Annotated in this window: 48 protein-coding genes and 3 tRNA genes (2 of these 51 only partly in view); 20 read left to right on the top strand and 31 right to left on the bottom strand. The window is 70.4% G+C overall.

The features are described from left to right. A protein-coding gene (locus tag ACX80U_RS12595) for a bifunctional proline dehydrogenase/L-glutamate gamma-semialdehyde dehydrogenase (RefSeq protein WP_459268692.1) crosses the window boundary here: on the top strand, window positions 1-3,374 show its 3' portion. Its footprint begins 163 nt before the window's first position; the window shows 3,374 of its 3,537 coding nt (coding positions 164-3,537); its start codon lies off the left edge, out of view; the stop codon is at window positions 3,372-3,374. Between the two features lie 110 nt (window positions 3,375-3,484). After that, window positions 3,485-4,540 carry a YeiH family protein gene (locus ACX80U_RS12590; protein WP_459268691.1) on the top strand — a complete coding sequence of 352 codons (1,056 nt, stop codon included), beginning with the start codon at window positions 3,485-3,487 and terminating at the stop codon, window positions 4,538-4,540. 55 nt (window positions 4,541-4,595) lie between these two features. Here ACX80U_RS12590 and ACX80U_RS12585 read toward each other — a convergent pair whose 3' ends face one another. From ACX80U_RS12585 to leuC, 6 genes are all read right to left on the bottom strand, one after another. Continuing rightward, window positions 4,596-5,747 carry a D-alanine--D-alanine ligase family protein gene (locus tag ACX80U_RS12585; protein ID WP_459268690.1) on the bottom strand — a complete coding sequence of 384 codons (1,152 nt, stop codon included), beginning with the start codon at window positions 5,745-5,747 and terminating at the stop codon, window positions 4,596-4,598. Further along, window positions 5,744-6,787 carry an NAD(P)H-dependent glycerol-3-phosphate dehydrogenase gene (locus ACX80U_RS12580; protein ID WP_459268715.1) on the bottom strand — a complete coding sequence of 348 codons (1,044 nt, stop codon included), beginning with the start codon at window positions 6,785-6,787 and terminating at the stop codon, window positions 5,744-5,746. The genes ACX80U_RS12585 and ACX80U_RS12580 overlap by 4 nt, the downstream gene beginning before the upstream one ends. Window positions 6,788-6,789: 2 nt before the next feature. Next, a complete protein-coding gene (locus ACX80U_RS12575) occupies window positions 6,790-7,578 on the bottom strand; it encodes a lysophospholipid acyltransferase family protein (protein ID WP_459268689.1) in 789 nt (262 codons plus the stop codon). Between the two features lie 12 nt (window positions 7,579-7,590). Next, the gene (gene murA, locus ACX80U_RS12570) at window positions 7,591-8,940 is read right to left on the bottom strand and encodes a UDP-N-acetylglucosamine 1-carboxyvinyltransferase (RefSeq protein ID WP_133080749.1); all 1,350 of its coding nucleotides are present in this window, start codon (window positions 8,938-8,940) and stop codon (window positions 7,591-7,593) included. Between the two features lie 226 nt (window positions 8,941-9,166). Further along, complete coding sequence (gene leuD / locus ACX80U_RS12565) at window positions 9,167-9,766, bottom strand: 3-isopropylmalate dehydratase small subunit (protein WP_133080750.1); 600 nt, start codon at window positions 9,764-9,766, stop codon at window positions 9,167-9,169. A 9-nt stretch (window positions 9,767-9,775) separates the two neighbouring features. After that, window positions 9,776-11,242 carry a 3-isopropylmalate dehydratase large subunit gene (leuC, locus tag ACX80U_RS12560; protein ID WP_459268688.1) on the bottom strand — a complete coding sequence of 489 codons (1,467 nt, stop codon included), beginning with the start codon at window positions 11,240-11,242 and terminating at the stop codon, window positions 9,776-9,778. A 145-nt stretch (window positions 11,243-11,387) separates the two neighbouring features. Here leuC and ACX80U_RS12555 point away from each other — a divergent pair, with 145 nt between their 5' ends. The 3 genes from ACX80U_RS12555 to ACX80U_RS12545 all read left to right on the top strand — a co-directional run bounded on the left by ACX80U_RS12555 (window position 11,388) and on the right by ACX80U_RS12545 (window position 13,388). After that, window positions 11,388-12,107 (top strand): IclR family transcriptional regulator, encoded by a 720-nt coding sequence (locus ACX80U_RS12555; RefSeq protein ID WP_133080752.1) that lies wholly within the window; start codon window positions 11,388-11,390, stop codon window positions 12,105-12,107. A gap of 1 nt (window position 12,108) precedes the next feature. After that, window positions 12,109-12,669 carry a DUF1697 domain-containing protein gene (locus ACX80U_RS12550; RefSeq protein ID WP_459268687.1) on the top strand — a complete coding sequence of 187 codons (561 nt, stop codon included), beginning with the start codon at window positions 12,109-12,111 and terminating at the stop codon, window positions 12,667-12,669. 71 nt (window positions 12,670-12,740) lie between these two features. Further along, the gene (locus ACX80U_RS12545) at window positions 12,741-13,388 is read left to right on the top strand and encodes an MBL fold metallo-hydrolase (protein WP_459268686.1); all 648 of its coding nucleotides are present in this window, start codon (window positions 12,741-12,743) and stop codon (window positions 13,386-13,388) included. Between the two features lie 106 nt (window positions 13,389-13,494). On the opposite strand, the gene ACX80U_RS12540 is transcribed toward ACX80U_RS12545, so the two are convergent. From ACX80U_RS12540 to ACX80U_RS12505, 8 genes are all read right to left on the bottom strand, one after another. Then, a complete protein-coding gene (locus ACX80U_RS12540) occupies window positions 13,495-15,357 on the bottom strand; it encodes a GTPase (protein ID WP_459268685.1) in 1,863 nt (620 codons plus the stop codon). Further along, window positions 15,354-17,156, bottom strand: a complete 1,803-nt coding sequence (locus tag ACX80U_RS12535; RefSeq protein ID WP_459268684.1) for a dynamin family protein — start codon at window positions 17,154-17,156, stop codon at window positions 15,354-15,356. The genes ACX80U_RS12540 and ACX80U_RS12535 overlap by 4 nt, the downstream gene beginning before the upstream one ends. Before the next feature lie 103 nt (window positions 17,157-17,259). Beyond that, window positions 17,260-17,332: transfer RNA gene (locus ACX80U_RS12530), tRNA-Glu, on the bottom strand. A gap of 67 nt (window positions 17,333-17,399) precedes the next feature. Next, window positions 17,400-17,471 (bottom strand) — tRNA-Gln (locus ACX80U_RS12525). 69 nt (window positions 17,472-17,540) lie between these two features. Further along, entirely contained in the window at window positions 17,541-18,371 is an 831-nt protein-coding gene (locus ACX80U_RS12520) for an HAD family hydrolase (RefSeq protein WP_459268683.1), read from the bottom strand. 3 nt (window positions 18,372-18,374) lie between these two features. Then, entirely contained in the window at window positions 18,375-19,883 is a 1,509-nt protein-coding gene (gene gltX, locus ACX80U_RS12515) for a glutamate--tRNA ligase (protein WP_459268682.1), read from the bottom strand. A gap of 119 nt (window positions 19,884-20,002) precedes the next feature. Beyond that, the gene (locus ACX80U_RS12510) at window positions 20,003-20,776 is read right to left on the bottom strand and encodes a fumarylacetoacetate hydrolase family protein (RefSeq protein WP_133080757.1); all 774 of its coding nucleotides are present in this window, start codon (window positions 20,774-20,776) and stop codon (window positions 20,003-20,005) included. 219 nt (window positions 20,777-20,995) lie between these two features. Continuing rightward, a complete protein-coding gene (locus ACX80U_RS12505) occupies window positions 20,996-21,136 on the bottom strand; it encodes a hypothetical protein (RefSeq protein ID WP_459268681.1) in 141 nt (46 codons plus the stop codon). Between the two features lie 209 nt (window positions 21,137-21,345). On the opposite strand from ACX80U_RS12505, the gene ACX80U_RS12500 reads away from it, so the two are divergent. Both ACX80U_RS12500 and ACX80U_RS12495 read left to right on the top strand, forming a co-directional pair. After that, window positions 21,346-22,386 (top strand): hypothetical protein, encoded by a 1,041-nt coding sequence (locus tag ACX80U_RS12500; protein WP_459268680.1) that lies wholly within the window; start codon window positions 21,346-21,348, stop codon window positions 22,384-22,386. Window positions 22,387-22,821: 435 nt separating this feature from the next. Beyond that, complete coding sequence (locus ACX80U_RS12495; protein WP_133080759.1) at window positions 22,822-24,396, top strand: EAL domain-containing protein; 1,575 nt, start codon at window positions 22,822-22,824, stop codon at window positions 24,394-24,396. A gap of 121 nt (window positions 24,397-24,517) precedes the next feature. On the opposite strand, the gene ACX80U_RS12490 is transcribed toward ACX80U_RS12495, so the two are convergent. Then, on the bottom strand, window positions 24,518-25,624 hold the full coding sequence (locus tag ACX80U_RS12490) for a branched-chain amino acid aminotransferase (RefSeq protein ID WP_459268679.1): 1,107 nt from the start codon (window positions 25,622-25,624) through the stop codon (window positions 24,518-24,520). A 97-nt stretch (window positions 25,625-25,721) separates the two neighbouring features. Then, entirely contained in the window at window positions 25,722-26,774 is a 1,053-nt protein-coding gene (locus ACX80U_RS12485; protein WP_133080761.1) for a 3-isopropylmalate dehydrogenase, read from the bottom strand. Between the two features lie 110 nt (window positions 26,775-26,884). Between ACX80U_RS12485 and ACX80U_RS12480 the strand changes: the two genes are divergently transcribed. The 6 genes from ACX80U_RS12480 (at window position 26,885) to ACX80U_RS12455 (ending at window position 34,789) form a co-directional block, all read left to right on the top strand. Further along, window positions 26,885-28,090 carry a sensor histidine kinase gene (locus ACX80U_RS12480; RefSeq protein ID WP_459268678.1) on the top strand — a complete coding sequence of 402 codons (1,206 nt, stop codon included), beginning with the start codon at window positions 26,885-26,887 and terminating at the stop codon, window positions 28,088-28,090. 172 nt (window positions 28,091-28,262) lie between these two features. Continuing rightward, entirely contained in the window at window positions 28,263-28,916 is a 654-nt protein-coding gene (locus ACX80U_RS12475) for a LuxR C-terminal-related transcriptional regulator (protein WP_459268714.1), read from the top strand. Between the two features lie 173 nt (window positions 28,917-29,089). After that, entirely contained in the window at window positions 29,090-29,875 is a 786-nt protein-coding gene (locus ACX80U_RS12470; RefSeq protein WP_133080763.1) for an ATP-binding cassette domain-containing protein, read from the top strand. A 1-nt stretch (window position 29,876) separates the two neighbouring features. Continuing rightward, entirely contained in the window at window positions 29,877-32,435 is a 2,559-nt protein-coding gene (locus ACX80U_RS12465; RefSeq protein WP_459268677.1) for an ABC transporter permease, read from the top strand. Between the two features lie 58 nt (window positions 32,436-32,493). Continuing rightward, window positions 32,494-34,218, top strand: a complete 1,725-nt coding sequence (locus ACX80U_RS12460; protein WP_459268676.1) for an ATP-binding protein — start codon at window positions 32,494-32,496, stop codon at window positions 34,216-34,218. A gap of 31 nt (window positions 34,219-34,249) precedes the next feature. Next, entirely contained in the window at window positions 34,250-34,789 is a 540-nt protein-coding gene (locus ACX80U_RS12455) for a hypothetical protein (protein WP_133080766.1), read from the top strand. 60 nt (window positions 34,790-34,849) lie between these two features. On the opposite strand, the gene metG is transcribed toward ACX80U_RS12455, so the two are convergent. The 7 genes from metG to ilvD all read right to left on the bottom strand — a co-directional run bounded on the left by metG (window position 34,850) and on the right by ilvD (window position 44,675). Further along, on the bottom strand, window positions 34,850-36,424 hold the full coding sequence (gene metG / locus ACX80U_RS12450) for a methionine--tRNA ligase (RefSeq protein ID WP_459268675.1): 1,575 nt from the start codon (window positions 36,422-36,424) through the stop codon (window positions 34,850-34,852). Window positions 36,425-36,469: 45 nt separating this feature from the next. Further along, window positions 36,470-37,399, bottom strand: a complete 930-nt coding sequence (locus ACX80U_RS12445; protein WP_459268674.1) for an acetamidase/formamidase family protein — start codon at window positions 37,397-37,399, stop codon at window positions 36,470-36,472. 11 nt (window positions 37,400-37,410) lie between these two features. Further along, entirely contained in the window at window positions 37,411-39,003 is a 1,593-nt protein-coding gene (gene serA, locus ACX80U_RS12440; RefSeq protein ID WP_459268673.1) for a phosphoglycerate dehydrogenase, read from the bottom strand. A gap of 136 nt (window positions 39,004-39,139) precedes the next feature. Next, window positions 39,140-40,165 carry a ketol-acid reductoisomerase gene (gene ilvC, locus ACX80U_RS12435; protein WP_208741431.1) on the bottom strand — a complete coding sequence of 342 codons (1,026 nt, stop codon included), beginning with the start codon at window positions 40,163-40,165 and terminating at the stop codon, window positions 39,140-39,142. Window positions 40,166-40,215: 50 nt separating this feature from the next. Further along, the gene (gene ilvN, locus ACX80U_RS12430) at window positions 40,216-40,728 is read right to left on the bottom strand and encodes an acetolactate synthase small subunit (protein WP_133080771.1); all 513 of its coding nucleotides are present in this window, start codon (window positions 40,726-40,728) and stop codon (window positions 40,216-40,218) included. 1 nt (window position 40,729) lies between these two features. After that, entirely contained in the window at window positions 40,730-42,610 is a 1,881-nt protein-coding gene (locus tag ACX80U_RS12425; protein ID WP_459268672.1) for an acetolactate synthase large subunit, read from the bottom strand. A gap of 361 nt (window positions 42,611-42,971) precedes the next feature. Continuing rightward, the gene (gene ilvD / locus ACX80U_RS12420; RefSeq protein ID WP_133080773.1) at window positions 42,972-44,675 is read right to left on the bottom strand and encodes a dihydroxy-acid dehydratase; all 1,704 of its coding nucleotides are present in this window, start codon (window positions 44,673-44,675) and stop codon (window positions 42,972-42,974) included. 222 nt (window positions 44,676-44,897) lie between these two features. Here ilvD and ACX80U_RS12415 point away from each other — a divergent pair, with 222 nt between their 5' ends. Beyond that, complete coding sequence (locus tag ACX80U_RS12415; protein WP_459268671.1) at window positions 44,898-45,365, top strand: hypothetical protein; 468 nt, start codon at window positions 44,898-44,900, stop codon at window positions 45,363-45,365. A 5-nt stretch (window positions 45,366-45,370) separates the two neighbouring features. Here ACX80U_RS12415 and ACX80U_RS12410 read toward each other — a convergent pair whose 3' ends face one another. Next, window positions 45,371-46,345 (bottom strand): 2-hydroxyacid dehydrogenase, encoded by a 975-nt coding sequence (locus tag ACX80U_RS12410; RefSeq protein ID WP_459268670.1) that lies wholly within the window; start codon window positions 46,343-46,345, stop codon window positions 45,371-45,373. A gap of 85 nt (window positions 46,346-46,430) precedes the next feature. Here ACX80U_RS12410 and ACX80U_RS12405 point away from each other — a divergent pair, with 85 nt between their 5' ends. Both ACX80U_RS12405 and ACX80U_RS12400 read left to right on the top strand, forming a co-directional pair. Then, window positions 46,431-47,558: a PQQ-dependent sugar dehydrogenase gene (locus ACX80U_RS12405; protein ID WP_459268669.1), complete on the top strand. Its 1,128-nt coding sequence runs from the start codon at window positions 46,431-46,433 to the stop codon at window positions 47,556-47,558. A 105-nt stretch (window positions 47,559-47,663) separates the two neighbouring features. Then, window positions 47,664-47,736, top strand: a tRNA-Lys gene (locus ACX80U_RS12400). Window positions 47,737-48,100: 364 nt separating this feature from the next. Here the strand turns inward: ACX80U_RS12400 and ACX80U_RS12395 are convergent. Next, complete coding sequence (locus ACX80U_RS12395; protein WP_208741437.1) at window positions 48,101-48,238, bottom strand: hypothetical protein; 138 nt, start codon at window positions 48,236-48,238, stop codon at window positions 48,101-48,103. Between the two features lie 295 nt (window positions 48,239-48,533). Between ACX80U_RS12395 and ACX80U_RS12390 the strand changes: the two genes are divergently transcribed. From ACX80U_RS12390 to ACX80U_RS12380, 3 genes are all read left to right on the top strand, one after another. Next, window positions 48,534-48,776: a hypothetical protein gene (locus ACX80U_RS12390; RefSeq protein WP_133080777.1), complete on the top strand. Its 243-nt coding sequence runs from the start codon at window positions 48,534-48,536 to the stop codon at window positions 48,774-48,776. 39 nt (window positions 48,777-48,815) lie between these two features. Beyond that, window positions 48,816-49,523: a hypothetical protein gene (locus ACX80U_RS12385; RefSeq protein WP_208741439.1), complete on the top strand. Its 708-nt coding sequence runs from the start codon at window positions 48,816-48,818 to the stop codon at window positions 49,521-49,523. A 96-nt stretch (window positions 49,524-49,619) separates the two neighbouring features. Next, window positions 49,620-50,105 carry a VOC family protein gene (locus tag ACX80U_RS12380; protein ID WP_459268713.1) on the top strand — a complete coding sequence of 162 codons (486 nt, stop codon included), beginning with the start codon at window positions 49,620-49,622 and terminating at the stop codon, window positions 50,103-50,105. A 2-nt stretch (window positions 50,106-50,107) separates the two neighbouring features. Here the strand turns inward: ACX80U_RS12380 and ACX80U_RS12375 are convergent, their stop codons facing one another. The 5 genes from ACX80U_RS12375 to ACX80U_RS12355 all read right to left on the bottom strand — a co-directional run bounded on the left by ACX80U_RS12375 (window position 50,108) and on the right by ACX80U_RS12355 (window position 55,250). Then, complete coding sequence (locus ACX80U_RS12375; RefSeq protein WP_459268668.1) at window positions 50,108-51,121, bottom strand: cation diffusion facilitator family transporter; 1,014 nt, start codon at window positions 51,119-51,121, stop codon at window positions 50,108-50,110. Window positions 51,122-51,185: 64 nt separating this feature from the next. Continuing rightward, a complete protein-coding gene (locus ACX80U_RS12370) occupies window positions 51,186-51,374 on the bottom strand; it encodes a DUF2795 domain-containing protein (RefSeq protein WP_133080780.1) in 189 nt (62 codons plus the stop codon). Window positions 51,375-51,433: 59 nt separating this feature from the next. Next, window positions 51,434-52,297, bottom strand: coding sequence for a glycosyltransferase family 2 protein (locus ACX80U_RS12365; protein WP_459268667.1), 864 nt, complete (start codon window positions 52,295-52,297; stop codon window positions 51,434-51,436). Next, the gene (locus tag ACX80U_RS12360; protein WP_459268666.1) at window positions 52,294-53,838 is read right to left on the bottom strand and encodes a PfkB family carbohydrate kinase; all 1,545 of its coding nucleotides are present in this window, start codon (window positions 53,836-53,838) and stop codon (window positions 52,294-52,296) included. The genes ACX80U_RS12365 and ACX80U_RS12360 overlap by 4 nt, the downstream gene beginning before the upstream one ends. Next, window positions 53,838-55,250 (bottom strand): aldehyde dehydrogenase family protein, encoded by a 1,413-nt coding sequence (locus ACX80U_RS12355; protein WP_459268665.1) that lies wholly within the window; start codon window positions 55,248-55,250, stop codon window positions 53,838-53,840. Before ACX80U_RS12355 ends, ACX80U_RS12360 begins: the two co-directional genes overlap by 1 nt. A gap of 294 nt (window positions 55,251-55,544) precedes the next feature. Between ACX80U_RS12355 and ACX80U_RS12350 the strand changes: the two genes are divergently transcribed. Next, entirely contained in the window at window positions 55,545-56,696 is a 1,152-nt protein-coding gene (locus ACX80U_RS12350; protein WP_459268664.1) for a glycosyltransferase family 9 protein, read from the top strand. Here the strand turns inward: ACX80U_RS12350 and ACX80U_RS12345 are convergent. After that, window positions 56,662-57,173, bottom strand: partial view of an SDR family oxidoreductase gene (locus tag ACX80U_RS12345; protein ID WP_459268663.1) — the 3' portion only. It continues 214 nt past the right edge of the window; the window shows 512 of its 726 coding nt (coding positions 215-726); its start codon lies off the right edge, out of view; the stop codon is at window positions 56,662-56,664. The two genes, ACX80U_RS12350 and ACX80U_RS12345, sit on opposite strands and share 35 nt — an antisense overlap.

Below are 57,173 nucleotides of genomic sequence, written 5' to 3'. Positions count from 1 at the left end.
CCCTCGTCCGGCACTGGCTGACCGAGGCGTCGAAGGTGCCCGTCGACTCCTCCGCCAAGCAGCTCGCCGGCGTCCTCAAGGACCCCGACGGGCTCGCCTTCACCGTCGGCTTCGTCGACGGCGTCATCCGACCCGAGGACCTCTCCGTCGCGGCCCGCAACCTCGGCGCCATCGCCCCGAAGGTGCCCGGCTTCCTCCCCTGGTACATGCGCTCGGCCGTGAAGGTCGGCGCCGCCGTCGCCCCGGTGTTGCCGCAGGTGGTCATTCCCATCGCCCGCCGCGTGCTGCGCGAGATGGTGGGACACCTCATCATCGATGCCTCCGACGCGAAGCTCGGCAGGTCGATCGGCAGGATCAAGCGCGAGGGCATCCGCCTGAACGTCAACCTGCTCGGCGAAGCGGTGCTCGGCGACCACGAGGCCGAGCGCCGCCTCGAGGGCACCGTCCGGCTCCTCGAACGGCCGGACGTCGACTACGTCTCCATCAAGGTGTCCTCCACGGTCGCGCCGCACCCGGCGTGGGCCTTCGAGGAAGCCGTGCAGCACGTCGCCGAGAAGCTCGCTCCCCTCTACGCCCTCGCCGCCCGGTCCGAGAAGCCGAAGTTCATCAACCTCGACATGGAGGAGTACAAGGACCTCGACCTCACGATCGCGGTGTTCATGGAGATCCTGGGACGCCCCGAGTTCACGGACCTCGAAGCCGGGATCGTGCTGCAGGCCTACCTCCCCGATTCCCTCGCCGCGATGATCCGCCTCCAGGAGTGGGCCGCCGCCCGGCGGGCCCGGGGCGGCGCCGGCATCAAGGTCCGCGTGGTCAAGGGCGCCAACCTCCCGATGGAACAGGTCGAGGCATCCCTCCACGACTGGCCGCTCGCCACGTGGGGCTCGAAGCAGGACTCGGACACCCACTACAAGCGCGTCCTCAACTACGCGCTGCTACCCGGCCGCATCGACAACGTCCGCATCGGCGTCGCCGGCCACAACCTCTTCGACCTCGCCTTCGCCTGGCTGCTCGCCGGCGAACGCGGCGTCCGCTCCGGCATCGAGTTCGAGATGCTCCTCGGCATGGCGCAGGGACAGGCGGAGGCCGTCAAGCGCGACGTCGGCTCGCTGCTCCTCTACACGCCCGTGGTGCACCCGAGCGAGTTCGACGTCGCGATCGCGTACCTCATCCGCCGCCTCGAGGAGGGAGCGAGCCAGGACAACTTCATGTCCGCCGTCTTCGAACTCTCCGACAACGAGGCCCTCTTCGAGCGCGAGAAGAACCGCTTCCTCGCATCACTCGGACAGCTCGACGATTCCGTCCCCGCTCCGAACCGCCGCCAGGACCGCACCGTCCCGGCAGCGCCCCATCCGGGCACCGGCTTCGAGAACACACCCGACACGGATCCCTCCCTCCCGACCAACCGGAACTGGGGACGGGCGATCCTCGAGCGCGTCGCCGGCTCCGACCTCGGCAAGGACACCGTCGCCGCCACCACGCTCACACAGGTCGCCGACCTCGAGGACACCGTCGCCGGTGCCGTGGAGGCGGCCGGGTCCTGGGGTTCCCTGACGGGGGCGGAGCGCGCGGAGATCCTGCACCGCGCCGGTGACGCCCTCGAGGCCCGCCGGGCGGACCTCATGGAGGTGATGGCCGCAGAGACCGGCAAGACCCTCGACCAGTCCGACCCCGAGATCTCCGAGGCCGTGGACTTCGCGCACTACTACGCCGAGCGCGCACGGGACCTCGACGACGTCGACGGCGCCTCGTTCTCGCCGGTCCGGCTCACGGTCGTGACACCGCCGTGGAACTTCCCGGTCGCCATCCCCGCCGGCTCCACCCTCGCCGCACTCGCCGCCGGGTCCTCCGTGATCATCAAGCCCGCATCGCAGGCGCGCCGCTCCGGCTCCGTCATGGTGGAGGCGCTCTGGGCCGCGGGCGTGCCGCGCGAGGTCCTGCGCCTGGTCCAGGTCGACGAGCGCGACCTCGGACGCCGGCTCATCTCCGACCCGCGGGTGGACCGCGTCATCCTGACCGGTGGCTACGAGACGGCGGAGCTGTTCCGCTCCTTCAGGACGGACCTCCCGCTGCTCGCCGAGACGTCGGGCAAGAACGCGATCATCGTCACGCCCAGTGCCGACCTAGACCTCGCCGCGAAGGACGTGGCACAGTCCGCGTTCGGTCACGCCGGCCAGAAGTGCTCCGCCGCGTCCCTCGTGATCCTCGTGGGCAGCGTCAGCACGTCGCAACGCTTCCGCAACCAGCTCCTCGACGCCGTCACGTCGCTGACCGTCGGCTACCCGTCGGATCCCGCCACGCAGATGGGTCCGGTCATCGAACCGGCCGCCGGAAAGCTCCTCGACGGCCTGACGACGCTCGGTGAGGGCGAGTCCTGGCTGGTGCAGCCGCAGCAGCTCGACGAGTCCGGCCGCCTCTGGAGCCCCGGCGTGCGGGACGGCGTGAAGCGCGGATCGACGTACCACCTGACGGAGTACTTCGGCCCGATCCTCGGCATCATGACCGCCGCGACGCTCGAGGAGGCCATCACCCTGCAGAACGACATCGACTACGGGCTGACGTCAGGCATCCACTCGCTCGACAGCCGGGAGATCGACACCTGGATCGAGGGCGTCCAGGCGGGCAACCTCTACATCAACCGGGGCATCACCGGCGCGATCGTCCAGCGCCAGCCCTTCGGCGGCTGGAAGAAGTCGGCGGTGGGAGCGGGCACGAAGGCGGGCGGCCCGAACTACCTCGTGGGCCTCGGTTCCTGGTCCCCGCGGCAGTCGACCGCCACTGACGCTCCCCTCCCCGGAGCCGCTCCCCTGCTCACCGCGGCCCGCGCCGCCGGCCTGAGCGGGACGGACCTCGCCCGCCTCGAACGCTCCGCGGCGTCGGATGCCGCGAGCTGGAACAGCGAGTTCGGGCAGGTGAAGGACATCTCGGCGCTGGCGGCGGAACGGAACCTCTTCCGCTACCTCGCCCACCCCGTGACCATCCGCCTGGCCGAGGGTGCACCCATCGCCGACCTCGTGCGGGTCCTCCTCGCCGCCCGCGCCGCCGATGCACCGATCGCGGTATCGAGCGCCGCCGAGCTTCCCGACGCGCTCCGCACCGTGGTCGAGGCCCAGGCCGAGAGCGTCACGACCGAGGACGACGGCGCCTGGCTGGCCCGGGCGGCCTCGCTCCCCGTACGGCGCGTCCGGCTGATCGGCCAGGACCCGGCACCGCTGGCCGCCGCGACCGGTGGCCGACCCGATCTGGCGATCTATGCGCAGCCCGTCACCGAGTCGGGCCGCGTGGAGCTGCTGCCGTTCGTGCAGGAACAGGCGATCAGCATCACGGCCCACCGGTTCGGCACACCCAATGCGCTGACGGACACCATCATCTGACGGCCCTCGCAAGAGGCCGCCGCCGGCCGGGGGGGGGAGTCCTTCCTCTGGCACAATCGATCCGGACAGCACCACGCCGCCTCCGGGCGGCCGGCAGGATCGACCCCCGGATGAGCAGCCGCAGCACCACCCCGGAGACCCGGGACCCACAGCTTCGGGCGTGGGTCCCGGGTCTTCTCGTCATGGCCGCCGGTGTGGCCGCGTCCCTGGTGCTGGCGAGCGTCCAGACCGTGCTCGGTGCCCTGGTCATCGCCCTGGTACTCGGGATCCTGCTGGGCAACTCGGGGTTCTACGGGGCGACGCTCCGCACGGGCATCGGCGGGGGGACCAAGCGCCTGCTCCGCGCCGGCGTCGTGCTGCTGGGGCTCCAGCTGGCCCTTCCGGACATCCTGGCCCTAGGCCCCCAGGTCATCCTGCTGATCGTCGCGTGCGTCGCCGGCAGCTTCTACACCACCCAGTGGGTGGGCCGACGGCTCGGCCTCAGCCGCGCGGGCGCGCTGCTCATGGCAGCAGGCTTCTCGATCTGCGGCGCGTCCGCCGTCGCGGGCATGCAGGGCATCGTGGACGCCGACGACGACGAGGTGGCCTCCGCCGTCGCGATGGTCACGCTCTACGGGTCCCTCATGATCCTCGTCCTGCCGCTGCTCAACGCGGTCCTCGGCCTCGATGCGACGGAGTTCGGGATCTGGTCGGGGCTCGCCGTCCACGAGGTGGCGCAGGTGGTGGCCGTGGCCAGCACCGCCGGGGCCACCGCGCTCGCAGCGGCGACGGTGGTCAAGCTCGGCCGGGTCCTGATGCTGGCACCGGTCGCGGCGGTGGCGAGCATCGGCGAACGACGGCGGGCGACCGCAGCCGCGGCGGCCGGGACCGAGGGGACCGACGACGGGCGGCTCTCCCTGCGTCCGGGCACACCCCTCGTGCCACTGTTCGTCGTCGGGTTCCTCGCCATGGTCCTCGTGCGGTCGCTCGGCGTCCTGCCCGGACCCGTCCTCGATGCGGGACGCACGCTGACCACGATCCTGCTGGCTGCCGGGATGTTCGGTCTCGGGGCCGGCATCGACGTCCGGCGCCTGCTCCGCACGGGCGGGCGCTTCGCAGCTGTGGGGTTGGTGTCGACGCTGTTCCTGGCGGGCGTCTCGCTCCTCGGAGTCCTGGCGCTGGCCTAGGCACTTCGTCCGGATGCCGCTCGGGCACCCCTTCAGGGACCCGGACGGCCCACCGTCAGCGCAGTCCGGTACCGCGGTCGAGGGCCAGGCCGATCAGTTCGTCGATGAGTTCCGTATAGCCGAGTCCGGATTTCGCCCACATCTGCGGGTACATGCTGATCGGCGTGAACCCGGGCATGGTGTTGATCTCGTTGATGACCAGGCGGCCGTCGGGCGTGTAGAAGAAGTCCACGCGGGACAGACCCTCGCCGCCGATCGCGTCGAAGGCTTCGCCTGCGAGCCGCCGCACGCGGTCGATCACCTCGGGCGGGAGGTCCGCGGGGCAGGACAGCTCCGCGGCGGCGCCGTCGACGTACTTCGCTTCGAAGTCGTACCAGGCGTGGTCGCCGGGCTGCATCGCGATCTCGCCCGGAAGGGATGTGCGCGGTGCGTCGAGGCCGCGGCCCTGCAGGACGGCCACCTCGATCTCCCGTCCCTCGATGCCGGCCTCGATGACGACCTTGGGATCGAAAACCCGCGCGGCCTCAATGGCAGCGCCAAGGTCGCCGATCCCTTCCACCCGGCTGATGCCCATGGAGGACCCTGCCCTGGCCGGCTTGACGAACACCGGGAAGCCGAGGGCGGCGGCGCGCTGGAGGGCGGCTTCGGCGTCGGTGCGCCATTGGCGGTCCGTCACCACCTCGTACGGGCCGACCTCGAGGCCGGCCGCCGAGAAGACGACCTTCATGTAGTGCTTGTCCATCCCGACCGCGGACGCCAGCACGCCGGCACCGACGTACCGCATGTCGGCCATCTCCAGCATGCCCTGCAGCGTGCCGTCCTCGCCGAACGGACCGTGCAGGAGGGGAAGCACGACGTCGACACCGCCCATGCTGCGCGGCACCGCCCCGGGGGCGGCGACCAGCAGTTCCTGGCCCGCGCTGCCGTCGGCCGCGGTTCCCATCACCACGGCATGCCCTGTGGTGGGAACCTCGGGCAGGACGTCGGAGCGCAGCGACCACGTGGACGGGTCGGCGGAGACGAGGGACCACTGCCCCGACTTGGCGATGCCCACCGGCACCACGTCGTAGCGCGTGCGGTCGATGGCCTCCAGCACACCGGCGGCGGTCACGCAGCTCACGGCGTGCTCGCTAGACCGTCCGCCGAACAGGACGAGCACGCGCGGCTTGCGGGAGGAGGCGGGGGTCTCGGTGGTCACGGTGGTCACGGTGCGGAATCGCCTTCCGGCTTGAGGTTGCGGGCCAGCAGGCGTGGCCCGAGGTCGTTGACGGACAGGTGCCCCTGGAGGACGGCCACCACGCTGCCGGTGATGGGCATGTCGACGCCGAGCTGGGTGGCCAGGTCGAGCACGGCCTGGGCCGACTTGATGCCCTCCGCCGTCTGGTTCATCCGCACCGTCACCTGCTCGAGGGTCAGTCCCTGGCCCAGCAGGTGCCCGGCGGTGTGGTTGCGCGAGAGCGCCGAGGAACAGGTGGCGATGAGGTCGCCCATGCCCGCGAGGCCCGCCATCGTCTCGGGCTTGCCGCCCAGCGCCACGGCCAGGCGCGTGGTCTCGGCGAGTCCGCGCGTGATCACGGAGGCCTTGGTGTTGTCGCCCATGCGGCGCCCCTCGCAGATCCCCACGGCCAGGGCGATGACGTTCTTCACGATCCCGCCGATCTCCACCCCGATCACGTCCGTGGACGTGTAGGGCCGGAAGTAGGAGGCCGTGCTCGCGGCCGCGATCCACGTCGCCGTGTCGTGGTCCGGACACGCGACGACGGAAGCCGTCGGCTCCTCGCGGGCTATCTCCATGGCGAGGTTGGGCCCGGACACGACGGCGATCCGCTCCGCCGGCAGCGCGAGCTCCTCGGCGATCACCTCGCTCATACGGGCATCGGTGCCCACCTCCAAGCCCTTCATCAGGGACACGACGACGGCGTGGGCCGGGATGAGCGGGCGCCACGCCGGGAGCTGGGCACGCAGGGTCTGCGCGGGTACGGCGAGGACCACGAGGTCGCTCCCGGCCAGGACGGCCTCCGCGTCGGCCGAGGCCGTGACGTTCCCGGGCAGCAGGGTGTCCCCGAGGTACCGGGAGTTCCGGTGGTCGCCGGTGATCTCGTCGGCCACCTCCGGGCGGCGGGCCCAGAGCATGACGGCGGTCGACGCGGACGCATCGGCCAGCACCTTGGCGAACGTGGTCCCCCAGCTGCCGGACCCGAGCACCGCGATCTTCGCAGGCGGCGTCGCGCGGACGTCGGTTCGGATCGTCACGGTGTCCCTTCGTCCAGGGGCGCACCGGGCCGCCCGTCGTCGTCCTGTACCTCGAAATCGCGCCCGGTCCGCTTCTGCTGCTTCCGCGCGGGGTCCCAGCGCTCCGTCGGCGGTTCCTCTCCGCGCAGCTCCGCGAGCAGCTCCGTGATCGCATCGATGATGCGGTCCGTCGCCGCGTCGAGCGTCGTCTTCGTCAGCGGGGCGTCCCGGAACTCGGAGAGGTCCACGGGTTCGCCGACCAGCACTCGGGACCGCTTGCGCGGGAAGAGGTAGAAGCGCTTGGCATAGCGGGGGAAGACCTCGTGCGCGCCCCAGTGTGCCATGGGCACCACCGGCGCCCCCGTCTGCAGGGCGAGGCGGGCCGCTCCGGTGCGGCCCTTCATGGGCCACATGCCGGGATCCCGGGTGAGGGTACCCTCCGGGTAGATGATGATCCCGCCGCCGTCGGCCAGCGCGTCCCGTGCCGCTTCGAGGGAGCGGTTGGCGCCGGCGGAGCTGCGCTCCACGGGTACCTGCTTGATGGACCGCAGGAGGAACCCCACCACGGGCACGTCGAACAGTGACGCCTTCGCGAGGAAGTGCGGCATGATCCCCTGGTTGTACAGGAAGTGACCCACGACCACCGGGTCGATCTCGGTGACGTGGTTCGGGCAGACGATCATGCCCGTCCCGCGGGGCAGCTTCTCCTGCCCCTGCCATTCCTTGTCCATCAGTGCGTTCATGACGGGCCTCACCCAGGAGGCGAGGAACGTGAACATGGCGCGCGAGCCCCGTGACTCCCCCATGTGCCGGGTCGCCTAGGAGAGAGCCACGGCGGCAGCCGGGGCGTCCTCCGTGATGTCGAAGTCGGCGCCCAGGCCCTCGAGCTTGTCCTGGAAGCGCTCGTAGCCGCGGTTGATGAGCTCGATGCCGGTGACCCGGGAGACCCCCTCGGCCGCGAGGGCCGCGATCAGGTGGCTGAAGCCTCCGCGCAGGTCGGGCACGTCGATGTCGGCGCCGTGGAGCTGGGTGGGCCCGGAGATCACCGCGGAGTGGAGGAAGTTGCGCTGACCGAAGCGGCACGGCACGCTGCCGAGGCACTCACGGTGCACCTGGATATTGGCGCCCATGCGGATCAGCGCCTCCGTGAAGCCGAAGCGGTTCTCGTAGACCGTCTCGTGCACGATGGACACGCCGGTGGCCTGGGTCAGGGCCACGACGAGGGGCTGCTGCCAGTCCGTCATGAAGCCGGGGTGCACGTCCGTCTCGAGCACCAGCGGCTTCAGCGCGCCGCCCGGGTGGTAGAAGCGGATGCCGTCGTCGTCGACGTCGAAGGCGCCGCCGATCTTCCGGTAGGTGTTGAGGAAGGCCGTGAGGTCGAGCTGGCGCGCGCCCTCCACGTAGATGTCTCCCCGGGTGACCAGAGCGGCAGAGGCCCACGACGCCGTCTCGTTGCGGTCGGAGATGGCCTTGTGGTTGTAGCCGGTCAGCTCCTTCACGCCCTCGATGCGGATGACGCGGTCCGTCTGCACCGTGATGATGGCGCCCATCTTCTGCAGGACGGCGATGAGGTCCATGATCTCCGGCTCGACGGCGGCACCCGACAGCTCGGTGATGCCCTCGGCGCGGATGGCGGTCAGGAGCACCTGCTCGGTGGCACCGACACTCGGGTACGGCAGCGTGAGCTTCGCGCCGTGCAGGCCCTTGGGGGCGGAGATGGAGATGCCACCGGGACGCTTGTCCACGACGGCGCCGAAGTTCCGGAGGACTTCGAGGTGGTAGTCGATCGGGCGGTCGCCGATCTTGCAGCCGCCCAGGTCCGGGATGAAGGCCTCGCCGATGCTGTGCATCAGGGGCCCGCAGAAGAGGATGGGGATGCGGGAGTCGCCGGCGTGGGCGTCGATGTCCTTGGAGCGTGCCATCTTGGCGTCGCTGGGGTCCATGGTGAGGTCGCCCGTCACCGGATCCTTGGTCACTGTCACGCCGTGCAGCTGCAGCAGGCTGGTGACGACGTCGACGTCCTTGATCTCCGGGACGTTGCGCAGCACCGACGGCGTGTTGCCGAGCAGGGAGGCGACCATGGCCTTCGGGACCAGGTTCTTCGCACCGCGGACGGATACCTTGCCGGTCAGCGGGATGCCGCCGCGGATGGTCAGAACGCTACCCATGAATACCTATTTTCCTTCTACGTTGAACCCCTGCGGACTCGAAAATGCTCGTTCCAAGCATAGGAGAACCACGGAGCAGACAGAAATACAAGGGTACTTCGTGCACTCCCTGTTTCCAGAGAGGAACCAGCGCGGGTGCGTCGCCATTCCTCGCGGACGGGTCCCGGCGGCGTGATCTGCACGACAGCGGCTCCCGCCGGGTCCGGCTGCTCCCGGCGCGCGGCGCCTACGTGCGAGCCGGGAGCGTCGTCGGCTTCCAGCGGGGGCGGCTGGCCTCGAAGGCGGTGATGTGCTCCTCCTGCCGCAGGGTGAGCCCGATGTCGTCCAGACCCTCGAGCAGCCGCCAGCGTGTGTAGTCGTCGAGCTGGAAGGGTGCGCTCACGGACCCGCAGTGCACCATCCGCGACTCGAGGTCCACCGTGACCGTGGCCCCCGGCTCGTTCTCGAGGATCTTCCAGATGAGCTCGATGTCGTCCTGCGCGACCTGCGCGGCGACGAGGCCCTGCTTACCCGAGTTACCGCGGAAGATGTCCGCGAAGCGCGAGGACAGGACGGCCTTGAAGCCGTAGTCCTTCAGTGCCCAGACGGCGTGCTCACGGGACGAACCGGTCCCGAAGTCCGGCCCGGCCACGAGGACGGAACCGCGCGAGTACGGCTCCCGGTTGAGGATGAAGTCCTCGTCCTTGCGCCAGCCGGCGAAGAGGGCGTCCTCGAAGCCCGTCCGCGTGATGCGCTTGAGGTACACGGCGGGGATTATCTGGTCGGTGTCGATGTTGCTCTGGCGCAGCGGGACGCCGATGCCGGTGTGCGTGGTGATCTTCTCCATGGCGCTCTCCTAGGCTGCTGGGACGGTGGACTCGGCGGCATGCGCCCCGGTACCGGGACGCGGTGCCAGGTCCGACGGCGAACTGAGGGTGCCGCGCACCGCGGTCGCGGCGGCGACGACGGGCGAGACGAGGTGGGTGCGACCGCCCTTGCCCTGGCGTCCCTCGAAGTTCCGGTTCGACGTCGACGCACAACGCTCCCCCGGTGCCAGCTGGTCGGGGTTCATGCCGAGGCACATCGAGCAACCGGCGAAGCGCCACTCGGCGCCGAAGTCCTTGAACACACGATCCAGTCCCTCGGCCTCGGCCTGCAGGCGCACGCGCGCCGAGCCCGGGACCACCATCATGCGCACGGCGGGATCCTTCTCCCGGCCGCGGATGATGGCCGCCGCGATCCGGAGGTCCTCGATGCGGCTGTTGGTGCACGAGCCGAGGAAGACGGTGTCCACCCGGATGTCCTTCATCGGGGTGCCCGGTTCCAGGGCCATGTAGTCCAGCGCACGGCTGCACGCAGCCTTGTCGTTCTCGTCGGCGAAGTCGTCGGGTGAGGGCACGGCCTGCGAGAGGGAGACGCCCTGGCCGGGGTTGGTCCCCCAGGTCACGAAGGGCTCGAGGTCGTCCGCGTCGAGGAAGACCTCGGCGTCGAAGACGGCGTCGTCGTCGGTGCGCAGGTTCCGCCAGTCGGCGACGGCGGCGTCCCAGTCGGCACCCTGCGGCGCATGCGGCCGGCCCTGCAGGTAGTCGAAGGTGGTCTCGTCCGGAGCGACCATGCCGGCCCGCGCCCCCGCCTCGATCGACATGTTGCAGATGGTCATGCGCGCTTCCATCGACAGGGAGCGGATCGCCGAGCCGCGGTACTCGAGCACGTAGCCCTGCCCACCGCCCGTGCCGATCTTCGCGATGATCGCCAGGATGATGTCCTTCGACGTGACACCGGGCTTGAGGGTGCCCTCGACCGTGATGCCCATGGTCCTGAAGGGCTTGAGGGAGAGCGTCTGGGTGGCCATCACGTGCTCCACCTCGGAGGTGCCGATGCCCATGGCGAGTGCCCCGAAGGCCCCGTGCGTGGAGGTGTGGGAGTCGCCGCAGACCACCGTCAGTCCGGGCTGCGTCAGACCGAGCTGGGGTCCCACGACGTGCACGATGCCCTGTTCGGCGTCGCCGAGCGAATGCAGCCGGACACCGAACTCGCGGCAGTTCGCGCGCAGCGTCTCGATCTGCGTGCGGCTGGTGAGATCGGCGATGGGCTTGTCGATGTCCAGGGTCGGCGTGTTGTGGTCCTCGGTGGCGATCGTCAGATCCGGACGGCGCAGGGGCCGGTTCGCCAGGCGGAGGCCCTCGAACGCCTGCGGAGAGGTCACCTCGTGGATCAGGTGCAGGTCGATGTAGAGAAGATCGGGCTGCGCTTCCGCGCCGACGACCTCGCCCTTGCGGACGACGTGCGCGTCCCAGACCTTCTCTGCCAGTGTCTTGCCCATACGATCGTCCTTCTCTGTTCCGGTGGACCACGGCGGCGGGGTGTCCGCCGTCCCGACCCTTGGTGCATCAACTCAACCAGCCACGCATCGGAGAGTGCCAGTTCGACGGCTTGCGTCTCAGATTATGAGACGGCAATATCATTCTATGGACAATTCTAGCGGCGTCGGAGTCATCGACAAGGCCGCCCTCGTGCTCGACGCCCTCGAGGCCGGACCCACCACCCTCGCGCAACTGGTCGCGTCGACGGGCCTCGCCCGACCGACCGTGCACCGGCTCGCCCTCGCCCTCGCCCATCACCGCCTCGTGGGCCGTGACATCCAGGGTCGCTTCGTGCTCGGCAGCCGGCTCGTGGAACTGGCCTCCGCTGCGGGCGAGGACCGGCTCATCGCGGCAGCAGGGCCCGTCCTCCTGAGCCTGCGCGACGCCACCGGCGAGAGCGCCCAGCTCTTTCGGCGGCAGGGCGACTGGCGCGTCTGCGTCGCGTCCGCGGAGCGCCCCGTGGGCCTGCGCGACACCATCCCGGTGGGCACCCAGCTGTCCATGAAGGCCGGCTCGGCGGCGCAGTGCCTCCTGGCGTGGGAGGACCACGACCGGCTGCTCAAGGGACTGCAGAACGCACGCTTCACCCCGACGGTCCTCGCCGGCGTCCGCCGGCGGGGCTGGGCGCAGAGCCTCGGGGAGCGTGAGGCGGGCGTGGCATCGGTGTCGGCGCCGGTCCGCGGCCCGTCCGGGCGCGTCATCGCCGCGGTCTCGATCTCCGGGCCCATGGAACGCCTCACGCGGCAGCCCGGACGGATCCACGCGGAAGTCGTCTCCGACGCCGCGCGCCAGCTGACCCTCGCGGTCGCGAAGGCGGCGGACTGACATGGCAGAACCCGCTGCGGGGTTCCGGTACGCCGTCTTCCTCCGCGGGGTGAACGTCGGAGGGGTCACCCTGAGGATGGCCGACGTCCGCGACGAACTCACCGGTCTTCCCGTCACGGAGGTGGCCACGGTGCTGGCCAGCGGCAATGTTGCCTGTTCCTCCTCCCTGGCGCCCGCCGATCTCAAGGAGCGCATCGAGGAGGCACTGCGTCGCCGTTTCGGCTACGAGGCGTGGGTGATCGTCGTCGAGCGCGCCGACCTGGTGGGCATCGCCGCCGCGGTCCCCGAGCCGCCGGGACCGCCGGGACCGCCGGGAGGAGTCCACACCTACGTGACCTTCTTCACCGGTCGCGCCGAACGGGACGGGTTCCTCGGTGACGCCACGGCGCTGGCCGAACAGCCCACGGCGCTCCCGGGCGGCACGGCGATCAGCTGGTTCTCCCCCAAGGGTCAGTCGACGGAGGTGCCCGTGGCGAAGCTCCTCGCCCGCGCCCGGTATGCGTCGACGTCCACGACGCGGAACATCAACACCGTGGACAAGGTGCTGCGCCTCCTCGCCTGAGCACGGGAGTGCCGGGCACGGGACTGCGTTGATAGTGTTCGTGCAGCCCCAGGACCAGCCGAAGGATACCCATGCGCCTCATCGCCCAGGATTGCTACCAGCTCGAACACCAGAAGGGTTCGCACGGGTTCGTCGTGGCGGGAGCCGGTCGCGCGGCGGTGATCGACCCGGGGATGTCCTCCGGGTTCGACGGCATCGTCGCCGAACTGCGCGCCGGAGAGTCGACGACCGGGCCGATCACGGACATCGTCCTCACCCACTACGACGCCGACCACGCGCAGGTCGCGCAGCGGTTGCAGGAGATGCTCGGGGCGACGGTATGGATCGGCGCCGCCGATGCCGACATCCTTCGCGGCAGGGTCGAGCCGAAGACGGTCTTCCGGAAGGTCCTGAAGAAGGTGGCGCGCGTCCCCTTCCCCGAGGGTGCCCGGGAGCTGGACGGGTCGGGCGAGATCTTCTCCGGACTCGAGTACTTCCCGACGCCGGGGCACACGCCCGGCCACTACGCGTACCAGTGGCGTGGGGTGCTCTTCACCGGCGACGCCGCGAAGGTATCGGCGGACGGCACCGTCAGCGACTTCTACGCGATCGTCATCAATGACAAGCCCGTGGCCGCACGCACCGTCCAGGTGCTCGCCGAGCGCATCCGCACGGGCTCCGTCGGCTGGATCTGCTCGGGCCACAACGCGGTGGCGCGGACGAGCGCGCAGACGCCATGACCCGCCTCGACGGCCGGCCCCCTACCCGGCGTGGCACCGCCTGCTGCACGAGGGCCTGCCGGCCGGATTCGGCCACCGCAGTAGGACGGACCGGGCCGGACAGCCGCTAGGTCCGCCGGAGTACCCCGAGGACCGCTGCCCGGAAGTCGTTGCAGCGCCCCACCTCGCCCTCCACGGGCCGCATCACAATGTCCCGGGCAGCGCGGGAGCACGATGCCAGGAGTCGCCGGCGCACCCGTGTCGCGCGCCGGGCGGCTCCCCACCGCGCGAGCAGCGCGGCGAGTATCCCCAGCAGGATGCCGGCCGCGCCGCCTGCCAGGATCAGGAGCGTGGGAACCGGGAACCCCTCGACGCGGGGCACGTCGACAGCGGGCAGCTGCAGGAACCCGAGGACGGCAAGGACGCCGAGCCACACCAGTCCGGCGACGAGCGCCGCGAAGGCGACCCACTGCAGGACACCGAAGACCCCCCACCACCAGCGTCGATCCGTCTCGAGGTCCGTGCCGGTGACGGCGGCATCGAGGGCATCCGTGAGCTCCCCCGCCGTCCCGCGGGCCGCGTCCCTGATCGAGGTGTGCCAGGGCTCGGGTGCGCCCTGCGCCGATGCATCGCCGAACACCCGCAGTGCGTGGTCCACCCGTGCGCGCTGGGCAGGCTGCCCGAGCGGTAGCGACGACCGGCGCACCTCGGGGACGACATCCTGGCTCCGGAGGTTGAGGCGTCGCAGGGGGTCGGGACGGAGCCTCGCCAGCCAGCGCGTCACGGGCCAGCCCGCGGCAGCGTGCGCGTCCCGGCGATAGGCGGCCCGCACCGCGTCGACGACCACCGGGACACCGGCGGCGACACCGAGTTCGTCCGACAGCGCGGACCTCGCGTCCGCTGCGGGCAGCGGCACCGGTTCCTCCGCAACGAAGGGCAGGAGTTCGGTGGCCGCTCCCGCGGCGTCGGCGGACAGCCGTCTCGTGGCGGCGGCGCGGCTCTCGGCATGGGCCCTGATCGCCGCGGCGAGCGCGTCGAGGCCCGTTCCCGTGCGTGCGGACACCGGCAGGACGGCCACACCGGAGAGCCCCTCCCCCGCGAGGATCCCGGCCAGCGATGACGTGACGGCGTCGAGGTCCGCCGGCTCCAACCGGTCCGCCTGGTTGAGCGCGACCAGTGTCACGGCCTCGTGGGACGCCAGTCCCCGCAGGAAACCGTGATGGAGCGCCGCATCGGCGTACTTCTGGGGATCGACGACCCACAGCAGGACGTCCACCTGCCGGGCGAGCCGTTCCACGACGTCGCGATGCGCCGCGGCGGTGGAGTCGAAATCCGGGAGGTCCAGCAGGATCAAACCTGCGGCGTCAGCAGTCGCCCCTGGCGCCGCGGATCCGGAGGGATCGTCCCGTCGGGACAACACGGCGCCCCTGCGCCGCCGGCCGAAGATCCTGCGCAGGACTCCGCGGGACTCCTTGGCCGGTCCCCGTCGCGTGTCGCCCGCGCCTCGCGCACCGTCCGGTTCCTCCCGCGGAAGGGCGGACGGCGTGGGCGCTCCGGAATCCGCGGTTGCGCCGTCGTGTCCCGGCAGGTCGAGTCCCCGGAGGAGCGGCGCCCCGGCCGGCAGTTCCACGCGCTGGCCGACGCCCAGCCAGTCGAGCAACTCGCCGCTTCCCGCGCTCTCCCAGACCAGGGCGAGCGGTTCCGACGTCGTCGGGCGCCGCACTGCCACCCGTGCGGCGTCCGTCCCGCTCAGGGCGTTCACGAGGGAGGACTTCCCGCTGCCGGTGGGCCCGAAGACGCCGACGACCGTGTGGTTCCCGGACAGCGATCGCCGGGAGCCGGCGCGGTCGAGTGTGGCGTGCAGCCTCTCCAGCCGTTCCGGCGGCAACCGGTCCACGCCGAGGTCGTAGGCCGTCGCCAGCCGGTCGAGGGCGTCCGTGAGCGATGACGCGAGCGGTGTCTGGACCGCTGCGTCCCCCGGTCGGCTCATGCGTCGTCCTCGATAGTCGTCGGCTGCTGCCCGCCCGGCAGTGCTGTCCGCAGCTGCCGGGCCAGTACCCGCAGCGTCTCCGCCGGCGTCTGGTGTGCCAGCGGGTCGAGGCAGCGGTCGAAACTGATGCGTTCCTGGCGGAACAGTCCTTCGACGCGCTGCGACAAGTTCCTGCGTGCCGTGACGGTCAGGCGCCGCACGGCGTCGTCACCGAAGACTGCTTCGAGGAGCTTCTGTCCGGCGATTGCCGATGCGCCCGCGATGCCCAGCTCGCCTCCCGTGAGTCCGCCGGTGGACGCGAACACCACCACCATCAGGGCCACGGCGATCCCGTTGACGCCGAAGGACAGCATGCGTGCCGTGAACCGCTTGTCCGCTCCTTCGGCCTGGACGAGCTGCAGGAGGTCCTGCTGCCATGCCCGGATCTCGCGGGCCACCGCGGTGGAGAAGTCCTCGGCACGCCAGGAGGGCACGCCGGCGAGCAGCGCGGTCCCGGCCTGCTCCGCCCGCCAGCGTCGCCTCGCCACCTCATCGGCCCGGGCCGCCTGCTCCACGATGACCGTCTGCAGGCCGCTCCCGATGGCTTCGGCCACGGTCGCCGCAGGAGCCGGCCTTCCCGTGAAGAAGGCACTGACGCGATCACGCGCGCGTCCGATCCTCGACTCGAGCCCCCGCATGAATTCGCCCGTGCCGACGAAATCCTGCCAGCGGGCGAGGACCTCGCCGCGCAGCAGCCTGCCGTCCTCGGTCGCCGCGAGGACGTCCGCCAGCGCGTCACGGTACGCACCGTCCACCGCCGCGCGCAGTACATCCCCGGCGGCCTGTTCCTGCGCGGCTGCAGCGGCGATCGAGTCGATGCGCCCGGCCAGCGCGCGCATCGCACCGCCCACCGTCCGCCGTGCGATGTCCCGCCTCCCCTCCGCGTCGGCGGCCAGGGCCTGGAGCCAGCGGGTGATGGGCTCGACGGCGCCGGCGGGCAGCATTTTCGCCGGGCCCACGAGGGGCGTCTCCGGGACGACGAAGATGGGTGCGTGCCCGAGGTTCTCGGCGGACAGGAGTGTCAGCAGGTCGCTCCTGACCTCCTCCTCCACCCCGGGCGGGACGCGGTCCAGGACGATCGCCACCAGGACGTCGCGCCTGCCCGCCTCGGCCAGCAGTTTCCAGGGCACGGCGTCCGCGTAGCGGTTGGCGGTGGTGACGAAGAGCCAGAGGTCCGCCGCTGCGAGGAGTTGTCCGGCGAGCCTGCGGTTCTCGTCGGCGATGGAATCGACGTCCGGGGCATCGAGCAGGGCGAGCCCGGCGGGCAGGGACCGCGTGGGTCGCAGCAATAGCGTGTTCGCGTCGGCTGCCTGCCCGATGCGGGCAGGCAGGGCCGCGGGCCCGTCCGGATCCGGGTCGGCTCCGTCGTCGTCCGCGATCCGCACGCGGCTCAGGGTCGGCAGCACGCGTGTGTCGTCGAACCACGCGCCGTCCTCGGGATGGTGGAGCAGGAGGGGCTGGCGCGTGGTGGGCCGCACCGCACCCGTCACCGAGACGGGCCGCCCGACCAGGGCGTTCACCAGGGTGGACTTCCCAGCACCGGTGGATCCCCCGACGACGGCGATGAGCGGCGCGTCGAGGCTGGCGAGGCGCGGGAGGATGTAGTCGTTCAGTTGGGCCCGGGCTGCGGTGGCCGCTTCGCGTGCCTCCACGGAACCGGGCAGGGCGAGGGGGAACACGAGGTCCTCGAGTGCGGCGCGCACCTCCCGCAGCAGCGGTGACAGCCCGCGGGGCTCGCCGGCGGTGATCGGTGCACTCATGGCTCCATCATGCCAGCCGCCCGGAGACGCACCCCACCAACGAAGAAGTCCCGGACATCGTGTTGATGTCCGGGACTTCCCGTCGTGTCCTTGCGGACCGTTGTGACCCCAGCGGGATTCGAACCCGCGTTACCGCCGTGAGAGGGCAGCGTACTAGGCCGCTATACGATGGGGCCAGTACTTTTCATCTTACTACTGTTTTTCTACTGCTTGTGCCATCCCGTCCGCGAGGACCGGAGTGCGCTGGGGTACCAGGACTCGAACCTAGAATGTTGGTACCAGAAACCAGTGTGTTGCCAATTACACCATACCCCAATGGCACTTCCCGAAGCCCCGATGGTGCTGGGTTTCGATCGCGTAACCGCTCCGCGCCGAGATATAACTTTACCGGACAGAGGGCAGGAACTGCAAAACGGCCGCCAGCCCGGTGATCCGCGGCACCTCCAGGGCGTCCTCCGCCGAGGCCCGGCCCGGTACCGGGACTCCCCCGGACGGCCCGTCCGCCGCGGCGCCCGCCCCGGAATCGGTCCCGGATTCCCGCCCCGTCCCGGCGCGGTCCAGCCAGACCCCCACCAGTCCGGCCGACCGTGCACCCACGGCATCGACCAGCCGGTTGTCGCCGACGTAGAGGGTGCGGGCCGGCGTCGTGCCGATCCGTCGTGCGCCCTCGAGGTAGATGCCGGGCTCGGGCTTCGCCACGCCGACGGTGTCGATGCCCACGAGCACCTCGACGCGGGACAGCCCCGCCCGGTCCAGCTTCGCCCGCTGGTAGTCGTGGACGTTGTTGCTCACCGCTCCGTAGGGGATCCCGCGCGCGTCGAGCTCGTCGAGCAGCGGCCCGACGTCGTCGTACGCCCGGAAATGCAGCGGCAGGGTGCGCTCGTACTCATGGACCCACTCGTCCGCCACCCGGCCGAGGAAGGGTTCCGGGGTGAATGCGGAGCGCGCGTGGCGCACGCGGTGGACGCGCTGCTCCTCGAACGTCAGCTCCCCCGCGAGGAAGCGGTCGTAGTGCCTGTGCGGGTCGCCGGTGTACAGGGCCTTGTAGCGCGCCCAGTCGTCATCGGTGAGGTGGCTGAGCGCAGGATCGGGAATCGCCTGGAGCGTCCGCCCCATGGCCTGTTCGAGGTCCACGAGGGTGTCGTCGATGTCGAAGAGCACGCCGTCGACCCCGGGGCCGATGCCCCCCGCCGCCTCGGCTGCCGGATCAGGCACGGGTCAGTCCACCGTGGCGCGCAGCGCACGCACGCGCGCGACCGAGGACTCGCGGCCGAGGATCACCATCGACTCGAAGAGCGGCGGGGAGATCCTGCGTCCGGAGATCGCCGTGCGGACCGGTCCGAACGCGAGCCTCGGCTTGAGTCCGAGCGTGTCGACCAGGGCACCCCGGAGCGCGGCCTGCAGCGCTTCGGCGTCCCAGGATTCGCAGCCCTCGAGGGCCTCCAGCGTGACGTCGAGCACCTCGCCGAGGTTGTCCGGCAGGCCCTTGCGGGCGTCGTCGGCGACGTCCACGGCGTCGTCGGCCTTGAACAGGAAGGCCAGCATCTCGGGAGCCTCGCCGAGGAGCGTGATGCGCTCCTGGATGAGCGGGGCGGCCTCGGCGATGATGCGCAGCTCCTCCTCGGAGGGCTCGGCGGCGATCAGCCCGGCGGAGGCGAGGTAGGGCAGGAGCCGGGAGCGGAACTCGGCGGGATCGAGGAGCCGCACGTGCGTCCCGTTGATCGCCTCTGCCTTCTTGAGGTCGAAGCGCGCGGGGTTGGCGAGCACGTCGCGCACGTCGAACTTCTCGACGAGCTGCTCCACGGAGAAGATGTCCTCGTCGGCCGACAGGCTCCAGCCCAGCAGCGACAGGTAGTTGAGCAGCCCCTCGCGGATGAAGCCGCGCTCACGGTGCAGGAAGAGGTTGGACTCGGGATCCCGCTTGGACAGCTTCTTGTTGCCCTGGCCCATGACATAGGGCAGGTGTCCGAACAGCGGCATGTAGCGGGCCACGCCGATGTCGATCAGCGCACGGTAGAGCGCGACCTGGCGCGGCGTCGAGGACAGCAGGTCCTCTCCGCGCAGGACATGCGTGATGCCCATCAGCGCGTCGTCCACCGGGTTCACGAGCGTGTAGAGCGGCGCCCCGTTGGCACGCACGACGGCGAAGTCGGGCACGCTGCCGGCGCGGAACGTGATGTCGCCGCGGACGAGGTCGGTGAAGGTGATGTCCTCGTCCGGCATGCGCAGGCGGAGGACGGCGGGCCGCCCGGCGGACCGGAATGCGTCCTTCTGCTCGTCGGTCAGGGCGCGATCGTGGTTGTCGTAGCCGAGCTTGACGTCACGGCCGGCTGCGCGGTGGCGCTCCTCCACCTCCTCCGGCGTGGAGAAGGACTCGTAGAGGTGCCCGGCGGCGACGAGCCGTTCGATGACGTCCTGGTACAGCTCGCCGCGCTGCGACTGGCGGTAGGGCGCATGCGGTCCGCCGACCTCCACGCCTTCGTCCCAGTCGATGCCCAGCCACCTCATGGCCTCCAGGAGCTGCTGGTAGCTCTCCTCGCTGTCCCGGGCGGCGTCGGTGTCCTCGATGCGGAAGACGAGCTTGCCACCGGTGTGGCGCGCGTAGGCCCAGTTGAAGAGGGCGGTCCGGATCAGCCCGACGTGGGGCGTACCCGTCGGCGACGGGCAGAATCGGACGCGGACGGACGTGGCATCGGTGACGGTGGGGATCTCTGCGGCAGTAGTCATGATGGTCCCAGTCTAGGTGGGACCATCAGGCGCCGCGCGAGCCGCGGGTCCGTCGTCGGGCCTGACAGTGAGTGGCCGACGACGGACCAGGAGGCGCGGAGCGGCCAGGCGCGGAACCGTCAGCGGCGGGCCGGGTTGGAGAGGCGGCCGATGCCCTCGATCTCGACGTCGTACCGCTGGCCGTCCGTGATCAGACCGACGCCGGCGGGCGTCCCGGTCAGGATGACGTCTCCGGGAAGGAGGGTGAACGCCTGCGAGACGTAGGCGACGAGTTCCCGCGCGCCCCAGATCATGTCGCTCGTGGAGCCGTCCTGGCGGAGTTCGCCGTCGAGCGATCCGCGGACGGTGAGGTTCTCGGGGTCGAGGTCGGTCTCGATCCACGGACCGATCGGGCAGGACGTGTCGAAGCCCTTCGCCCGTGCCCACTGGTCGTCCGTCTTCTGCACGTCACGCGCCGTCAAGTCGTTGGCGCACGTGTACCCGAAGACGACGTCGTCGACCCGCTCGAGCGGGACGTCCTTGCAGATCCTGCCGATCACGACGGCCAGTTCCGCCTCGTACGAGATCTGGTCGGAGAAGGACGGGAGCATGACCGGGTCGCCGGGACCGATGACCGACGTGTTGGGCTTGAGGAACATCAGCGGTGCGGCAGGCGTCTCACTGCCCATCTCCTGGATGTGGTCCGCATAGTTCCTGCCGATTCCCACCACCTTGCTGCGGGGGATCACGGGGGCCAGGAGCCGGACGTCCTCCAGCGCATGGCGGACGCCGGTCAGCTGGACGCCGGCGTAGAAGGGGTCGCCCTGGATGACGGCCACCTCCTCGCTTCCCGCCGCACCTTCCACGACGCCGAACAGTGGGTCATCATTTACGACAAAGCGTGCAATTCGCATGCGGCCAAGCCTAGCGTGAGGCATCGGCGCCCGGCGCGGCGCCTGCCGCTGCCATCATCGGCACACGAGCGGGGCCGAGGACGCCCGGCGGAACGCTTAAAAGGAGATACCGCGGGCACTCCCTCCCCAGCGTCGAGGGTGCCCGCGGTATCAGTACTGCATTTCAAGCCCTACTGGTGCTGTCCGCCTAACGGATGGCGGTGTACAGCCGAGAGTGGATCAGAACGGCCAGTTGCCGACGCGATCGGGCGAGGTGACAGTGGTGCCGGTGCCGGACTTGGCGGGGGCGGCGTTGGCCGCTGCTGCACCGCCGGTGACGAGGAGGCTTGCGAGGAGGAGTGCGGAGGTGAGGCGCTTCATAACGGTGGTCCTTTGGCTTGATCAACAGTGGTGGTGGAGAACCGCTTCACTACCACAAGCGGCTCGATAATTATCGTAAGCCACTCCAGTCACTTTAGTAACATTTTCCGACTACTTTTTTTGAAGTATTTTCCAGCGGATGGTTCTTGGACCTCGTGCACCGAATAATGGGATGAGCAGCCCGACCACACGGAAAGCCGAAGGTACGCATGTCATTCAGGGAAGCTCCCGGCCAGCGACTGCTGCTCGAGCTCCAAGCGCGCGATGCCTGGAACCAACGCGACTACGTTGGAGCCCAGCACCTGGCCGAGGAACTCGCTACCACCGCGGAGCAGGATGGCGAGGAGGAGGCCTGGTGGAACGCGAAGTTCCTCGTTTCGGAATGCCTCCGCAAGCTCGGCTTCATGGCGGAGTCGCTGGAGGTCGCTGACGTCCTCTCGAGCCATGCGCTGACGCGCTCGTCGAATGCTCTGAGCGCTCGCGTCGCCACCCTGGTGGCTTTCGCGCTGCAGGGCAGCGGTGAATTGACGAGAGCCGTCGACGCGGCCCAACGAGCCGTGGACGCCGCCAGTTGCGCGCCGGACCACTCGAGCATCGAGATCGAAGCACGGAACGCCCTGATCGCTGCTCTTGCCGAGAGTGGTCAGCTCGAGGAGGCCTGGGAGCAGTGTGTCCTGCTCGCGGAACTGCTCAGCCGCGAGCCGGACAGCAAGTATGCCGGGCAGTCGTACTGGGCGATCGGCAATGTGGCCTTCCTTCTGAAGCGGATCACGGATGGCGTGAGCTATCACCAGCTCGCGGCGAAGAGCCTCTCCCCCACGAATGACCTGGACCTCTGGGCTCGGTTCAACCGGGCTTCAGCCTCGCTCCGACTGACAGCCGGCGTGATCGAGCCGGAGACACTGGAATGCATCGAGCGGGCGGAACTTGCCAGCTCGATCGTCGGGGGGACGGAACGGGACCGATTGGAACTGGGCCTGACGAGGGCGCAGTGGCTCGTGCTGACCGGACAATTCGAGACAGCGATCGAACAGCTCGACGGCATCATCGGGCGGAAACAGCTGCTCGCGACACACACGGCCGCCGAGGCGCACTTCCTCCTGGGCCAGGCCCTGTCGGGGCAGGGCCTCAGCAGTGACGCGGTGGACAGCCTCGAGGCCAGCGAAGAGCTCTTCCTCCAGTCGGGAGCCGACGACAGGGCATCGGCAGTCCGGGCACTGATCCGGGACATCGGAGCGTCCCGGCCCTGAACCGGCTCCCGGTGCGATGTCAAGGAGTTCCTGACCCCGCCTCGGGACGTGCCCTCGACACTTCTGCCGTAGACTCGTCCGCAGGCCCCGGTCGGGCTGGGCGTTTCCCCCCATTACTCCCACCCCGACCGGGGTTTCCTGCTGCGGGGGACGAGTGGCCGGTGCTCGATGGATCGGCGTCCACCGCACGGCCGGGAAGTGTCGATGCACAGTGCTAACCTTTCCCCGTCACGTCGCGCCTCGGCACTGCGCTCCAGGTACACGCGACACAGGACACGCCGCCCATCCGGCCGGCGTGGACCACGTGATTCGACGGCGACGATTCGGGGGTATCGACATGGCTGGTTGTCGCCGTCCCCGCGCCCTGCGCCCGCTTCCGCCCCGCCGGGCTCCGCTCACGGGGAAGCTCCGCCTCCGGACTGTACGCTGGGACAAATGAGCGCTGACCACAAGGACCCCCGGCTGGCCATGCTGGTCGAGAGCATCGTCCGCCTGTCCCGTGGAGAACTCAGCAGCCGCATCGAGCCGTCGAGCGCACGGGACGAGGTCGACGCCGTCATCACCGGCGTGAACCTGCTCGCTGAGGAACTCGAACAGGTCTACGAGCAGTTCGAGAAGCGCGTCGAGAGCCGCACGGCGATGCTCCGCCAGGCGCACCTCGACATGATGAAGATGGCGATGTCCGACGCCCTGACCGGGCTCGCCAACCGTGTGGCACTCATGGACGGCATCGAGGAGGCGCTCACCCAGGCCGCCAACGGCGCCCCGCCACCGGCCCTCCTCCTCCTCGACCTCGACAGCTTCAAGAACGTCAACGACCGGTTCGGTCATGACGCGGGCGATCGCGTCCTCCAGGAAGTGGCGAACCGCCTCAACAGCGTGGTGCGCGAGACCGACCTCGTGGCACGGCTCGGCGGGGACGAGTTCGCGATCCTGCTGCCGGCCGCGACCATGGACATCGCCATGCAGGTCGCCCGGAGGGCCCTGGAGGTCCTCGGCGAGCAGATCCGCCTCGACTCCCTCTACGTCCACTCCCGCGCGAGCATCGGCGTCCGGCTCGGCACCGCCGACCAGACGGCCGAGGAACTGCTGCTGGACGCGGACACCGCCATGTATGCCGCGAAGCGCGAGGGCCGCAGCATCATCAAGGTCTTCGAACCCGTCATGCTGTACTCCCGGCAACTCCGCAGCCAGATGGCGACGGAACTGCGCGGCGCCATCAGCTCGGACGAACTCGTGCTGCACTACCAGCCCGTCGTCGAACTGGCGACCAACAGGATCCTCGGCGTCGAGGTCCTCGTGCGATGGCAGCACCCCCTGCGCGGACTCATCCCGCCGGACACGTTCATCCCCCTGGCCGAGGAGATCGGGGTCATCCACGACCTCGACCGATGGGTGATGTCCGCCTCGCTGCGGCAGCTCGCCCAGTGGCGCAGGGACTTCGTCCTCGACGACGACTTCCAGCTGCGCGTCAACCTCTCGGCCGTCGAACTGAAACAGCTCGACCTCGTGGACCACATCCGGACCCTGCTGCGCGAGCTCGACCTGCCCGCCCGCAACCTGGTCGTCGAGATCACGGAGACGGCGATCGTGACGCGGGGCGAAGTGGAGATGTACTCCCTGCTGAGCCTGCAGCAGCTCGGTGTCGGCATCGAGATCGATGACTTCGGTACCGGCTACTCCTCCATCAGCTACCTCCGGGAACTCCCCGTGAGCATGGTGAAGGTGGACCGCTCGCTCCTCGTCGAACTGAACACCCGGGCGGGGCAGCTGGAGTTCGTCGCGGCGATCCTCCAGCTCATCCGGGCCGCCGGACTCGAAGCGGTCTTCGAGGGCATCGAGACACGGGAGCAGGCGGACCAGCTGAGGGCACTGGGCTGCGCGAGCGGCCAGGGCTACTACTTCAGCCGCCCGATGCCTGCGGAGGAGACGGGCGCGCTCCTGTCCACCACGCGCTACCTGCGGGTCGGCGAAGGGGTCGACGGCCCGGAGACCGCGCCGTCGCGCTGATCCCTGCGCACGGACGGGGACGGAACCGGACCGCGTTCCCCCGCGACGGTCGTACCGCGACGTACGGGAACGGCGCCCGCCCACCCCTTCCGGGTGGAACGGACGCCGCCCGCGGTGGCTCCTAGACCAGGCGCGTGAGCCAGCCGTGCGTGTCCTCGACGGTCCCGGTCTGGATGCCCAGCAACTGGCTGCGGATCGACATGGTCACCTCTCCGGCGGGCGTGCCGGCGGCACCGATGAATTCGTCGCCGTCGCGGAGCTGTCCGATCGGCGTGATCACGGCCGCCGTACCGCAGGCGAAGACCTCCGTGATGTCGCCGCCGGCGACGCCGTCACGCCACTCGTCGAGCGTGATCCTGCGTTCGCTGACGGTGAGCCCCCGGTCGCGTCCGAGCTGGATGATCGAGGACCGGGTGATGCCCTCCAGGATGGTGCCGGACAGGGCAGGAGTGACGAGCGAACCGTCCCGGAAGACGAAGAAGACGTTCATGCCGCCGAGCTCCTCGACGGCGTTGTCGTTGAACTGGTCGAGGAACAGCACCTGCTTGCAGCCGTGCGCCTCGGCTTCGAGCTGGGCGGCGAGCGACGAGGCGTAGTTGCCACCGGCCTTCGCTGCGCCGGTTCCGCCGCGCCCGGCCCGGGCGTAGTTGCGCGACACCCAGATGTCCACCGGCTTCACCTCGCCGCCGAAGTAGTTGCCCGCAGGTGATGCGATGACCCGGTAGGACACCTCGCGGGCGGGCCGGACCCCGAGGAACGCCTCGGTGGCGATCATGAACGGCCGGAGGTAGAGGCTCTCCCCGTCCCCGGAAGGGATCCAGTCGGCGTCCACCGAGACGAGCTGGCGCAGGGACTCGAGGAACAGCTCCTCGGGCAGCTGGGGCAGTGCCAGGCGGGCTGCGGAGCGGTTGAGGCGGGCGGCATTCGCATCGGCGCGGAACGTCCACACCGAACCGTCGGCATGCCGGTAGGCCTTCATCCCCTCGAAGATCTCCTGGCCGTAGTGCAGGACGGCGGCCGCCGGATCGAGCGCGATCGGACCGTAGGGCTCGAGTCGTGCATCGTGCCAGCCGCCGACGCCGGACTCGTCCACGCGGAAGTCCACGACGGCCGTGTGGTCGGTGAAGAAATTGCCGAAGCCCGGATTCGCCAGCACCGCCTCGCGCTCCTCGGCCGACGCCCGCTGCGTCGACAGGTGCTGGGCGAACTGGGTATCGGTGGCTGTCATGGTTCCTCCGCGCTGGAACGGACTGCACGTGCGGCGTGGCCGCCGTCGCCCGTCGGTGGTCAGTGCTCCGGCACTGGGTTAATGATGTGTAACCACCTTAGGACACGGCAGCGGCAATAGCATCGCCGACGGCCGACGTGCTGCGGGCCCCGGAACGGGCGGCGATGTCCTGCTCCACGGCCTGCTCGATCCGCTCCGCGGGAGCGTCGTGGCCGAGATGCCGGAGCAGGAGGGCCGCGGACAGGATCGCGGCCGTGGGATCGGCCACCTGTCGGCCGGCGATGTCCGGGGCCGATCCGTGGACGGGCTCGAACATGGACGGCGCGGTGCGGTCCATGTTGAGGTTCGCGGACGCGGCGAGGCCGATCCCTCCCGACACGGCGGCGGCGAGGTCGGTGACGATGTCACCGAACAAGTTGTCGGTGACGATGACGTCGAAGCGCGACGGATCCGTGACGAGGAAGATCATCGCCGCGTCCACGTGCAGGTAGTCGTGGCTCACGTCGGGGAAGTCGGCGGCGACCGCCTCGACGGTGCGCTTCCAGAGGTGGCCCGCGTAGACGAGCACGTTGTGCTTGTGCACGAGCGTGAGCTTCTTCCGGCGTCCCGAGGCCCGCACGAAGGCATCCCGGACCACGCGCTCCACACCGTGGGCGGTGTTGAGGGAGACCTCGGTGGCCACCTCGTGCGGTGTTCCGCCCCGCAGCGTTCCGCCGTTGCCCGTGTAGGGACCTTCCGTGCCCTCACGGACGACGACGAAATCGATGGTGCCGGGGGCGGCGAGCGGGCTGGGGACTCCCGGGTACAGCCTCGAGGGACGCAGGTTCACGAAGTGGTCGAGCGAGAAGCGGAGCTTCAGCAGGAATTCCCGTTCGATCAGGCCCGAGGGGATGCGGGTGTCGCCCGGGGCGGCCCCTACCGCCCCGAAGAGGATGGCGTCATGGCTCCGCAGTCGCTCGAGGGTGGCATCCGGCAGGGTCTCCCCTGTGGCGAGCCAGTGCTCGGCGCCGAGCTCGTACTCGGTCAGCGCGACATCGACGGCGTTCCCGACGGCCGCCAGCAGGACCTTCACCGCTTCGGCGGTCACTTCGGGTCCGATCCCGTCTCCGGGGATGACGGCGAGGTCGATGTGGTGCGCGGCATCAGTCATGCTCCCAGCGTAGGAAAGCGCCAGAACCCGCGACAATCCGTCCGCAGGGTGAGACGGCTCCACCCGTGGTCGGATGTACGACGGCGGGGCCCCACCTAGAGTTGGTCCCCATGGACATCCACCTGCGGCTGGCACGCTGGGTCCGAGCGCACCCCGGGACGATCGATGCATGGCTCGCGCTGGGGATCTTCGTCTTCCTCGTCCTGCCGTTCGCGGCGAGCGGCGTGGGGGGCATGAGCCCGACCGTCGTCGTGTCCGTGGCCCTGGTGCTCCCCCTCGCGTGGCGCCGTTCGCGCGTGGTGCTCTCTGCCTCGGTCATCGCGGGCGTCTCCGTACTGCAGCTCGTCACCGGCATCGAACCGGTCCCCGCCCAGTTCGTCATCCTCGTCACGATCTACACCCTGGCGGCCTTCGGCCCGCGGTGGGCGAGCCTCGGGGGCCTCGGCCTCGCCATCGCCGGGGCCGCGATCGGCCTCGTCCGGTACGGCGACCTGCTGGGTGTGAGCGGAAGCGATTCCGTGCTGACGACGGTGCCCCTGTTCCTCATCCTGCTGCTCTTCGTGGAGTCCCTCGCGCTCCTCGCCTGGACGATGGGCGACCTCGCCCGGTCCCGGCGGCTCACGTACCGTGCGCTCGAGGACCGGAACCGGCGGCTCGAGGTCGAGCGGCAGCAGGAGCGCGACCTCGCCGCGGCCGACGAGCGCAGCCACATCGCCCGGGAGATGCACGACATCGTGGCGCACTCCCTGTCGGTGATCATCACGCAGGCCGACGGCGCACGGTATGCGAGCGCGCACGCGCCCGAAATCGCCGTCCGGACGCTCGGTACCATTGCCGACACCGGGCGGGGTTCGCTGCGCGAGATGCGGCGGCTGCTCGGCGTCCTCCGCGGTGACGAGAGTGCGTCCACCCGGCCGCTCCCCACGCTCGACGACATCGACTCCCTCATCCAGTCGGTCCGCAGATCCGGTGTGCGGATCGACTGCCGCCGCATCGGCACGCCGCGCAGGCCCCTGCCGCTCGGAGCCGAGCTCACCGCGTACCGGGTGGTGCAGGAATCGCTCACGAACGTGCTCAAGCACGCGGGATCGGCCACGTCCACGGAGGTGTCGCTCGAGTACGGCCCGCGCGGACTGACCATCACGGTGGACGACGACGGGCGCGGGGCCGCTCCGGATCCTGCCACGGCTGGGGCGGGCCAGGGCATCATCGGCATGACCGAACGGGTCCGGCTCTACGACGGCACGGTCTCGGCCGCGCCGCGCACCGGGGGCGGCTACCGCGTGGAGGCATTCATCCCGTACACCCAGGCCTAGGCTGGGGAGACCGCCCAGCAGCCCACCCAGGACAGCACAGGAGAGCGACACCACCGTGGACAGCACTGCCAGCAGCACCGCCCCGTCCGGCATCCCGTCGGCCGTCGACGCCCCGTCTCCGATCCGCATCGCCATCGTGGACGACCAGCACCTGGTGCGGAGCGGCTTCGCCATGCTGATCAATTCGCAGCCCGACCTCGAGGTGGTGGCCGAGGCCGCGAACGGGGAGGAGGCGGTGAGGGCCCTTGCGACCACGCGGGCCGACGTCGTCCTGATGGATGTGCGCATGCCGGGCATGGACGGCATCGAGGCCACGCGCCGTATCCTCGCCGATCACCTCCGCCGTCCACCGGCCGCGTCCACCCCATCCGGCGGCGGGGACGCGGGCCCGCGCATCGTGGTCCTGACGACCTTCGACCTCGACGAGTACGCCCTGTCCGCGATCCATGCCGGGGCGAGCGGCTTCCTGCTCAAGGACGCCCCGCCCGAGGAACTGCTCGAGGCGGTCCGGACCGTACACCGGGGGGACGCCGTCATCGCCCCGTCCACCACGCGCCGGCTGCTCGACCACGTGGCGCCGCTCCTGCGCCTGCCCTCGGCCACGCAGGACGCGCACGCGGCAGCGGTGGCGCGGCTGACGACCCGCGAGCGCGAGGTGTTCGAACTCATCGCCCAGGGGCTCTCGAACCCGGAGATCGCCCTGAAGCTGTTCCTCTCCGAGGCCACGGTGAAGACGCACGTGGGCCACATCCTCGCCAAGCTCGAGGCGCGGGACCGCGTCCAGGCCGTCGTCATGGCCTACGAGACGGGCATCGTCCGCCCCTGACACCGCCCCGGACGGCAGGGTGCCTCCGGTACAGCCGGCGATACCGGCGGCTGTACCGTCGGCACGGTCGTAGGTCCCGGCCCGTCCTGCTCATCCCCCGGTATGAGGAGCTGCACCACAACCCCGGGCCTGGCGCCGATCCGCAGGGCCCGGAGCGTCCATAGCGTGGAGGCATGACTACTTCCATGCATCCCGCCGGCTCGACGGCGACCCCCGGGGACGGCTCCCCCGCTCCGACAGCCGCCGTCTCCGCCAGGGGCGTCTCCAAGCGCTACGGCCGCGGCGAGACCGCCGTCCACGCACTACGCGACGTCTCGGTCGACTTCGACCGGGGACGCTTCACGGCGATCATGGGTCCGTCCGGCTCCGGCAAGTCGACCCTCATGCACTGCCTCGCCGGCCTCGACAGCATCGATGCAGGACGGCTCTGGATCGGCGGGACCGACATCACCGGGCTGCCCGACACCGCGCTCACCCGACTGCGCCGTGAGCGCGTCGGCTTCGTGTTCCAGGCCTTCAACCTCGTGCCGACCCTGACCGCGGAGCAGAACATCACCCTGCCGGTGGCCCTCGCCGGTGGCAGCGTGGACACCGCGTGGCTGCAGCAGATCTCGTCCTCCCTCGGACTGGCGGACCGGCTGTCCCATCGCCCCCACGAGCTCTCCGGCGGACAGCAGCAGAGGGTCGCCGTCGCCCGCGCCCTCCTGACGAGGCCCGACGTGATCTTCGGCGACGAGCCGACGGGCAACCTCGACTCGACGACGGGCGCGGAGGTCCTGTCCCTCCTGCGGCGGAGCTGCCGCGAGATGGGCCAGAGCATCATCATGGTCACCCACGACCCGGTCGCGGCCTCCTACGCCGACCGCGTGGTCCTCCTCGAGGACGGCGCGCTCGTCGGCGAACTCGAGCAGTCCACCCCCGAGGCCATCCTCGGTGCACTCGCGAAGCTGGGGGCATAGCGTGCTGCAGGTAGCCCTGGCGCAGGTCCGCGTCCACGCACGGCGCTTTCTCGCCGTCGGCCTCGCCGTGATGCTCGGCGTGGCCTTCCTCGCCGCGACCCTCATGGTCGGTGCCACCACGAGGGCGAGCCACGGCGAGAGCATCGGCGCGTCCTATGCCAAAGCCGACCTCGTGGTGTCCGGGCAGGAGGGCCCGGAGGTGCCCGCCGGGATCGTCGGGGATCTCGCGTCCGTCCCCGGGGTGGACGTCGTCCACGGGCTCGAGCGCGCCTACACCCGGGTCACCACCGGGTCTGCCACAGCGCTCGCCGTCCTGACCGCGACGGCACCGGACCGGCTCGAGACCACGAGGGTGACGAAGGGCTCCTACCCTTCGGGACCGGGTGACGTGGCACTGGACGAGGCCTCGGCAGTGCGTCTGGGCGTCGTCCCCGGCGACACGCTCGCCGTCGACTCCGGAGCCGCGCCCACCTCCCCGGGCCATGCGCTCACCGTCACGGGACTCACCGCACCGAGTGCGGATCCCATGCTCGCCGGGGCTGCGCAGGTCCTCGCGCCTTCCTCCGTGGTGCGCGAGCTCAAGGAGGGTGAGGCGACCTACCGCTCCGTCCAGCTCGCGCTGTCGCCCGACGCCGATCCGGGGGCGGTCGCCTCGGCCGTCACCGCTTCCCTCGCCGCGTCATCGACCGACGGGGCCTCGGAGCTGGTGGTGCGGACCGCCGCCGAACAGACCCTCACGGATGTCGCGGCGCTCTCGGACGGCGGAGACTCGCTGACGGGGATCCTCCTCGCCTTCGCCGCCGTGGCCGTCCTCGTCGCCGGACTCGTCATCTCGAACACGTTCTCGGTGCTGGTGGCGCAGCGGACGCGTGAACTGGCCCTGTTGCGCTGCATCGGCGCCGAGCGGCGTCAGGTCCGGGCATCGGTGCTGGCCGAGGGCGCCCTCGTGGGCCTGGTCTCGTCGGTGCTCGGCGTCCTGCTCGCCGTCGGCGTCATGGCCGTGCTCGTGGGGCTCGCCCGCCGGACGGGCTTCGGGTCCTTCGCCGTCCTGGCCGTTCCGCCGTCGGCCGCGGTGATCGGCGTCTGCGTCGGGGTCCTGATGACGCTGCTCGCGGCGGTCGTGCCCGCGCGGGCCGCGACACGCGTCGCGCCCCTGGCCGCGCTCCGTCCGTCGGACCCGCCGACCACCGGGAGCACGAGCGGCCGCGTCCGCCTCCTCACGGGCGTGGTGGCCGTGTGTGGCGGGGCGGCGCCCCTCCTCCTCGGCGCCGTGTCGGTCGCGATCCTGCCGGCCGTGGCAGGCGGCGCCGTGTCCTTCCTCGGCATCATCCTCCTCGCCCCGTTCTTCGTCCCCGTGAGCGTGGCCGCCGTCGGCAGGTCGGCCCGCCCGCTCGGGGTCGCCGGCACCCTCGCATCCGTGAACGCCGTGCGCAATCCGGCGCGGACCACCGCGTCGTCGGCGGCGCTGATGGTCGGCGTGACCCTCGTGACCATGATGATGGTCGGTGCGCAGACCGCCCGGACGTCGTTCGACCGCGAGCTGGACGGGAACTACGCCGTGGACCTCGAGGTCTCGGGACTCGGCACTGCGGCCGCAGTGCCCGGTACGCGCGTGGACGCGTCCACTCTGCTGCAGGTGGACGGCGTCCGGACGGCCGTCGAACTGACCCCCGTGCTGCTCACGAGCGCCGAGGACGGCGGGGCCCTGGTGTATGCCGCCGATCCGGCGGCGATCGCCGACGTGCTGAGGGCACAGGACGTCGCACTGACGGACGGGATGGTCCTTGCGCCCCAGGACTGGATCCAGAGCGACGTGACCGTGGAGGGCGCGAACGGTCCTGCCACCCTTCCCGTCACCCCCACCGACTCCACGTTCTTCCTCCCGCTGATCACCACCGCCACCGCGGAGGCGCTCGGAGGCACGCCGGACGGCGCCCTGTCCACCTATCTGGGGACCGATGGGACAACGGACCCGGCGGAGGTGCAGGGGTCGCTGTCCACCTACGTCGGCCCGACCTTCTGGCTCGGGCTCGACGACGCGCGGGACGCCGCGACGGTAGCTGACGTCCAGTCGCGGATCGTGGCGGCCACCGGGGTCTCCGAGTACCAGGTCACCGGAGCAGCCGCCGAGCGGGCGGCCTACAACCAGATCATCGACGTGCTGCTGCTGATCGTGACGGCCCTGCTCGCCGTCGCCGTCCTGATCGCACTGATCGGGGTCGCCAACACGCTGTCCCTGTCCGTGCTGGAGCGGCGCCGGGAGAACTCCCTCCTCCGCTCCCTCGGCCTCACTCGGGCCCAGCTGCGCGGGATGCTGGCGGTCGAGGCGGTGCTCGTCGCGGGGGTCGCGGCGCTCCTGGGCACCGTCCTCGGCGTCCTGTACGGCTGGCTCGGGGCGCAGTCGGCGCTGGGCGGGATCGCGGCGGTCAGCCCGTCGGTGCCGGTCGGCCAGATCGCAGCGGTCCTCGCCGTGGCGGTCGCCGCGGGGCTGCTGGCCTCCGTGCTCCCCGCCCGCCGGGCAGCACGGCTCTCGCCCGTCGCCGGACTCGCGATGGACTGACGCCGCACGGCGTCCTCGGTTCCCGCTGCCACCGGCATATATTAGGGAGATCGCAGCAGTGGGTCGGAAGGACGTCGTGGGGCAGGACGAGACAGCAGGACACGGAGCGCTGGCCGTCATCGCCTCGCCGTCCCTGCAGGACTGCGGTGAGCTCGAGGCGCACCTCGTGGCGGAGGGCCTCTCGGCCCGGACCGTCACCTCCCCGGAGGCCCTGCTGGAGAACGTCCTGGCGATGCACCCGGACGTGCTCCTCGTGGACCTGTCCATCGCGGCGGCCTACGCGGGCACCCTGGGAGGCATCGTCGCGGAGCATGCACACCTCACCGGCCTTCCGGTGATCCTCCTGCTCCCCGAGGGCGGCGGCGGGACGCTCCCGGCCGGCCTGGCGCCCTACGTGTCGGACGTCGTGTTCCGCCCGGTCCGCCCCGCCGAGCTGCTCCACAGGCTCACTGCCGCCATCGCACGACGGCGGCGCCATCAGGAGCAGCGTGCATCCTCTGCACGACTGCGGGAGGACATGAGGCGCATCTCCGCCCGGATCAGGGCCACGAACGATCCCGTGGTGATGGTGGACCAGTTCCTCCCCGCCGTCGGTCGGGCCCTCGGCGCTCACCACCTCGCGCTCCAGGTCTTCGACGACGATCGTGTCGCAGCCCGCAGCAGCACCTGGAGCAGCGGGGAGGGCACGGCGAGGGCGTCCCTCGCGGGTCCGTCGCACCTGCAGCAGGACTCCGCCCTCACCCTCGCCCTGAAGCTGTGGGAGGACTCCGCCACCGCCGGATTCCGTGCCGGACCCGCCGCGGATCCCGACGCCGCCCCCGAGGCCGGCGACATCCGCACCCCCGGGTGGCTCCTCGACGCCGTCGGACGGGAGCGCACGGTCAGCGGGGTCGTCGCGGCCCTCGGTGAAGGGGACACCCCCTTCGGGCTGCTCTGGATCATCCGCGAGGGGACCCCGCTCGTCTGGTCCTCGGTGGAGGGCGCCCTGACGCACCACGTCCTCGGTAACCTCGCCCACGGCCTGATCCAGGCGCAGCTCATCTCCCGCCAGCAGCAGGCCGTGCGCAAGCTGCGCGCCCTGAACCAGGCGAAGAGCGATTTCGTCGGCACCGTCAACCACGAGCTGAGGACGCCGCTCGCGTCGATCGCCGGATACCTCGAGATGATCATCGACGGCGTCGGCGGGGAACTGCCGCCGGAGGCGAGCACCATGCTCCACGCCGTCGAACGCAACACCACGAAGCTGAGCGAGCTGATCGAGAACATCTCGGCCCTCTCCTCCCGGGAGACCGACGCGTCCGACTACGGGCCCGTGGACATCGTCCACCTCGTGTCCCAGCTCACGAGCCGCGCCGTGCTCGAGGCCTCGGCGGGCGGCCTCACCCTCGACTGCACCCTGCCGGACCATGCCATCACCGTCTCCGGTGACCGCGACCAGCTCTCGGCGGCGATCGCCATCGTCCTGTCGAATGCGATCAAGTTCACGCAGGAGGACGGCAGCGTGGCGGTCGGCCTGACCCTCGATCCGGGGCACGGGCACGTGGTCGTCCTCGTCAGGGACACGGGGATCGGCATCCCGCCGGACGACCTGCCGCACCTCTTCGACTCGTTCCACCGGGCCGCGAACTCCAACCAGGTGCTGCCGGGCGCCGGTGTGGGACTCTCCGTCGCACGGAAGACGTTCGAGGCACACCATGGGACTATCACGGTCGAATCGAGGCTGGGCGCCGGAACGGCGGTCGCCATCACGCTTCCGCTGCTGAATCCCGCTGCCGTAGGCTGATGAGCCGCACACATCCTGGAAGGAACACCCCATGACGCGCGCCGCGGTCGGTATCCCGGTCCATCAGCTGGATCTGGAGACGCTTCTGCCCTATCTCGACCTGCACCTGGTCGGCGCCACCAACGGCGTCCGGCTGTTCAGCGCCGCTCGGGTCTCCTGGGCCGGGACGCCCTACGAGGAGGACTTCACCCGACTGCGGGACGAGATCCGCGAGGAGCGTGCGTTCCTGAAGAGACTGATCCGGGCGCTCGGGCACCGCCCTGGCGTCGTCAAGATGACCCTCGCGCGGGCCATGTCCGTCGTGGCGGACCTGGACCCGCTCAACCCGCAGAGGCGCAGGGCCACGACCGGTGCGCAGCTGGAACTCGAGGCCCTGCAATCACTGCTCCGGGGGAAGGAGTCCCTCTGGTCCACACTCCTCGCGCTCTCGCCGTCCGCGGACGCCGCTCCGGGGGATCCCGTGCTTAACCGGCCCGCCCTGGAGCGCCTGCTCGTCGCCTCGAAGCGTCAGCAGGACACGGTGGCGCGTGTCATGACGGAGACTGCGGCAGCTCGGTTCCTCCGGACCTGATCCCTGGCCGGACCTGGCCGGACCGACCCCGGCCGGCCCGGACCCAGCGGCCCTGGCGCCTCAGGACTCGCCCGGCTCCTCGTACTTGGGGAAGACCGGGGACGGTGCGGGAAGGTCCGTCCCGGGCTCGATCCGCCGGTCGAGTGCTGCGAAGCGGCGCAAGGCGTCGTCGTGCTCCGTCCCCTGCCCGAGGGCTGTCAGGATCCGCCCCGCGCTGCCGGGCATGACCGGCTGGGCCAGGATCGCCACCACCCGCAGGACCTCCAGGGTCACGTACAGCACCGTGTTCATGCGCTCGGTATCGGTCTTCCGGAGAACCCATGGCTGCTGGTCGGCGAAGTACGCGTTCGTGTCGCCGAGCACGGTCCACACGGCCTCGAGTGCTCGGGAGAACTCCTGCCTGTCGTAGGCCGCCCGGCTGGCCTCCAGCAGGGCGTGGGCCTGGTCGAGAATCGCGGTGTCGGCGGACCCGAACTCCCCGGGCTCCGGTACCGCGCCGCCGCAGTTCTTGGCGACCATCGAGAGCGAGCGCTGGGCCAGGTTGCCGAAGTTGTTGGCGAGGTCGGAGTTCATGCGTCCGACGACGGCCTCGTGGCTGTAGGAGCCGTCCGCACCGAACGGTACCTCCCGGAGGAGGAAGAAGCGCACGGAGTCCAGGCCGTACTGATCCACCCAGTCCGCCGGTGCCACGGTGTTGCCGAGCGACTTGGACATCTTCACCCCGCGGTTGTGCAGGAAGCCGTGGATCATGACGCGCTTCGGCACCTCGATGCCTGCGGACATCAGAAAGGCGGGCCAGTAGATGGCGTGGAAGCGGGAGATGTCCTTGCCGATGACATGGACGTCCGCGGGCCAGAACCTGCGGAAGCGCTCGGACTCGGTGTCGGGGAATCCGACGCCGGTCAGGTAGTTGGTGAGCGCATCGACCCAGACGTACATGACGTGCCGGGGATCGCCCGGGACCGGGACGCCCCAGTCGAAGGTGGTGCGGCTGATGGAGAGGTCCTCCAGGCCGCGCCGCACGAAGGAGATGACCTCGTTGAACCGGGGCTGCGGCGCACCGAACTCGGGCTGCGCCGCGTACAGGTCGAGGAGCTTCTGCTGGTAGGCCGAGAGCCGGAAGAAGTAGCTCTCCTCCTCGGTCCAGGTGACCTCGGTGTCGGTCTCCTTCGCGTACCGCACGCCGTCCTCGCGGACCTCCGTGTCGTCCTCGGCCCAGAACGCCTCGTCCCGCACCGAGTACCAGCCGGCGTACTTGTCGAGGTAGATGTCCCCGTTGGCCTCCATCCGCTTCCAGATCTCGGTCGCGGCGGCGTAGTGGTCCTCGTCGGTGGTCCGGATGAACCGGTCGTAGGAGGTCCCGACGACGTCGTTCATCTCCCGGAACGCCAGCGCGTTGCGCGTTGCCAGGTCCCGGACCGGGATGCCCTCCCGGTCCGCCGCCTGCTGCATCTTCAGACCGTGCTCGTCCGTGCCCGTCAGGTACATGACGTCGAAGCCGTCGAGGCGCTTGAAGCGCGCCATGGCGTCGACGGCGATGGTCTCGTAGGCGTGCCCGATGTGCGGCACCCCGTTGGGGTAGGAGATGGCCGTGGTGATGTAGAACGAGGGCTTTGCGTCAGCTGCGGAGGTCACCCTATGAAATTACCCCGGCCCGCACGGATTTGCCCAAGCGCGGCGTCAGGCCACCCCGACGGCGTCGAGCCCGAGCACGGCGTGGACACCCCAGGTCTGGTTGGCGATCTGCGTGACCCGGAGGTCGACGACGGAGCTGGCGAGGGCCAGGGCCGCCTTCCGCTCCAGGCCGTACAACTGCTGGAGCCAGGTCAGCATGGCGCCGAGCGCCTGCGCCGTCGCCCGGTTGAGGTCCGCATCGAACCCGAAGGTGATGCGGGCCGACGGGGTGAGCGCGTGGATGGTCGCCAGCGGCGCATCGCGCACGAGGTCGACCGTGACGGTGGTCGTCATGCCGCACTCGATGGCCGTGCCGCCCACCTCTCCGTCGCCCTGCGCCGCATGCCCGTCGCCGAGGTGGAGCAGCGCGCCGGGGACCGTGACGGGCAGGAACAGGGTGGAGCCGGCCGTCAGTTCCCGGCAGTCGATGTTGCCGCCGCCCGCCGCCCGCGGCGGCGTCGTCGAATGGTCCCCCGGCTCGGCCGGCGGCAGTCCCACCAGGCCGAGGAACGGGGCGAGGCGGACGACGTGCCCGTACTGGTTGGTCCCGGTCCCGGCGTCCCGGTCCAGGTCCCACAGCAGCCACGCCGGGTCCGTCCCCTCGAGGCCCAGGCTGCGCGTGAACGCGTCGTCCCGCTTCCCGGTCACCGTCCAGCCCCAGTCGGCGGTCTCGAGCGCGTCGAGACGGACGGCGAGCACGTCGCCCGGCTCGGCCCCGATGACCTCGATGGGGCCGGTGAGGGCATGTCCGCGCCGGTCCGGGAAGCGGTAGGGTGTCACGGCTCCCGGCGACTGCTGCCGCTCGAGGTGCCCCCAGGCGTCAAGTGATTCGACGACCACGCGGTCCCCCGGGTCGATGCGGAGGACGGGCGGCGTGTCCCGCGACAGGACCTGCACCGCGGTCGACTGCTCGGCTGCGAGGTGGTGCGTGGCCATGAAGGGTCCCCTCAGTCCTGGAGGTCCACTTCGCGGGCCACGGTGGCACCGATCTCGGCGCGGATCGCGTCGAGGACGTCCTGCGGCACGGAGCTGTCGACGGTGAGCAGGGACAACGCCTGGCCGCCCTCCTTGTTCCGCGCCACCTGCATGCCGGCGATGTTGATGTCCCGCTCTCCGAGGAGCCGCCCGAGTGCTCCGATCACGCCGGGGCGGTCGGTGTACAGCAGCACCAGCAGGTGGTCGCTGATCGGGATCTCCAGGTCGTAGCCGTTGACCCCGACGAGCTTCTCGACCTGCTTCGGTCCGGTCAGCGTCCCGGCCACGGAGATCTGGCTGCCGTCGGAGAGGGCCCCGCGCAGCCGGAGGACGTTGCGGTACTCCTCCGATTCGGGCGTGGTGACGAGCCGGGAGGTGATGCCGCGCTGCTCCGCGAGGACGGGCGCGTTCACGTAGGAGACCTGCTCCGAGACGACGTCGGTGAACACGCCCTTCAGCGCGGCCAGTTCGAGGGCCTTGACGTCGAGCGAGGCGATCTCGCCGGCCACCTCGATGTCGATCCGGGTCAGGGAGGCATGGGTCAGCGCCGTGAAGATGCGGCCGAGCTTCTCCATGAGCGGGATGCCGGGACGCACGGCCGGATCGATCACCCCGCCCGCGACGTTCACGGCGTCGGGCACGAGCTCGCCCGCGAGGGCCAGGCGGACGGACCTGGCGACCGAGATCCCGGCCTTCTCCTGGGCCTCCTCGGTGGACGCCCCGAGGTGGGGTGTCACCACGACGCTGTCGTGCGCGAAGAACGGCAGGTCGATGCTGGGCTCCTGGACGAAGACGTCGACGCCGGCTCCGGCGATCTGGCCCTGCTCGAGTGCGGTGTGCAGTGCTTCCTCGTCGACGAGGCCGCCGCGTGCCACGTTGACCACGTAGGCCGTGTCCTTCATGAGGGCGAAGGCCTCCGCGCCGAGCATCCCGACGGTCTCGGGCGTCTTGGGCATGTGGATCGTCACGAAGTCCGCCTCGCGGAGCAGTTCGTCGAGGGACACGAGGCGGACGCCGAGCTGTGCAGCCCGCGCGGAGGTGACGTAGGGGTCGTACGCGAGGATCTGGGTGCCGAAACCCTGGAGGCGTGCAGCCACGAGGGCACCGATGCGGCCGAGCCCGATGATGCCGATGTTCTTCTCGTACAGCTCGGTGCCCGAGTACTTCGACCGCTTCCACTCCCCCGCCTTCAGGGCGGCGCTGGCCTGCGGGATGTTCCGGGCCAGGCTCAGGATGTGCCCGACGGTGAGCTCGGCGGCGGAGATGATGTTCGACGTCGGTGCGTTGACGACCATCACGCCGGCCTGGGTGGCCGCCTTGATGTCGACGTTGTCGAGGCCCACTCCCGCGCGGGCGATGACCTTCAGCCTCGGTGCCGCGCGGATGGCCTCCTCGTCCATCCGGGTCGCCGAGCGGACGAGGACGGCGTCGACGTCGGCGAGTGCTGCCAGCAGCTGGGAGCGGTCCGCTCCGTCGGTGCTGCGGATCTCGAAGTCCGGGCCGAGTGCTTCGACGGTGGCGGGTGAGAGTTCCTCGGCGAGGAGGACGACGGGCTTGGGGGTCACGGGAGGTTCCTTCTGCGGATTTCGGCGGTTCAAGCGGGACGGATCCGGCCCGGTTCAGGGGCCGGACATACCTCCGGCAGGACACCTGCTCGTCGCTGAGCGTTGACCACGTGTCCTGCCGGCGGGAGGGCGGGCGCTAGCGCGCTACGGACCCCTCGGTGTAGTCGTCGTTCGTCTTGATCCACGAGAAGAGCTTGCGCAGCTCCCGGCCCGTGCTCTCGATCGGGTGGTCCTCGCCCTTCTTGCGCAGCTCGGTGAACTCGGGCGCTCCGGCGTCCTGGTCGTCGATGAAGCGCTGGGCGAAGGCACCGTTCTGGATGTCCGCGAGGACGGCCTTCATGTTCTCCTTCACCTCGGGGGTGATGACGCGCGGGCCGGAGACGTAGTCGCCGTACTCGGCGGTGTCGGAGACGCTCCAGCGCTGCTTGGCGATGCCGCCCTCGACCATGAGGTCGACGATCAGCTTGAGCTCGTGCAGTACCTCGAAGTACGCGACCTCGGGCTTGTACCCGGCCTCGGTCAGCGTCTCGAACCCGTACTGAATGAGCTGCGAGGCACCTCCGCAGAGGACGGCCTGCTCACCGAACAGGTCGGTCTCGGTCTCCTCCGTGAAGGTCGTCTCGATGACGCCCGCGCGGGTGCCGCCGATCGCCTTGGCGTAGGACAGGGCCAGGTCGCGTGCGGTGCCGGACGCGTCCTGCTCGACGGCGATCAGATCGGGGACGCCGCGGCCGGCCTCGAACTCGCGGCGGACGATGTGTCCGGGTCCCTTGGGTGCCACGAGGGCGACGTCGACGTCGGACGGGGGCTGGATGTAGCCGTAGCGGATGTTGAAGCCGTGCCCGAAGAAGAGCGCGTCGCCGGCCTGCAGGTTCGGCGCGATGTCGTCCTTGTACACATGGCGCTGCACCTGGTCGGGCGTGAGCACCATGATGAGGTCGGCCTCCGCGGTCGCCTCGGCGACCGAGAGCACCCGGAGCCCCTCGGCCTCGGCCTTGGCGCGCGACGCGGATCCTTCCTTCAGCCCGACGCGCACGTCGACGCCGGAGTCACGCAGGCTCAGCGCGTGGGCGTGGCCCTGGCTGCCGTAGCCGATGACGGCCACGGTGCGGCCCTGGATGATGGAAAGGTCTGCATCGTCGTCATAGAACAACTCGGTCACGGGTATTTCTCCTTGGGGTGGGTGCTGCTGGAAAGGTGTGGAACGGATCGTCAGGCGCTGCGCAGGGCGCGGTCGCTCATCGACTTGGCGCCGCGGCCGATCGCCAGGGTGCCCGACTGCACGATCTCGCGGATGCCGAAGGGCTCGAGGACGGACAGGAGCGCCGAGAGCTTCTCGGGCGTTCCCGTCGCCTCGATGATCAGCGAGTCGATCGCCACGTCGACGACGGACGCGCGGAACAGGTCCGCGGCCTGGGTCACCTGCAGGCGCGTGGCCGCGTCGGCCCGGACCTTGATCAGGACGTGGTCGCGCTGCACCGACTGCTCGGTGGTCAGTTCGACGATCTTGATGACGTTGATGAGCTTGTTCAGCTGCTTGGTGACCTGCTCGAGGAGGTCCCCCTCGGCTTCCACCACAACGGTGATGCGGGACATGCCCGCGACCTCGGTCGGTCCGACCGCAAGCGAGTTGATGTTGAACGCGCGCCGAGCGAACAGGCTGGCCACGCGGGTCAGGACGCCGGGTACGTCCTCGACGAGCACGGAAAGGGTATGTCGTGCCATGTCAGTCCTCCTGCTCCCAGGTCGGGGTCATGTTGCGGGCGATCTGGATGAGGTCGTTGCTGACGCCGGAGGGGACCATCGGCCACACCATGGAATCGCGGCTCACCACGAAGTCGATGACGACGGGCCGGTCGTTGATCGCCAAGGCCTGCTCGATGGTGGCGTCGATGTCCTCGTCGCGCTCGCAGCGCAGGCCCACGCAGCCGTAGGCGTCCGCGAGCTTCACGAAGTCGGGGACGCGGACGGTGTCGTGCCCCGTGTTCAGGTCGGTGTTCGAGTACCGGCCCTCGTAGAAGAGGGTCTGCCACTGCCGCACCATGCCGAGGGACGAGTTGTTGATGACCGCGACCTTGATCGGGATGTTGTTGATGACGCAGGTGGCCAGTTCCTGGTTGGTCATCTGGAAGCAGCCGTCGCCGTCGATCGCCCAGACCACGCGGTCCGGGTTGCCGACCTTGGCGCCCATCGCGGCCGGCACGGAGTACCCCATGGTGCCGAGGCCGCCGGAGTTGAGCCAGGCGTGCGGGCGCTCGTACTGGATGAACTGCGCCGCCCACATCTGGTGCTGGCCCACGCCGGAGACGAAGACGCCCTCGGGCCCCGTGAGCTCGCCGATGCGCTTGATGACCTGCTGCGGAGCCGACAGGCCGTCGTCGGGCTGGGTGAAGCCCACCGGGTAGGTCTCGCGCAGGTGGCGGATGGTCTTCCACCAGGCCGAGATGTCCGGGCGCTCCTGCGCCTCGAACGAGTCACGGACCGCGGCGGTCAACTCGGGGATGATCTCCTTGACCGAGCCGACGATCGGGACGTCCGCCGTACGGTTCTTGGAGATCTCTGCGGGATCGATGTCCGCGTGGATGACCTTCGCGTTCGGGGCGAAGCTGGAGAGCACGCCGGTGACGCGGTCGTCGAAGCGTGCGCCGAGCGTGATCAGGAGGTCCGCCTGCTGCAGGGCCGTGACGGCCGACACCGAGCCGTGCATGCCGGGCATGCCCACGTGCTGGTCGTGGGAGTCGGGGAAGACGCCGCGGGCCATCAGCGTGGTGACCACGGGCGCGCCGACGAGTTCGGCGAGTTCCTTCAGTTCGGCCGCGGCATGGGCCTTGACGACGCCGCCGCCCACGTAGAAGACCGGGCGCTGCGAGGCGCTGATCAGGCGTGCGGCCTCGCGCACCTGCTTGGAGTGCCCGCGGACCACCGGCCGGTAGCCGGGGATGTCCACCTTCGGCGGCCAGGAGAAGCTCATCTTCGACTGCTGGGCGTCCTTGGCGACGTCGACCAGCACCGGGCCGGGGCGTCCCGTGGTGGCGATGTGGAACGCCTCGGCGAGGACGCGCGGGATGTCCTGGGCGTTCGTGACGAGGTAGGAGTGCTTGGTGATCGGCATGGTGATGCCGACGATGTCCGCTTCCTGGAAGGCGTCGGAGCCGATGAAGGCGCTGGAGACCTGACCCGTGATGGCCACCATGGGAACGGAGTCCATGTGGGCGTCCGCGATGGCGGTCACGAGGTTGGTGGCCCCGGGGCCCGAGGTCGCGATGCAGACGCCCGGCCGGCCCGTCACCATGGCGTAGCCCTGGGCCGCGTGTCCCGCGCCCTGCTCGTGCCGCACCAGGATGTGCCGGAGCTTCGTGGAGGCCATCAGCGGGTCGTACGTCGGGAGGATCGCGCCGCCGGGAAGGCCGAAGACGTCGTCGACGCCGAGTTCCTCGAGCGACCGGACGATCGCCGCGGAGCCGAGCATCTCGACGGGGCCCACGACACGGTTGGGTCCGCGGACCGCACTCGCCGGGACGGCGGGCGGAGTCTCACGCGCGGGTGCTGCGGGAGGTGCTGGCCTTGCTGCCAGCAACGCTGGACTGATGGGCGATCCCTTGGACATCTTCGACTTCCTTTGGAGCGTTCGCTGCACTGCTGCAGTTCTGACTGCGGACGGACTTCCGCGCGCTTCTTCCTCGCTGACAGGGTGTGTCGACAAAAAAACCCCTCAGCCTTGTCGGGCTCTGCGAGGGGTTGCGCGTGACTGCAGTCGTCTACCGGACGGGCTTCAGGCCACGCGCTGGGTAAGGACGACGACTACGGGTTGGAGCTGCATACCTGTAGTTTCCACGCCCCCGCGAAAGGGTGTCAAACGCACCCCTTCCTGTCTCACATGATGGACACGGCGTCCAGTTAGTGGACATTAACGCGAGCGGTGCCCGGGCCGGAGATCGCCTCCGGCCCGGACCTCGCCTGCGACGCCCCTAGCCCGTGTACGCGCCCATGGAGGCGGAGTGCACGAGTTTCGCGTACTTCGCCAGGACACCCTTCGTGTAGCGGGCCGGGAGCGGCTCCCACCCCACCCTGCGCTGCTCGAGCTCCGCTTCGTCCACGAGGAGGTCGAAGCTCTTCGCCGCGATGTCGACGCGGATCCGGTCGCCGTCGCGCACGAAGGCGATGGGGCCGCCGTCGACCGCCTCGGGCGCCACGTGCCCGATGCACAGGCCGGTGGTGCCTCCGGAGAACCGGCCGTCGGTCAGCAGGAGGACGTCCTTGCCGAGCCCGGCACCCTTGATGGCGCCGGTGATGGCGAGCATCTCGCGCATACCCGGGCCACCCTTGGGCCCCTCGTAGCGGATGACGAGGACGTCACCGGCCTGGATCTCGCCGGCATCGAGCGCGTCGAGGGCGCCCTGCTCACGCTCGAACACGCGGGCGGAGCCCTCGAAGACGTCGGCGTCGAAGCCGGCGCTCTTGACGACGGCACCCTCGGGGGCGAGGGAGCCGTGCAGGATGGTGATGCCACCGGTCCTGTGCAGCGGGTTGTCGAGCGCGCGAAGGATCTTGCCGTCGAGGTCCGGCGGGTCGATCTCCGCGAGGTTCTCCGCGAGCGTCTTGCCGGTCACGGTCAGGCAGTCGCCGTGCAGCAGTCCTGCGTCCAGGAGCGCCTTCATGATGACCGGCACGCCGCCCACCTTGTCGACGTCGAACATGACGTAGCGGCCGAAGGGCTTGAGGTCGCCGAGGTGCGGGATCCGGTCGCCGATGCGGGTGAAGTCGTCGAGCGTGAGGTCCACCTCGGCCTCGCGGGCGATCGCCAGGAGGTGGAGGACGGCGTTCGTCGAGCCGCCGAAGGCCATGGTGACCGCGATGGCGTTCTCGAAGGCCTTCTTCGTCATGATGTCGCGGGCCGTGATGCCGAGGCGCAGCAGGTTCACGACCGCCTCGCCGGACTTCCGCGCGTACATGTCGCGGCGGCGGTCGACCGAGGGCGGCGCTGCCGAGCCGGGCAGGGACATCCCGAGGGCCTCACCGATGCAGGCCATGGTGTTCGCCGTGTACATCCCGCCGCAGGCGCCCTCACCCGGGCAGACGGCGCGTTCGATGCTGTCGAGGTCCTTCAGGCTCATCTTGCCCGCGGCGCAGGCGCCGACCGCCTCGAAGGCGTCGATGAGGGTGACCTCCTTCTCGGTGCCGTCCTCGAGCTTCGCGAAGCCCGGCATGATCGTCCCCGCATACAGGAACACGGAGGCGAGGTCGAGGCGGGCAGCAGCCATGAGCATGCCCGGCAGGGACTTGTCGCAGCCCGCGAGGAGGACGGAGCCGTCGATGCGTTCGGCCTGCATCACCGTCTCCACCGAATCCGCGATGACCTCACGGGAGACGAGCGAGAAGTGCATCCCCTCGTGGCCCATCGAGATGCCGTCGGACACCGAGATCGTGCCGAACTGCATGGGGAACCCGCCGCCGTCGTGCACGCCCTCCTTGGCTCCCTCCGCGAGGCGGTTGAGGGACAGGTTGCAGGGGGTGATCTCGTTCCAGGAGCTGGCGACGCCGATCTGGGGCTTGGCGAAATCCTCGTCGCCCATGCCCACGGCACGCAACATCCCGCGGGACGGTGCCGCGTGGATGCCGTCCGTGACGACGCGGCTTCTTGGCTTGATGTCTGGAGTTGTTTCCACGGTCATGGTCAAAGCCTAAGCCCGTGTTGCAGGCGGGTTTCGCCATGTGACCCCGCTGTTACAGCCTCCTGCGGAGTCCGTGGAAGAGCCTGCGCGGTGCGGCGTGACTCCTCGTGCTGCCCGATTCCGCTCCGGTACAGTGTGGATCTCGTGGGCGGGAAACGGCCAGGCCGCACCACGAACTCCCCGCGGGGACCCGACCGACAGCCCCTACCGCAACGGCGTGATATGACTCCCGATGAGACTCCTGCAGCCACCCGACCGCTCGACGGCGGACAGGGACTGAAGAACGCCCTGCGCCGTGTCTTCGACGGGCAGATCCCGAACTACGGCGACTACAACCTCGTCTTCGCGGCCCAGCAGTCCCGCGGCGTCCGCGATGCGGGGACGGCGGCCGTCGGCTACGTGGTCGGCTACCGCTGGAAGCCCGCGGAACTGATGATCGCGCCGGTGGACCTGACGGCGATCACCGGTGCCGGCGTGCCCGTGGAGGTCAACATGACGAACCTCGCCCACGCCCTGCAGTGGGACGACACCTCCTACGAGGTGGGCACGAGCACCGGCCGGATCTTCCGATTCGGCGTGCTGGCCGCTCCCGTCCTCGACATCGGCCCGGGCACCCCCCTGCGGCTGGCGCAGGACGAGGACCTGATCGACTTCACCTCGTTCATGGACGCCTTCATCGCGATGGCGTGACCCGCCTAGTGCCCCCAGGCCCCGCGCCGCACGAGGTTGACAGGCTCCTGTCCGCTGCCGAGCAGTTCCACCTGGCGTCGCAGCAGCGCGAGGATCCTCGGCGGGAAGGCTCCGGTGTTGCCTCCGACGTGCGGAGTGATGATCACCCCGGGAGCGCTCCACAACGGATGGCCCTCGGGTAGCGGCTCCGGATCCACCACGTCGAGCGCGGCCTTCAGGCGCCCGGCCATGGCCTCGCGGGTCAGTGCCTCCGTGTCCACGACCGCGCCGCGCGCGACGTTGACCACGAGTGCCCCGTCCGGCAGGGCTGCCAGCACCTCGCGTCCCACGAGTCCCCGCGTCGCATCGGTGAGCGGCGTGATCACGATCACGACGTCGTGGTGCGGAGCCAGGTCCACCAGCTCGTCGCTGCCATGGACCTGCCCCAGGTCGTCCTCGCGTGCGGTACTGCCGACCCTCGTGACCACCGCCTCGAAGGTGGCGAGCCGCTTGCGGATCTCCTCCCCGATCCCTCCGACGCCCACCAGGAGCACGCGGCGGTCCGCCAGGCCCGGATAGCGGGCGCTGTGCCACCGTCCCTCGGCCTGCTGCCGCACGGCGTCGTCGATCCCGCGCAGCGAGGCCAGGGCGAGGCCGACCGCGAGTTCTGCGGTCGCCGCTGCATGCACGCCGGCGGCCGTCGCGATCGCGACGTCCGGCCCCACGAGGTCCGCGACGCCGTCGTACCCCGTCGACTGGGTGTGCACGAGCCGGAGGTTCGGAGCAGCATCGAGGGCGCCGTCCAGATGGGCGCGCCCGGTGTAGGGCAGGACGGCGGCGTCGAGGTCCGCCAGGTCGAAGTCCTCGGGCGGCGTCGCGAAGTCCCAGAGCACGATCTCGACGCCCGGCGAGGCGTCGGTCAGTGCGTCCCGCAGCTCGGCGGACGGGACGCTGAGGGTGCGGACGGTCTGGACAGGGGCGGCCGGTGCGGAATTCGTCATGGCGCCAGCCTAGTGTCGCGGCGTCGCCCTCCCGCCCGGTCGGCGATCGGTGGACACCCCCTCCACCCCGGCCTAGGGTCGGACCATGTCAGCCGCAGCACGGCGATCCGCCCGGGCCGCATCCCGCGCGCACATCCGCGCCTTCTCCCCGGCCGGCGCCGTCCTGCTGATCCTGCTCGTCGTCCCCGGCTGCTCGGACCCGGCCGGGGAGGAACCGGTGTACGCCGGGGCGTCCACCACCGCGGGTACGAAGCAGCCTTCGGCCCTGCCCGCCCTGTCCTACGCAGGCGACGCCGTGACGGGCCTCGACCTGCCCTGGTCCGTCGTGGTGCTCGACGACGGCGCCCTCCTCGTCGCCGAACGCGAGACCGGAGAGATCGAACGCTACGACGGCACGGCCGGAGAGGTCATCGGCAGCATCCCGGAGGCAGCCTCGGCGGGCGGTGAGGGCGGCCTCCTCGGTCTCGCCGTCGAGCCCGGTCCGGTTCCCGGGGCGATCTACGCGTACTACACGTCGGCCGCCGACAACCGCGTGGTCCGGCTGCCATGGTCCGACGGACGGCTCGGAGCGCCCGAACCGGTCCTGACCGGAATCCCTGCAGGCGACATCCACAACGGTGGCCGGCTCGCCTTCGGTCCTGACGGCCACCTGTACATCGGCACGGGCGATGCGGGAGTGCGCGGGAACGCCCGGGACCCGTCGAGCCTGGGCGGCAAGATCCTCCGCATCACGGCCGACGGCGCGGTACCCGCCGACAACCCGACGCCCGGTTCCCCGGTCTACAGCGTCGGCCACCGCAATGTGCAGGGGCTCGCGTGGGACTCGGCGGGCAGGCTCTGGGCCACGGAGTTCGGGCCGGAGGTCGACGACGAGCTGAACCTCATCGAACCCGGGGCCGACTACGGCTGGCCGGACGTCACGGGGGCGCCGCATGATTCCCGCTTCGTCGATGCGCAGGTGGTGTGGCCGTCGACGGCGTCGTCCTCGCCGAGCGGTATGGCGATCGTCGACGACGTGGCGTACATCGGCGGCCTGCGGGGGCAGCGCCTGTGGCAGGTTCCCCTGGTCGCCGGGACGGCGGGCGAGCCGGTGAGCCACTTCGACGGATCCTACGGGCGGCTGCGGGACGTGGTGGCCGGCAGCGACGGCTCCCTGCTGGTCGCGACGAACGAGCCCGGCAACGCGAGGATCCTGCGCGTCCGGACCGGCTGAGATCGGGGCCGAGCGGCTCGGTTTCATGTTTCCGCCGAAGTGCTGGTAGAGTTTCATGCTGTTGCGGATGACCTGAACCGGTGAAATCGGGAGGGAAAACGCCACGCACCTCTAGCTCAATTGGCAGAGCAATTGACTCTTAATCAATGGGTTCCGGGTTCAAGTCCCGGGGGGTGCACAACAGGACCCCGCGTTCCAGGTCTCGCCGCCTGGGATGCGGGGTTTTGTCTTGCCCAGCACGAACGCGCCCCATCCTCCGCGGACGATGGGGCGCGTTCGTCCTCGACAGGACGGGCCGGATCAGTACAGCGGTTCGTCGGGTCCTGCGAGGACCACGGCGTTGTTCCGCACTCCACGGATCCACCGCTTGAGGGCGATAGTGCCCCTTCTCAGAAACTTCATCGTTCTCGACCAACCTCTCCCGGTACCGACAGTAAGCCCCCTGTCTTTTATAGCGGAAGAACCTCGGCGCCCGCTGGGAACGCACTGCTCGACCTCCGGGCCGCGGCGTGCATGACCGCCACCGCGCCGGGACGCGCCCCTTACGGCTGGTTCTGCCAGCCGTCCTCCCCCATGGCGCGGGGAAGCGCGAGCAACAGGAGCAGGGCCGCCTTGTGGTCGAGATCGTTGCCGCCCGGGGAGGACAGGCGGAACTGGGCGAGGGTGGCGAATTCCTTCATGGCTGAGACCCATCGTGCGAGGAGAAAGAGGAGACCGGCACCGGCTGCGAGAGCCGTTGGAGGAACTGTACAGCGATCGGCACGCAGCACACCGGAGCCCCGTCGGAGTTTCCGGCTGCGGAAGGACGCGCTGCATCGCCACGGCGGTCCCCACCGCGGCCCGCACCGCGATTGCCGTCGACCCACGGGACGCCGCCCTGCCGCCCGTCAAGGGCCCTCTCCGGTTCCACCGCGCGTTGCACCGGCTTTCCGGGCGCGTGCACGATGGCTGGTATCCCACTCCCGGAGGACCACCATGTTCAGGAACGCGGCGGATCGACCGCCCACCATCGAATTCCATCCCTGGCCGCGACCGATCCCGGCGCAGTACCTCGCGTTCCTGCAGGTCGCGGCGCTGCTCACGCTGGTGATGATCCTCCTCCTGACGGTCCTGCCCTCCCTGTCCTTCCTGCACTTCCTCGTCAGCGTGCTGGTCCTCGTCTCGTTCTTCCGACGGGCCCGCAGGCAGCACTCCCACCGCGAGGACGCGAACGACTGACTCCCCCGGCCCCGCCCTGCGCGGGCCTACGATGGACGCGTGAACGAAATCCTGTCCTTCGCAGGCAGCTACTGGTGGCTCGTCTTCCCACTGTCCGGCGTGTTCGCCGTCTGGGGGCGGCACTGGTCGGAGGCGAGCGAGCGACGGCACCAGCGCAAGATGGAGCTGTACCGCCTGAAGCATCCGGGCGCCCTGCACGGCGCGCACGTGCAGGCCGGGCAATCCGAACCTGTGCGCCGCCCCGAGCGCGACGTGCAGCACGTCGAGCGCATGCACGACGAGGTCGACAGGAGATGGCTGTCCTACGAACTCGATGCGGCGAAACTCATCGACTACCCCATGATGACCGACGTCCGGGAACCGCTCACGGTGGCGTTCCTCCGGGCGAAGCGCGAAGCCGACGCCCTGCGTCCCGAGGACCCCTCGACGGTCTCGGCGGAGGACCTCGCCGCCTACCGATCCGCCGTCACCTCCTACGATGTCGCGTTCCAGATCGCCGAGACCGAGGCCCGGCGTGTCCGCGCGAGCGGCTTCAGCGTGCAGGAGCGCCAGCGTCTGGACACGGCCCGGAAGCTCGTGACGGTTGCCGTCGACGACGCCGCCACGGCCGCGGAACGCCAGACCGCCTACCGCCGTGCCCGTCGGGAGCTCGACGGACTGATCGTGCTGCCCGATGCCACGATCACCTCGCTCGAGGAGAAGGTGGCCGGAGCGATCGGTCCGCGTCCCGAGCCCTCACCGTCGTGAGCCCAGCGGCACCCTTCCCTCCCTGCCCGTGCTGGACAATAATTCCAGCATCATGACAGGGGCGTGGCGGAAGCCACCCGGCAGGAGGCGGACACCATGGCAGCGACGATCAACACCTACCTCAACTTCAAGGACACCGCCGCACAGGCGATGGATTTCTACCAGTCCGTCTTCGGCGGTGAGCTGCAGCGGAGCACGTTCGCCGAGTACCAGGTGAGCGAGGACCCGGCGAAGCAGGACAAGATCATGCACTCCATGCTGACGACGCCGTCGGGTCAGGTCCTGATGGCCGCGGATACACCGAACAGCATGGAGTACAGCGCTCCCGCCGGGCACTCGCTGTCGGTCAGCGGCGACGACGAGGCGGAACTCCGCGGCTACTGGGAGGCACTCGCCGGAAGCGGCAGCGAGATCGTGCCGCTGGCGCAGTCGCCCTGGGGCGACAGCTTCGGCATGTGCATCGACGGCTTCGGTGTCACGTGGATGGTCAACATCGCCGGCGCTCCGGCTGCCGCCGGTCCGTCGGAGGACGGGAGCACCGGCGCCCGGTCCGACGCGGTGGGCGAGCCGAGCGGCGTCTGAGGTCAGGAGGCCGCGCCCGCCTCGAAGCGCAGTGTGGGCTCGTCCGGCGTGGAGAGCGTGAGGACGGCCTCCTCGATCCGCTCGTGATCCTCGATGTCGCGCTCCACCGCGCGGAGTACGACGGCGACGTCGTGCTCCGGGCGGTCTCCCACCAGATCCACGGCAGCGACGAGGTACAGGCGTTCCGGCCCGACGTACTCGAGGTGCAGGTAGGTCACGCGCTCGATGCTGTCGTGGGCTCCCAACCGCTGCGCGACCGACTCGAGCAGGGCCGGCGAGACGGCCTGGCCGACGAGGAAGCGGCGGTTGCGGTCGATCAGGATCACGGCGATCACGCCGAGCAGCACGCCGACCAGGATGGAGCCGACCGCATCGGGCACGGGAGAGCCGGTGAGCTGGTGCAACAGGATCCCGAGGAACGCGATGACGAGCCCGATCAGCGCCGCGGAGTCCTCGGCGAAGACGGCGCGCAGGGTGGGGTTCGACGTCGTGGAGACGCTCTCCAGCGTGCTGGTGCCCCGCTCCTGGCCCGCCTTCCTCGCCTGGCGGAAGGCCTGCGTGAAGGAGACTCCCTCGAGGACGAAGGCCAGCGCGAGGACGATGTAGGCGATGCCGTAGTCCGCGGCCGGCTCGGGCTCGATCAGTTGCTGGACCCCGTGCGTGATGGACACGACGGCACCTGCCGTGAACAGCCCGAACGCCGCGAACATGGACCAGACGTACGCCTCGCGCCCGTAGCCCAGGGGATGGGAGGGGTCCCGTCGGCGCCTGGACTTGCGCTCGGCGATCAGGAGGAAGATCTGGTTGCCGGTGTCCGCCCACGAGTGGGCCGCCTCGGCGGTCATCGAGGCCGACCCGGTGATGACCGCTGCCACCGTCTTCGCAGCAGCGACGAGGAAGTTGGCCACGAAGGCGATGACGACGGTCAGCGGGCCCTCGCCACCCGGTGACTCCTTCCGCGGTCCGCTCCCGCCGGTCCGTGTCCCCTGCCCTGCGGGAGATGCCTGGTTCTTCATGCCGTCCTTCCGGGACGCCCGGTGCCGGCGGCACTCCTGCAGGAGTACCGCCGGCGGTCGGGTGCTACTTGGATGCTTCCTTGTTCACATCCGTCGGCGAGTCGAACTCGCGGTCGGGAAGGTTCCTGAGCGTCTCGAGGACCGCGTCGTCGGCCCCCTTGTCCTCTGCGTGCTTGACGAGGTCCTCCTTCGAGGCGGGGTAGTCCATGCCGCCCAGTGCCTTCTGGATGTCGATCGGACTCGGATCTGCCATGGTGTGCTCCTTCGTATCGGTTCGGTTCCCTTGCACGTGCTCCCGGTGCGGGAGCACCGTCACTGGCCCAGGATCACGTGGGCAGCGTCTATGGCACGGTCGGTCACCGTGGTGGGCGCCTCGAGGTGCACGGCCCCCGAGGGGATGATGCCTGCTCCGCCGTAGCGTTCCATGACGCGCCACTGGGCGGCGACGTCCTCGCCCGCGTGCCCGGGTGGGAGCTGGTCCCAGAAGTCGAATCCCCCGCACTCGACGAGTGCCGCGCGGTCGAACAGCACGCATCCTCCGACCCAGGCGACGCGGTAGAGGCGCCATTCGCCCGGCGGGATCGCGAGCTCGGCTGCGGCGTGCGCCAGGTTCGCGGCGTTGTGCAGCGGCCAGCGGGCAAAGCCCTCCGAGCCCGGGCGGATGCGCTCGGGCGACACCTCGTCGCCCGGCCACAGGGACAGCCCGGAGCGCTCGTGCGGCCTGGAGTCCGGGAGGTAGGACAGGCCCTGGACCGCTGATCCGACGAATCCGCACCCGGCCGCCCGCAGCGCCCGGTACATACGGTCCAGCGAGCCGGGCTCGAGCCAGACATCGTTGTCGAGGAACAGGACGAACGGAGCGCCGGCCAGATCCAGCAGGTAGTGCCGGTGCTCCGCCAGCCCCCTGCGCGGCAGGTGGCGTTCGAGGTGCACTTCCCGCCCCTGCGCCCGGAGCACCCGGACCATCGCGCTCACGGCAGGCTGGAGGAAGGACTCCGCCTCTCCCTCGGTCTGGTCGCTCACGATCACGCGGAACGGCACACCCTCCTGCGCGGCGAGCCCCGACAGCGTGACGGCCAGTTCCGCGGGCCGGCCGAAGGAGGGGATGAGCACGTCGACGACAGGATCGTCTCCCGGAGCATCCATCGCCCACTCCCCCGACCAGCGCCTGGTCACGGCACATCCCCCGCGAGCCGGCTGGACCGGATCTTCCGCACCACGGCAGCGGTGGACCGTTCCGGCACGTAGTCCAGGATGCTGACCCGTCCGCCGCAGGCCTCCACGGCCGGGGTCTCCTCGAGCATCTGGGCGGTGTAGTCGCCGCCCTTCGCGTACACGTCGGGCTTCAACAGCTCGATCAGGGGGACCAGCGTGTCCGTCCCGAACACGGTGACGTAGTCGACGCAGCTCAGGGACGCGATGATGCCCGCCCGGTCGGCGATGGGGTTGATCGGCCGGTCGGGACCCTTGAGCCGACGGACGCCGTCGTCGTCGTTGAGTGCGACCACGAGGACGTCGCCGAGTTGCTTCGCCTGGTTGAGGTAGCGCGTGTGCCCGCGGTGCAGCACGTCGAAGCAGCCGTTGGTCAGGACGATGCGGCGGCCGGCGGCCCGGTCCTCCTCCACCTTCCTGAGCAGGTCCGCGGTGGCCAGCGCGGTGTCCGCGAACTGCTGCAGGTGCCCGGTGAGGTCTGCGGTCGTGCACACGGAGGTCCCGGGCCGGTGGACGACGACGTCGGCCGCGGCCTGGGCCAGGTCCAGGCTGGTGGTGAGCGGCAGGCCTGCCGCGCGGGCGGCGGTGAGGCTGGCGACGAAGGTGTCGCCCGCGCCGGACGCCTGCTTCTCGGTCGCGGGCTTGGCCCACGTCCGGTGCTCCTCGCCGTCCTGCCCGAGCAGCACCGTGCCGTCGCGGTCGAGGGTCACGACGACGGCTGCCGCGTTCGTCGCCGCGAGGAGCTCCCGGCGCCGCTCCGTCACCGTCGCGGCCCTGTCGGACCGCGGATCGAGGCGCGTCGCCAGGACCTGCGCGGCCTCCTGGGCGTTGGGCGTGACGATGTCCGGTCCGAGCACGGCCCAGCCCGCGGTGTCGTGGGCGTCCACGACCACGAGGGTCCCCGGGTCGATGCTCGACGCACGGCCGAGCGCCGCGCGCACCTCCTCGCCGAGGGCGCCGGACCCGTAGTCGCAGACGACGACGGCGTCCGCCCCGGCAACGGCGCCGGGGATCCGTGCGGCGAACGCGGTGACGGCTGCCGCGGACAGCTGCTCGGGGGTGTCGTCGATCCTGAGCATGACCTGGTCACCGCCGAGGATCCGGTACTTCGTGGTGGTGCCGACGCGGGGGTCCTGCACGAGGTCGGTGGTGTCCACTCCGGCGTCGTCCAGGATCGTGCGGAGGCGTCGCCCGGCGTCGTCCGTGCCGATCAGCCCGCACATCCGCACCCTCGCCCCGAGTGCGGCGAGATTCATCGCCGTGTTGGCGGCACCGCCGGCGGCGTAGTCCCGTCGGGTGATGTCCACGACGGGCGCGGGGGCCTCACGGCAGAAGCGTTCGATCGTGCCACTCCACCAGCCGTCGAGCATCGCGTCCCCGACCACGGTGACGTGCGGGGCACGGTCGGCGATCGCGGCGGGCACCCATGCGGCGAGTCCGCGCACGTCCGAGAGGTCGGCCCCGTCGCGGCCGCCCTCGGGGTGGTCCTGCAGCTCGTCACCCATCAGGCGCCGCCCTGCGGCGGAGCGCTGATGTGGACCACCTTCACGAGGGCGAATTCGTCGAGCAGTTCGGGTCCGTAGCCGAAGCCGGCCCCACTGATGCCGCGGGGCTGCGCGGAGCCGCCGGGTGCACCGCCGAACACCGCATTCACCTTGACAGTGCCGACCGACAGCCCGGCGATCGCCCGCTGCGCGTGCGCGATGCTGCCGGTGAGGACCGATGCGGCGAGCCCGTAGGGACCCGCCGCCGCGAGGCGCAGCCCCTCGTCGAAGCTGTCCACGACGGTCACGGGCGCGACGGGCCCGAAGGTCTCCTCCGCCATGATCGTCATGGTCTCCGTGCAGCCCGCGAGCACCGTCGCGGGGTAGTGCGATCCGTCGCCGGCCGGCACGACTCCACCCTCGAGGCACTCCGCACCGAGGCTGACGGCCTCGCCGACCTGCGCGTCGACGGACTCGCGCATGCGCCGGTCCACGAGCGGCGGGAAGGTCCCGCTCCCGTTGCGCTGCCGGGCCTCGAGGGTGAGGGCCGCCAGGAAGGGTTCCGCGATGGCCCGATGGACGTAGATGCGCTCCACCGAGGTGCAGATCTGGCCCGCGTTGGCGAAGGCTCCGAGCGCCGCCTGGCCCGCCGCCCAGACCGGGTCGACGTCGGCGTCCACGATCAGCGGGTCGTTGCCGCCGTTCTCGCGAATCACGTGCGCGCCCGTGAGGACCGCGGCGCGGGCGATCCGGGAGCCGGTGGCGCTCGAGCCGACGTGGGCGAAGACGTCCACGTCCGCCTCCATCGTGATCATCTGACCCACCTCGGCGCCACCGGTCAACGTCGTGAGGACACCGTCCGGGAAGGCCGGCTGCAGCAGCCGCCCGAGCAGCTCACCCACGTGCGGGCACCGTTCGCTGGGCTTGTGGAGTACCGTGTTGCCCGTCACGAGGGCAGCGCCGATGAGTCCGGCGGCAACCGCCACCGGGTCGTTCCAGGGAGTCAGGAGCGCCGCGACGCCGCGCGGTTCGGCGACGGTGTAGTCCGTGGCCGTCACCCCTCCCCGCAGGCTCAGGCCACGGTGGACCGGCCCGAGTTCCGCGTACTGCTCGAGGGTGGAGATGCCGGCCTCGATGCCGCCGAGCGCATCCGCCAGCGGCTTGCCCGTCTCCCGGGTGTTCAGTTCCGCCAGTTCCTGCGCGCCGTCCCGCAGTGCGGAGGCCGCACGGCGCAGGGCCGCACCGCGATCGGCCGGGCTCGTGGCCGCCCATTCGGGCTGCACGGAGCGGGCCAGCGAGACCGCGAGGGACACCTGCTCGCGGACGGCGCAGGGCAGGGTCCCCACCTCGCTGCCGTCCCGGGGATCGAGGATGGTGAGGGACGTGTCGTCCTGCACATCAAGCACGATGTGTGCCTGGGAGTTGATGGACATTGCGCTCCTTGATGTCGTGTACCGCCGCAGCTCGTTCCACCACGCGGCTAGTGGTCCCGTACCCCGCTCCCACGTGTTCACACACGCCGTCGGCCGATTTCTGCGCCCGGCGCATCCATCAGCACGCTTAGCATAATGTGGCGGGAGAAGCAGCGGCGGGCCGCGCTTCCCGGCACCGGCCGATGGACAGCGGGAGCAGCGCTGTGTAGAGGTGGGGAACAGCCGGCACGCGCCCGCGCTGCCACGGAAGCGGACGGCCATGGGCCGGCAGGGACAGGAACGGGGAAGAATCCGATGCAGCAGGACACGACGGCGGATTTCGGCGGACGGCACGACACGGCGAGGTCGGTGGGCCCCGTGCTCGCCCCGTTCCGGGACATCCGGCGGATCGCCGTCCTGCGGGGTGGCGGTCTCGGCGATCTCATGTTCGCGATGCCGGCCATCGCCGCGCTCAAGAACCGCTATCCGGAGGCCGAGATCACGCTGCTGGGCATGCCCGGTCACGCCGCGCTGCTCGAGGGCAGGCCGGGACCGGTGTCCGCGGTCCTGGAGCTGCCGGTCTTCCCGGGGGTCCGTCCCGGTGCCGAGGATCCGGACGCGGTCGAGCGGTTCTTCGACGGGGTCCGTGGGTCCTTCGACCTGGCGGTCCAGCTCCACGGCGGCGGGCGCAACTCCAATCCGTTCCTGCTGCGCCTTCAGGCACGGCACACCGTCGGTACCCGGACGCCCGACGCCGTCGGGCTGGAACGCACGATCCCGTACGTCTACTACCAGCACGAGGTGTTCCGCGCCCTCGAGGTCGTCGGCCTGGCCGGGGCGGTGCCGACCGATCTGGAACCGAGGATCCAGGTGCTGCCGGAGGAGGTCGAACGGGCGGCACGGCTGACCGGGGAGGGCGCCGTGGTCGCACTGCACCCGGGTGCCACCGACCCGCGCAGGAGGTGGCCGTCGTCGTCGTTCGCCGAGGTCGCGGTGCGCGCAGCGGCGGACGGCTGCGAGGTGCTGGTCGTGGGTGACGGGACGGACGTCCCGGCGGCCGAGGAGATCGTCCGCCTGGCGCTCGAGCAGGACCCGGCGGCCGATGTGAGGTCGCTCGCCGGACAGCTGTCGCTGGGCGAGCTGACCGGTGTCCTGGATCGCAGCGCCGTGATGGTCGGCAACGACAGCGGCCCCCGGCACCTCGCGCAGGCCGTCGGCACGCCGACCGTCGGCGTCTACTGGATCGGCAACGTCATCAACGCGGGGGCGATGGGACGCACCCTGCACCGCGTCCACTTCTCCTGGGTGACGCGGTGCCCGGTGTGCGGCGTGGACGTCACGCAGGTGGGCTGGACGGCCGAGCGATGCGAGCACGATGACTCGTTCGTCGCGGCCGTCCAGCCCGCCGTCGTCTATCCGGACGTGGCCGAACTCAGGGCCACGAGCCTTCTTCTGCGTGGGCGATGACCATCTCGCGGATCTCGCAGCTCTTGGGCTGCGAGAGCGCGAAGAGGATCGCCTCGGCCACCCGCTCGGGGTCGTTGAGGCGTGAATCGTCCTGCGGCTTGTACTGCTCGTCGCGGTCGTCGAAGAAACGCGTCTTCATGCCGCCGGGGATGATCGTCGTGACGCCGATCTGGCCGGCGGTCTCGGCGGCGAGGGCCTGCGAGAAGCCCATCACCCCGAACTTGGAGGCGCAGTAGGCCGTCGCGTCGCCCACGGCCTTGATGCCGAGCGTCGAGGCGATCGTGACCACGCGGCCGTGCGACTCCTTCAAGTACGGCAGGGCGGCGCGGGCCGTGGAGGCCGTGCCCATCAGGTTCACGCCGATCACCTTCTCCCACTGGTCGGCCGGGACGGTGTCGAGCGCCCCGCACCGGTCGATGCCCGCCGCGGTGACGACGGCGTCCAGGCCGTCCATCGTCTCGGCGGCCTCCCGGACGG

It is taken from the genome of Arthrobacter sp. TmT3-37, assembly GCF_054510835.1.
The sequence above is the reverse complement of the archived record's forward strand: the minus strand, read 5'-3'. Positions and strand labels throughout refer to the sequence as shown.

Bases quoted from the DNA above. Each gene is read 5' to 3' on its own strand.
- ACX80U_RS12590 (WP_459268691.1), top strand. From the start codon at position 3,485: ATGAGCAGCCGCAGCACCACCCCGGAGACCCGGGACCCACAGCTTCGG.
- ACX80U_RS12575 (WP_459268689.1), bottom strand. From the start codon at position 7,578: ATGGGGGAGTCACGGGGCTCGCGCGCCATGTTCACGTTCCTCGCCTCC.
- murA (WP_133080749.1), bottom strand. From the start codon at position 8,940: ATGGGTAGCGTTCTGACCATCCGCGGCGGCATCCCGCTGACCGGCAAG.
- leuD (WP_133080750.1), bottom strand. From the start codon at position 9,766: ATGGAGAAGATCACCACGCACACCGGCATCGGCGTCCCGCTGCGCCAG.
- leuC (WP_459268688.1), bottom strand. From the start codon at position 11,242: ATGGGCAAGACACTGGCAGAGAAGGTCTGGGACGCGCACGTCGTCCGC.
- ACX80U_RS12555 (WP_133080752.1), top strand. From the start codon at position 11,388: ATGGACAATTCTAGCGGCGTCGGAGTCATCGACAAGGCCGCCCTCGTG.
- ACX80U_RS12550 (WP_459268687.1), top strand. From the start codon at position 12,109: ATGGCAGAACCCGCTGCGGGGTTCCGGTACGCCGTCTTCCTCCGCGGG.
- ACX80U_RS12545 (WP_459268686.1), top strand. From the start codon at position 12,741: ATGCGCCTCATCGCCCAGGATTGCTACCAGCTCGAACACCAGAAGGGT.
- ACX80U_RS12540 (WP_459268685.1), bottom strand. From the start codon at position 15,357: ATGAGCCGACCGGGGGACGCAGCGGTCCAGACACCGCTCGCGTCATCG.
- ACX80U_RS12535 (WP_459268684.1), bottom strand. From the start codon at position 17,156: ATGAGTGCACCGATCACCGCCGGCGAGCCCCGCGGGCTGTCACCGCTG.
- gltX (WP_459268682.1), bottom strand. From the start codon at position 19,883: ATGACTACTGCCGCAGAGATCCCCACCGTCACCGATGCCACGTCCGTC.
- ACX80U_RS12510 (WP_133080757.1), bottom strand. From the start codon at position 20,776: ATGCGAATTGCACGCTTTGTCGTAAATGATGACCCACTGTTCGGCGTC.
- ACX80U_RS12505 (WP_459268681.1), bottom strand. From the start codon at position 21,136: ATGAAGCGCCTCACCTCCGCACTCCTCCTCGCAAGCCTCCTCGTCACC.
- ACX80U_RS12500 (WP_459268680.1), top strand. From the start codon at position 21,346: ATGTCATTCAGGGAAGCTCCCGGCCAGCGACTGCTGCTCGAGCTCCAA.
- ACX80U_RS12495 (WP_133080759.1), top strand. From the start codon at position 22,822: ATGAGCGCTGACCACAAGGACCCCCGGCTGGCCATGCTGGTCGAGAGC.
- ACX80U_RS12490 (WP_459268679.1), bottom strand. From the start codon at position 25,624: ATGACAGCCACCGATACCCAGTTCGCCCAGCACCTGTCGACGCAGCGG.
- ACX80U_RS12485 (WP_133080761.1), bottom strand. From the start codon at position 26,774: ATGACTGATGCCGCGCACCACATCGACCTCGCCGTCATCCCCGGAGAC.
- ACX80U_RS12480 (WP_459268678.1), top strand. From the start codon at position 26,885: ATGGACATCCACCTGCGGCTGGCACGCTGGGTCCGAGCGCACCCCGGG.
- ACX80U_RS12475 (WP_459268714.1), top strand. From the start codon at position 28,263: ATGCTGATCAATTCGCAGCCCGACCTCGAGGTGGTGGCCGAGGCCGCG.
- ACX80U_RS12470 (WP_133080763.1), top strand. From the start codon at position 29,090: ATGACTACTTCCATGCATCCCGCCGGCTCGACGGCGACCCCCGGGGAC.
- ACX80U_RS12455 (WP_133080766.1), top strand. From the start codon at position 34,250: ATGACGCGCGCCGCGGTCGGTATCCCGGTCCATCAGCTGGATCTGGAG.
- ACX80U_RS12445 (WP_459268674.1), bottom strand. From the start codon at position 37,399: ATGGCCACGCACCACCTCGCAGCCGAGCAGTCGACCGCGGTGCAGGTC.
- ilvN (WP_133080771.1), bottom strand. From the start codon at position 40,728: ATGGCACGACATACCCTTTCCGTGCTCGTCGAGGACGTACCCGGCGTC.
- ACX80U_RS12425 (WP_459268672.1), bottom strand. From the start codon at position 42,610: ATGTCCAAGGGATCGCCCATCAGTCCAGCGTTGCTGGCAGCAAGGCCA.
- ilvD (WP_133080773.1), bottom strand. From the start codon at position 44,675: ATGACCGTGGAAACAACTCCAGACATCAAGCCAAGAAGCCGCGTCGTC.
- ACX80U_RS12415 (WP_459268671.1), top strand. From the start codon at position 44,898: ATGACTCCCGATGAGACTCCTGCAGCCACCCGACCGCTCGACGGCGGA.
- ACX80U_RS12410 (WP_459268670.1), bottom strand. From the start codon at position 46,345: ATGACGAATTCCGCACCGGCCGCCCCTGTCCAGACCGTCCGCACCCTC.
- ACX80U_RS12405 (WP_459268669.1), top strand. From the start codon at position 46,431: ATGTCAGCCGCAGCACGGCGATCCGCCCGGGCCGCATCCCGCGCGCAC.
- ACX80U_RS12395 (WP_208741437.1), bottom strand. From the start codon at position 48,238: ATGAAGGAATTCGCCACCCTCGCCCAGTTCCGCCTGTCCTCCCCGGGC.
- ACX80U_RS12390 (WP_133080777.1), top strand. From the start codon at position 48,534: ATGTTCAGGAACGCGGCGGATCGACCGCCCACCATCGAATTCCATCCC.
- ACX80U_RS12380 (WP_459268713.1), top strand. From the start codon at position 49,620: ATGGCAGCGACGATCAACACCTACCTCAACTTCAAGGACACCGCCGCA.
- ACX80U_RS12375 (WP_459268668.1), bottom strand. From the start codon at position 51,121: ATGAAGAACCAGGCATCTCCCGCAGGGCAGGGGACACGGACCGGCGGG.
- ACX80U_RS12370 (WP_133080780.1), bottom strand. From the start codon at position 51,374: ATGGCAGATCCGAGTCCGATCGACATCCAGAAGGCACTGGGCGGCATG.
- ACX80U_RS12360 (WP_459268666.1), bottom strand. From the start codon at position 53,838: ATGGGTGACGAGCTGCAGGACCACCCCGAGGGCGGCCGCGACGGGGCC.
- ACX80U_RS12355 (WP_459268665.1), bottom strand. From the start codon at position 55,250: ATGTCCATCAACTCCCAGGCACACATCGTGCTTGATGTGCAGGACGAC.
- ACX80U_RS12350 (WP_459268664.1), top strand. From the start codon at position 55,545: ATGCAGCAGGACACGACGGCGGATTTCGGCGGACGGCACGACACGGCG.